This window comes from Streptomyces sp. AP-93, assembly GCF_022808175.1.
Lineage (GTDB): Bacteria > Actinomycetota > Actinomycetes > Streptomycetales > Streptomycetaceae > Streptomyces.
The window spans coordinates 1-55,020 of the sequence record NZ_JALGBX010000023.1 but is presented as its reverse complement, the minus strand read 5'-3'; the positions used below and the strand labels follow the sequence as shown (position 1 = coordinate 55,020).

Annotated in this window: 56 protein-coding genes and 1 pseudogene (1 of these 57 only partly in view); 22 read left to right on the top strand and 35 right to left on the bottom strand. The window is 72.6% G+C overall.

Going from position 1 to position 55,020, the window contains the following annotated elements:
* Nucleotides 1-420, bottom strand: the 5' portion of a protein-coding gene (locus MTF69_RS31605; RefSeq protein ID WP_243339651.1) for a gamma carbonic anhydrase family protein. Its footprint begins 126 nt before the window's first position; 420 of the gene's 546 nt are visible here — the first part of the coding sequence; its start codon is at nt 418-420; the stop codon falls past the left edge of the window.
* Between the two features lie 125 nt (nt 421-545).
* On the opposite strand from MTF69_RS31605, the gene MTF69_RS31600 reads away from it, so the two are divergent.
* A complete protein-coding gene (locus MTF69_RS31600) occupies nt 546-1,304 on the top strand; it encodes a DapH/DapD/GlmU-related protein (RefSeq protein WP_374324504.1) in 759 nt (252 codons plus the stop codon).
* Between the two features lie 83 nt (nt 1,305-1,387).
* Here MTF69_RS31600 and MTF69_RS31595 read toward each other — a convergent pair whose 3' ends face one another.
* On the bottom strand, nt 1,388-1,849 hold the full coding sequence (locus MTF69_RS31595; RefSeq protein ID WP_243339650.1) for a hypothetical protein: 462 nt from the start codon (nt 1,847-1,849) through the stop codon (nt 1,388-1,390).
* Between the two features lie 175 nt (nt 1,850-2,024).
* Nucleotides 2,025-2,894: a DMT family transporter gene (locus MTF69_RS31590; protein WP_243339649.1), complete on the bottom strand. Its 870-nt coding sequence runs from the start codon at nt 2,892-2,894 to the stop codon at nt 2,025-2,027.
* A 115-nt stretch (nt 2,895-3,009) separates the two neighbouring features.
* On the opposite strand from MTF69_RS31590, the gene MTF69_RS31585 reads away from it, so the two are divergent.
* Nucleotides 3,010-3,591 carry a helix-turn-helix domain-containing protein gene (locus MTF69_RS31585; protein WP_243339648.1) on the top strand — a complete coding sequence of 194 codons (582 nt, stop codon included), beginning with the start codon at nt 3,010-3,012 and terminating at the stop codon, nt 3,589-3,591.
* 43 nt (nt 3,592-3,634) lie between these two features.
* Here the strand turns inward: MTF69_RS31585 and MTF69_RS31580 are convergent, their stop codons facing one another.
* Both MTF69_RS31580 and MTF69_RS31575 read right to left on the bottom strand, forming a co-directional pair.
* Entirely contained in the window at nt 3,635-4,471 is an 837-nt protein-coding gene (locus tag MTF69_RS31580; RefSeq protein WP_243339647.1) for an HAD family phosphatase, read from the bottom strand.
* 144 nt (nt 4,472-4,615) lie between these two features.
* The gene (locus tag MTF69_RS31575; RefSeq protein WP_243339646.1) at nt 4,616-5,020 is read right to left on the bottom strand and encodes a CoA-binding protein; all 405 of its coding nucleotides are present in this window, start codon (nt 5,018-5,020) and stop codon (nt 4,616-4,618) included.
* Nucleotides 5,021-5,132: 112 nt separating this feature from the next.
* On the opposite strand from MTF69_RS31575, the gene MTF69_RS31570 reads away from it, so the two are divergent.
* Nucleotides 5,133-5,759 (top strand): YigZ family protein, encoded by a 627-nt coding sequence (locus tag MTF69_RS31570; protein WP_243339645.1) that lies wholly within the window; start codon nt 5,133-5,135, stop codon nt 5,757-5,759.
* 27 nt (nt 5,760-5,786) lie between these two features.
* On the opposite strand, the gene MTF69_RS31565 is transcribed toward MTF69_RS31570, so the two are convergent.
* Together MTF69_RS31565 and MTF69_RS31560 are read right to left on the bottom strand one after the other, a co-directional pair.
* Complete coding sequence (locus MTF69_RS31565) at nt 5,787-6,344, bottom strand: NAD(P)/FAD-dependent oxidoreductase (protein ID WP_243339644.1); 558 nt, start codon at nt 6,342-6,344, stop codon at nt 5,787-5,789.
* Nucleotides 6,341-6,715: an NAD(P)/FAD-dependent oxidoreductase gene (locus MTF69_RS31560; RefSeq protein WP_243339643.1), complete on the bottom strand. Its 375-nt coding sequence runs from the start codon at nt 6,713-6,715 to the stop codon at nt 6,341-6,343. Before MTF69_RS31560 ends, MTF69_RS31565 begins: the two co-directional genes overlap by 4 nt.
* A gap of 205 nt (nt 6,716-6,920) precedes the next feature.
* Between MTF69_RS31560 and MTF69_RS31555 the strand changes: the two genes are divergently transcribed.
* Genes MTF69_RS31555 through MTF69_RS31545 form a run of 3 tightly spaced genes read left to right on the top strand, consistent with a single transcriptional unit; the run spans nt 6,921 to nt 11,540 of the window.
* Entirely contained in the window at nt 6,921-8,093 is a 1,173-nt protein-coding gene (locus MTF69_RS31555) for an exonuclease SbcCD subunit D (RefSeq protein ID WP_243339642.1), read from the top strand.
* Nucleotides 8,090-11,101, top strand: coding sequence for an AAA family ATPase (locus MTF69_RS31550; protein WP_243339641.1), 3,012 nt, complete (start codon nt 8,090-8,092; stop codon nt 11,099-11,101). The genes MTF69_RS31555 and MTF69_RS31550 overlap by 4 nt, the downstream gene beginning before the upstream one ends.
* Nucleotides 11,088-11,540: a rhodanese-like domain-containing protein gene (locus MTF69_RS31545; protein ID WP_243339640.1), complete on the top strand. Its 453-nt coding sequence runs from the start codon at nt 11,088-11,090 to the stop codon at nt 11,538-11,540. The genes MTF69_RS31550 and MTF69_RS31545 overlap by 14 nt, the downstream gene beginning before the upstream one ends.
* A 155-nt stretch (nt 11,541-11,695) precedes the next feature.
* On the opposite strand, the gene MTF69_RS31540 is transcribed toward MTF69_RS31545, so the two are convergent.
* The 5 genes and pseudogenes from MTF69_RS31540 to MTF69_RS31520 form a co-directional block, all read right to left on the bottom strand.
* Nucleotides 11,696-13,438: a DUF885 domain-containing protein gene (locus MTF69_RS31540; RefSeq protein WP_243339639.1), complete on the bottom strand. Its 1,743-nt coding sequence runs from the start codon at nt 13,436-13,438 to the stop codon at nt 11,696-11,698.
* A 48-nt stretch (nt 13,439-13,486) separates the two neighbouring features.
* Nucleotides 13,487-13,606, bottom strand: a pseudogene (locus MTF69_RS31535) (Lrp/AsnC family transcriptional regulator); the annotation flags it as partial.
* Nucleotides 13,607-13,654: 48 nt separating this feature from the next.
* A complete protein-coding gene (locus tag MTF69_RS31530) occupies nt 13,655-15,124 on the bottom strand; it encodes a GNAT family N-acetyltransferase (RefSeq protein WP_243339638.1) in 1,470 nt (489 codons plus the stop codon).
* 144 nt (nt 15,125-15,268) lie between these two features.
* Nucleotides 15,269-16,870 (bottom strand): alkaline phosphatase, encoded by a 1,602-nt coding sequence (locus MTF69_RS31525; protein ID WP_243339637.1) that lies wholly within the window; start codon nt 16,868-16,870, stop codon nt 15,269-15,271.
* Between the two features lie 140 nt (nt 16,871-17,010).
* Nucleotides 17,011-17,847, bottom strand: a complete 837-nt coding sequence (locus MTF69_RS31520) for an alpha/beta fold hydrolase (RefSeq protein WP_243339636.1) — start codon at nt 17,845-17,847, stop codon at nt 17,011-17,013.
* Nucleotides 17,848-18,237: 390 nt separating this feature from the next.
* Between MTF69_RS31520 and MTF69_RS31515 the strand changes: the two genes are divergently transcribed.
* Nucleotides 18,238-19,002 (top strand): GntR family transcriptional regulator, encoded by a 765-nt coding sequence (locus MTF69_RS31515; protein ID WP_243339635.1) that lies wholly within the window; start codon nt 18,238-18,240, stop codon nt 19,000-19,002.
* A gap of 401 nt (nt 19,003-19,403) precedes the next feature.
* Here the strand turns inward: MTF69_RS31515 and MTF69_RS31510 are convergent, their stop codons facing one another.
* The 3 genes from MTF69_RS31510 to MTF69_RS31500 form a co-directional block, all read right to left on the bottom strand.
* On the bottom strand, nt 19,404-20,561 hold the full coding sequence (locus MTF69_RS31510; RefSeq protein WP_243339634.1) for an ROK family transcriptional regulator: 1,158 nt from the start codon (nt 20,559-20,561) through the stop codon (nt 19,404-19,406).
* Nucleotides 20,562-20,673: 112 nt separating this feature from the next.
* Nucleotides 20,674-21,324, bottom strand: a complete 651-nt coding sequence (locus MTF69_RS31505) for a response regulator transcription factor (RefSeq protein WP_243339633.1) — start codon at nt 21,322-21,324, stop codon at nt 20,674-20,676.
* A gap of 4 nt (nt 21,325-21,328) precedes the next feature.
* Entirely contained in the window at nt 21,329-22,522 is a 1,194-nt protein-coding gene (locus MTF69_RS31500) for a sensor histidine kinase (protein ID WP_243339632.1), read from the bottom strand.
* A 108-nt stretch (nt 22,523-22,630) separates the two neighbouring features.
* Here MTF69_RS31500 and MTF69_RS31495 point away from each other — a divergent pair, with 108 nt between their 5' ends.
* Both MTF69_RS31495 and MTF69_RS31490 read left to right on the top strand, forming a co-directional pair.
* Nucleotides 22,631-23,542 (top strand): ABC transporter ATP-binding protein, encoded by a 912-nt coding sequence (locus tag MTF69_RS31495; RefSeq protein WP_243339631.1) that lies wholly within the window; start codon nt 22,631-22,633, stop codon nt 23,540-23,542.
* 26 nt (nt 23,543-23,568) lie between these two features.
* On the top strand, nt 23,569-24,318 hold the full coding sequence (locus tag MTF69_RS31490) for an ABC transporter permease (protein ID WP_243339630.1): 750 nt from the start codon (nt 23,569-23,571) through the stop codon (nt 24,316-24,318).
* Nucleotides 24,319-24,460: 142 nt separating this feature from the next.
* Here the strand turns inward: MTF69_RS31490 and MTF69_RS31485 are convergent, their stop codons facing one another.
* The 6 genes from MTF69_RS31485 to MTF69_RS31460 all read right to left on the bottom strand — a co-directional run bounded on the left by MTF69_RS31485 (nt 24,461) and on the right by MTF69_RS31460 (nt 30,531).
* Nucleotides 24,461-25,111 carry an HAD family phosphatase gene (locus tag MTF69_RS31485; protein ID WP_243339739.1) on the bottom strand — a complete coding sequence of 217 codons (651 nt, stop codon included), beginning with the start codon at nt 25,109-25,111 and terminating at the stop codon, nt 24,461-24,463.
* A 46-nt stretch (nt 25,112-25,157) separates the two neighbouring features.
* Nucleotides 25,158-25,718, bottom strand: coding sequence for a G/U mismatch-specific DNA glycosylase (gene mug, locus MTF69_RS31480; RefSeq protein WP_243339738.1), 561 nt, complete (start codon nt 25,716-25,718; stop codon nt 25,158-25,160).
* Nucleotides 25,715-27,148 carry an adenylosuccinate lyase gene (gene purB / locus MTF69_RS31475; RefSeq protein ID WP_243339629.1) on the bottom strand — a complete coding sequence of 478 codons (1,434 nt, stop codon included), beginning with the start codon at nt 27,146-27,148 and terminating at the stop codon, nt 25,715-25,717. Before purB ends, mug begins: the two co-directional genes overlap by 4 nt.
* A gap of 131 nt (nt 27,149-27,279) precedes the next feature.
* Nucleotides 27,280-28,071 carry an SGNH/GDSL hydrolase family protein gene (locus MTF69_RS31470; protein ID WP_243339628.1) on the bottom strand — a complete coding sequence of 264 codons (792 nt, stop codon included), beginning with the start codon at nt 28,069-28,071 and terminating at the stop codon, nt 27,280-27,282.
* Nucleotides 28,072-28,174: 103 nt separating this feature from the next.
* A complete protein-coding gene (locus tag MTF69_RS31465) occupies nt 28,175-29,194 on the bottom strand; it encodes a hemolysin family protein (RefSeq protein WP_243339627.1) in 1,020 nt (339 codons plus the stop codon).
* The gene (locus MTF69_RS31460; protein ID WP_243339626.1) at nt 29,191-30,531 is read right to left on the bottom strand and encodes a hemolysin family protein; all 1,341 of its coding nucleotides are present in this window, start codon (nt 30,529-30,531) and stop codon (nt 29,191-29,193) included. Before MTF69_RS31460 ends, MTF69_RS31465 begins: the two co-directional genes overlap by 4 nt.
* Before the next feature lie 367 nt (nt 30,532-30,898).
* Here MTF69_RS31460 and MTF69_RS31455 point away from each other — a divergent pair, with 367 nt between their 5' ends.
* Together MTF69_RS31455 and MTF69_RS31450 are read left to right on the top strand one after the other, a co-directional pair.
* Nucleotides 30,899-31,330, top strand: coding sequence for a GNAT family N-acetyltransferase (locus MTF69_RS31455; protein ID WP_243339625.1), 432 nt, complete (start codon nt 30,899-30,901; stop codon nt 31,328-31,330).
* Complete coding sequence (locus MTF69_RS31450; protein ID WP_243339624.1) at nt 31,327-32,007, top strand: hypothetical protein; 681 nt, start codon at nt 31,327-31,329, stop codon at nt 32,005-32,007. Before MTF69_RS31455 ends, MTF69_RS31450 begins: the two co-directional genes overlap by 4 nt.
* Before the next feature lie 33 nt (nt 32,008-32,040).
* On the opposite strand, the gene MTF69_RS31445 is transcribed toward MTF69_RS31450, so the two are convergent.
* From MTF69_RS31445 to bioB, 4 genes are all read right to left on the bottom strand, one after another.
* Nucleotides 32,041-32,907: a DMT family transporter gene (locus tag MTF69_RS31445; protein WP_243339623.1), complete on the bottom strand. Its 867-nt coding sequence runs from the start codon at nt 32,905-32,907 to the stop codon at nt 32,041-32,043.
* Nucleotides 32,908-33,061: 154 nt separating this feature from the next.
* Nucleotides 33,062-33,751, bottom strand: a complete 690-nt coding sequence (gene bioD / locus MTF69_RS31440) for a dethiobiotin synthase (RefSeq protein ID WP_279346517.1) — start codon at nt 33,749-33,751, stop codon at nt 33,062-33,064.
* Between the two features lie 13 nt (nt 33,752-33,764).
* Nucleotides 33,765-35,087 carry an adenosylmethionine--8-amino-7-oxononanoate transaminase gene (locus tag MTF69_RS31435; protein ID WP_243339621.1) on the bottom strand — a complete coding sequence of 441 codons (1,323 nt, stop codon included), beginning with the start codon at nt 35,085-35,087 and terminating at the stop codon, nt 33,765-33,767.
* Nucleotides 35,080-36,318 carry a biotin synthase BioB gene (gene bioB / locus MTF69_RS31430; RefSeq protein WP_243339620.1) on the bottom strand — a complete coding sequence of 413 codons (1,239 nt, stop codon included), beginning with the start codon at nt 36,316-36,318 and terminating at the stop codon, nt 35,080-35,082. The genes MTF69_RS31435 and bioB overlap by 8 nt, the downstream gene beginning before the upstream one ends.
* A 157-nt stretch (nt 36,319-36,475) precedes the next feature.
* On the opposite strand from bioB, the gene MTF69_RS31425 reads away from it, so the two are divergent.
* Nucleotides 36,476-37,651: an 8-amino-7-oxononanoate synthase gene (locus MTF69_RS31425; RefSeq protein ID WP_243339619.1), complete on the top strand. Its 1,176-nt coding sequence runs from the start codon at nt 36,476-36,478 to the stop codon at nt 37,649-37,651.
* Between the two features lie 87 nt (nt 37,652-37,738).
* On the opposite strand, the gene MTF69_RS31420 is transcribed toward MTF69_RS31425, so the two are convergent.
* Nucleotides 37,739-37,960 carry a DUF397 domain-containing protein gene (locus MTF69_RS31420; protein ID WP_243339618.1) on the bottom strand — a complete coding sequence of 74 codons (222 nt, stop codon included), beginning with the start codon at nt 37,958-37,960 and terminating at the stop codon, nt 37,739-37,741.
* Nucleotides 37,961-37,972: 12 nt separating this feature from the next.
* Complete coding sequence (locus tag MTF69_RS31415) at nt 37,973-38,860, bottom strand: helix-turn-helix transcriptional regulator (RefSeq protein ID WP_243339617.1); 888 nt, start codon at nt 38,858-38,860, stop codon at nt 37,973-37,975.
* Between the two features lie 197 nt (nt 38,861-39,057).
* Between MTF69_RS31415 and MTF69_RS31410 the strand changes: the two genes are divergently transcribed.
* Complete coding sequence (locus MTF69_RS31410; RefSeq protein ID WP_243339616.1) at nt 39,058-39,510, top strand: ATP-binding protein; 453 nt, start codon at nt 39,058-39,060, stop codon at nt 39,508-39,510.
* Between the two features lie 6 nt (nt 39,511-39,516).
* Here the strand turns inward: MTF69_RS31410 and MTF69_RS31405 are convergent, their stop codons facing one another.
* Complete coding sequence (locus MTF69_RS31405) at nt 39,517-39,906, bottom strand: VOC family protein (RefSeq protein WP_243339615.1); 390 nt, start codon at nt 39,904-39,906, stop codon at nt 39,517-39,519.
* A 304-nt stretch (nt 39,907-40,210) separates the two neighbouring features.
* Here MTF69_RS31405 and MTF69_RS31400 point away from each other — a divergent pair, with 304 nt between their 5' ends.
* The 7 genes from MTF69_RS31400 (at nt 40,211) to MTF69_RS31370 (ending at nt 46,755) form a co-directional block, all read left to right on the top strand.
* Nucleotides 40,211-40,519, top strand: a complete 309-nt coding sequence (locus MTF69_RS31400) for an urease subunit gamma (protein ID WP_243339614.1) — start codon at nt 40,211-40,213, stop codon at nt 40,517-40,519.
* Nucleotides 40,520-40,527: 8 nt separating this feature from the next.
* Nucleotides 40,528-40,839, top strand: a complete 312-nt coding sequence (locus MTF69_RS31395; RefSeq protein ID WP_243339737.1) for an urease subunit beta — start codon at nt 40,528-40,530, stop codon at nt 40,837-40,839.
* Nucleotides 40,832-42,553: an urease subunit alpha gene (locus MTF69_RS31390; RefSeq protein WP_243339613.1), complete on the top strand. Its 1,722-nt coding sequence runs from the start codon at nt 40,832-40,834 to the stop codon at nt 42,551-42,553. The genes MTF69_RS31395 and MTF69_RS31390 overlap by 8 nt, the downstream gene beginning before the upstream one ends.
* 18 nt (nt 42,554-42,571) lie before the next feature.
* Nucleotides 42,572-43,246 carry an urease accessory protein UreF gene (locus MTF69_RS31385; protein ID WP_243339612.1) on the top strand — a complete coding sequence of 225 codons (675 nt, stop codon included), beginning with the start codon at nt 42,572-42,574 and terminating at the stop codon, nt 43,244-43,246.
* Nucleotides 43,247-43,303: 57 nt separating this feature from the next.
* A complete protein-coding gene (gene ureG, locus MTF69_RS31380) occupies nt 43,304-44,008 on the top strand; it encodes an urease accessory protein UreG (RefSeq protein WP_243339611.1) in 705 nt (234 codons plus the stop codon).
* Nucleotides 44,009-44,040: 32 nt separating this feature from the next.
* Nucleotides 44,041-44,835 carry an urease accessory protein UreD gene (locus tag MTF69_RS31375; RefSeq protein ID WP_243339736.1) on the top strand — a complete coding sequence of 265 codons (795 nt, stop codon included), beginning with the start codon at nt 44,041-44,043 and terminating at the stop codon, nt 44,833-44,835.
* Nucleotides 44,836-45,057: 222 nt separating this feature from the next.
* Nucleotides 45,058-46,755, top strand: coding sequence for an alpha/beta hydrolase (locus tag MTF69_RS31370; RefSeq protein ID WP_243339610.1), 1,698 nt, complete (start codon nt 45,058-45,060; stop codon nt 46,753-46,755).
* A gap of 90 nt (nt 46,756-46,845) precedes the next feature.
* Here the strand turns inward: MTF69_RS31370 and MTF69_RS31365 are convergent, their stop codons facing one another.
* The 6 genes from MTF69_RS31365 to MTF69_RS31340 all read right to left on the bottom strand — a co-directional run bounded on the left by MTF69_RS31365 (nt 46,846) and on the right by MTF69_RS31340 (nt 52,111).
* Entirely contained in the window at nt 46,846-47,556 is a 711-nt protein-coding gene (locus MTF69_RS31365; protein ID WP_243339609.1) for a 1-acyl-sn-glycerol-3-phosphate acyltransferase, read from the bottom strand.
* Nucleotides 47,557-47,632: 76 nt separating this feature from the next.
* The gene (locus MTF69_RS31360) at nt 47,633-47,791 is read right to left on the bottom strand and encodes a hypothetical protein (RefSeq protein ID WP_243339608.1); all 159 of its coding nucleotides are present in this window, start codon (nt 47,789-47,791) and stop codon (nt 47,633-47,635) included.
* Between the two features lie 32 nt (nt 47,792-47,823).
* A complete protein-coding gene (locus MTF69_RS31355) occupies nt 47,824-48,762 on the bottom strand; it encodes a cytochrome c oxidase assembly protein (RefSeq protein ID WP_243339735.1) in 939 nt (312 codons plus the stop codon).
* A 133-nt stretch (nt 48,763-48,895) separates the two neighbouring features.
* Nucleotides 48,896-49,924 carry a 6-phosphofructokinase gene (locus MTF69_RS31350; protein WP_243339607.1) on the bottom strand — a complete coding sequence of 343 codons (1,029 nt, stop codon included), beginning with the start codon at nt 49,922-49,924 and terminating at the stop codon, nt 48,896-48,898.
* Nucleotides 49,925-50,124: 200 nt separating this feature from the next.
* Nucleotides 50,125-50,853, bottom strand: a complete 729-nt coding sequence (locus MTF69_RS31345) for a type 1 glutamine amidotransferase (protein ID WP_243339606.1) — start codon at nt 50,851-50,853, stop codon at nt 50,125-50,127.
* 19 nt (nt 50,854-50,872) lie between these two features.
* On the bottom strand, nt 50,873-52,111 hold the full coding sequence (locus MTF69_RS31340) for a MurT ligase domain-containing protein (protein WP_243339605.1): 1,239 nt from the start codon (nt 52,109-52,111) through the stop codon (nt 50,873-50,875).
* A 123-nt stretch (nt 52,112-52,234) separates the two neighbouring features.
* On the opposite strand from MTF69_RS31340, the gene def reads away from it, so the two are divergent.
* The gene (gene def / locus MTF69_RS31335; RefSeq protein ID WP_243339604.1) at nt 52,235-52,789 is read left to right on the top strand and encodes a peptide deformylase; all 555 of its coding nucleotides are present in this window, start codon (nt 52,235-52,237) and stop codon (nt 52,787-52,789) included.
* Nucleotides 52,790-52,869: 80 nt separating this feature from the next.
* Here the strand turns inward: def and MTF69_RS31330 are convergent, their stop codons facing one another.
* Nucleotides 52,870-53,514, bottom strand: coding sequence for a TetR family transcriptional regulator (locus tag MTF69_RS31330; RefSeq protein WP_243339603.1), 645 nt, complete (start codon nt 53,512-53,514; stop codon nt 52,870-52,872).
* Nucleotides 53,515-53,717: 203 nt separating this feature from the next.
* Between MTF69_RS31330 and MTF69_RS31325 the strand changes: the two genes are divergently transcribed.
* Nucleotides 53,718-54,947, top strand: coding sequence for an acyl-CoA dehydrogenase family protein (locus MTF69_RS31325; RefSeq protein ID WP_243339602.1), 1,230 nt, complete (start codon nt 53,718-53,720; stop codon nt 54,945-54,947).
* Nucleotides 54,948-55,020: the final 73 nt, after the last annotated feature.

The following is a 55,020-nucleotide window of genomic DNA, read 5'->3' as shown; positions in this document are numbered from 1 at the left end:
GACCAGCGAACCGGGCGGGACGACCATGCCCTGCGGGACCAGCGCCTGGGCGGCCACCAGCGAGCCGGCGCCGATCACCGCGCCGTTGAGGATCGTCGCGCCCATCCCGATCAGGCAGTCGTCCTCGACCGTGCAGCCGTGCACGACGGCGTTGTGGCCGATGGACACCCGCTCGCCGATGGAGACCGGGAATCCGGGGTCCACGTGCACGGTGCAGTTGTCCTGCACGTTGCTGTCGGCACCGAGCGTGATCGGACCGCAGTCCGCGCGGAGCACCGCCGAGTACCAGATGCTCGACCCCGCGCCGAGGGTGACGTCCCCGACCACGACGGAGGTGGGAGCGGTGAACGCCGTCGGATCGATCACGGGGTTCTTCCCGCCGACACCCGCCACGAGTGCCTGGGCCGCCTGCTGCGTCATGTGTTCTCTTCCTCTTCCAGTACGTCGTGTCGCGCTACCGGAACCGTAGGCCACGCCGTCCGCGCCCCCGGGGATGGGGTGAAGATCACGGCGCGGCCCGGGCCCCCGCGCGCTACGGTGACCCGGTGGCGAAGAACCAGAACACGTTCTCTTCTCTGACGGCGCTCTCCTCCCTGACGGCGCTGCGCCGCCGGCTCGCCGGGCGCGCGGTCCACGCGGGCTGGCGCTGGATGCAGCGGGCCGGCGCGGTCACCGCCCAGACCCCCGGAGGGCTGCGCTTCGGCGCGATCGGGCACGGCACCCGGCTCGCCTTCCCGCAGGGCACGGTCTTCGGCGCGCCCTGGATCCGGCTCGGAGACCACTGCATCATCGGGGAACAGGTCACGCTCACCGCCGGGATGATGCCCGACCTCGACCTCGGCGCCGAACCGGTCCTGGTCCTCGGCAACGGCGTGGTCATCGGCCGGGACAGCCACGTCATCGCCGACACCCGGATCACCATCGGCAACGACACCTTCTGCGGTCCCGGCGTGTACATCACCTCCACCAACCACAGCTACGACGACCCGCACGAGCCCATCGGCAAGCAGTGGCCGCGCAGCGCCCCGGTGGAGATCGGGCCGGGCTGCTGGCTGGGGACCGGCGCGGTGATCCTGCCCGGGGCGCGACTGGGCCGCAACGTCGTGGTGGCGGCGGGGGCCGTCGTACGGGGTGATGTGCCGGACCACGCCGTGGTGGCGGGGGCGCCCGCGCGGATCGTCCGCCGCTGGGACCCCGAGACGGGCTGGCAGCCGCCGCTGCGCACCCCGGCGCCGGTCCCGATACCCGACGGGGTGACCCCGGAGCAGTTGCGCGCACTGGCGGACGTGACCGAGCCGGAGTGAAGGCGGGGCCTGCTGGGCCTGCCGGGCCTGCGGCGACTCCCGCGGCCTGCCGCCCGGTCGCCGGGCAGCAGGGGGGGGGTGGGTCAGGGGCAGGTTTCTTCGAGTTTGACCGTGTTGAACACGATCTTTGTACCGATGGCGGTCTGCGTGCCGGCGGCGGGTGCCTGCGAGCAGACCTTCCAGTTCCGGTCGAGGACCTGCATGCGGCTCTGGCCGAGCGCGTCGGTGGAGCCGAGGAGGAAGAACCCCGCGGCCTGCGCGTTGTCCTGGGCCGTCTGCAGGACCTGACCGACGCCGTTGGGGACGGCGGCCCGGGCGGGCGCCGGCGCGGGGGCTGCCGGTGGCGTGGCAGCCGGCGCGGCGGGCTTGCTGCTCGCGGGAGCGGAAGTGGGGGCCGGGGCGGCGGCGGTGGGTGCGGTGGATGCTGCAACGGACGGCGGAGAGACCGGCTTGGCGTCGGGCTCGGGCTCGCTGGTGCAGCCGGTGAGGGTGAGAAGGCCGAGGCCCGCGGCGGCGAGTGCGATGGCGGTCTGGTGAGTGCGCATCGCGCCACTCTGTCCGGGTCACGGGGGCTGTGTGGTCCCTGTGACCGGTCTGTGACGCGCGGCCGCCCCGCGCCGGACACGGCTCGGGTTCCCACGGTGGTTCGACGACAGGCCCAAGGGCCTGTCGTCAAACTCCCGTCTGCCTCGGGCGACGACGGGAGTTTGACGGCAGGCCCTAGCCCGCCGCGAGGAGGACCGTGCCCGCCAGGGCCAGGCCCGCGCCCGCCGCCTGGACGGTGCGCAGGCGCTCCTTGAGCACGGCGAAGGCGGCCAGGGCGGTGATCACCGGGTAGAGGGAGGAGAGCACGGCGGCGGTGGTGACCGGGCCGTGCTGGGCGGCGATGGAGTACGTGCCGTTCGCCGCGACGTCGGCGAGGCCGACGAAGGCGAGCGCCGGCAGCAGCCCCCACAGGATCCGCAGGCCGCCCGTACCCGCCGGGAGGGCCGGGGCGCCGCGCCGGGTCCGCACCCACAGGGCCGTGCCGCCGACGGCGACGTTGGTGACGCGCTGGACGAACAGCGCGAGGAACAGGCCCGGCACGGTGGAGGAGGCGGGGGCGATCAGGGCCATCACCGCGCCGAAGCCGAAGGCCGCGACGAGGGTGAGGACGACGGCCTGCCGCTGTACGGGAGCGCCGCGCAGCTCGGGTCCGCCCGCGAGGACGATGCCCACGACGGCCACCGCGATCCCCGCGAGCTGGGCGGCGCCGGGCCGCTCGCCCAGGAGCAGCCCCGCGGCCATCGGCACCACCACGCCGAGGGAGCCGAGCGGGGAGACCACGCCCATCGGGCCGAGCGCGAGCGCCTTGTAGAAGCTGAGCATCGCGACCGGCCCCACCAGCCCCGCCCCCACCGCGAACCAGAGCTGCGGTCCCGCCTCCCGCCAGGCGCCGGTCCCCAGGACCACCGCGCCCAGCACGAGGACGGCGAGGATCTGGGAGGCCACGACCACCGTGAGCGCGGGTATGCGGCGGGTCAGCAGCCCGCCGCCGAAGTCGGCGAGGCCCCACAGGACGGTGGTGGCCAGGGCGAACAGGGCGGTCATGGCAAGCCTCGCAGTACAGTGCGTTGAACGGTGGAGTACACGGTGAAGTACAGCGCACGATAGTTCAGTGCAGTGAACCCTGTCATTCAATATCTTGTACGGAGTGGACGGAACGGTGTCTGATCTCGAACAGCTCACCCAGGCCCTCGGCCGCAACCTCAAGCGCTGGCGCGGGGAGCGCGGGTTCACGCTGGAGGCCCTCTCTGCCCGTGCGGGGGTGAGTCGCGGCATGATCATCCAGATCGAGCAGGCCCGTACGAACCCCAGTGTCGGCACGACGGTCAAACTGGCCGACGCGCTCGGCGTCAGCATCACCACCCTGCTCGACCACGACCGCGGGCCGCGGGTGCAGGTGGTACTGCCGGGGCAGGGGGTGCGGATGTGGTCCACCGAGGGCGGCAGCGGCGCGAGCATGCTGCTCGGCGACGACCGGCGAGGGCCGGTGGAGATGTGGACCTACCGGCTGGAGCCCGGCGAGGGGACCGCCTCGGACCCGCATCCGCCCGGCACCTTCGAGATGCTGCACGTCACGGTCGGGGAGCTGACGCTGGTCGTCGCCGACGAGACGTACGCCGTACCGGCCGGCGGGGCCGTCTCCTTCGAGGCGGACGCCCCGCACGCCTACCGCAACGAGGGGCCCGGTCCGATGGAGATGACGATGGCGGTCTCCATCCCGCCGGTGACCGCCCGGGCGTGACCGTGACCGGGGCGGAGGCCTGGTGCGGGGCCCCGCTGCGTGGTCAGCGCCGGCTCGCGACCCCCGGGCCGCTGTCGCGGCTCGTGTCGCGGCTCGTCTTCCCGGTCGTCTCCGGCGTCGCGCCCAGCACCGGGTGCGTCGCGATGAGGTCCTGGCAGACGGCCAGTACGTTGCGCCGGTCGGCCGTGATCCAGTCCCGGTCCATCGCCCAGCCCCGCAGCACCGGGTCCGGTTCGAAGGCGACGGCCAGCCCGACCTGCTCGAACACCTCGGCGTCGGAGGGGGAGTTCCCGATGGCGAAGGAGTTCCGGCGGTCCACGGGGCTGCCCTTGGTCGCGGTGCGCAGCGCCGCGCGCTTGCCGCCGGGCAGGGCCGGCGTGGTGGTGAGGGCTCCGGTGCAGCGGCCCCGCCGGAACTCGGCCCGCATGCCGTGGGCCTCGCCGATGCCCAGCTCCGCCGCCGCACGCCGGACGATCTCGTACGGGCTCCCCGAGATCAGTACCGTCCGCAGTCCGGCCGCGTGCAGGAGCCGTACGAGCTCGTCGGCGAAGGGGAGGATCTTCTTCCGGGCGGCCGGCCAGGCGGCTTCGGCGGCCCGCTCCACGTCGGTCCGGTCCGCGCCTTCGAGGGCCCGCGCGAAGTGGGCGTAGAAGGCGGCGGCGGTCGGGGCGTGGGCGGCCGCGTCCCCCGGACCGGCGTCCTCGGCGTCCCCGTCGTGGTAGCCCGCTATCGCGGCGAGCGCCGCCCGTCCGGCCGCCGGTTCGCAGACCCCGCCGGCGATGAGGGAGTCCACGAAGGGAGTCGCCAGCGAGCCTTCGGCCAGGGTCCCGTCGAGGTCGAGCACGGCGATGCGGGCGTGGCTGTGGGCATGACTGATCACGGTGGGGCTCCCTGGTCGGGGTCGGTCCGAGGTGCGCGGCAGACCCCGACGGGGAGGCGCGGTCTCAAGTATTCGTACCGTTTGGGCGGTTTGGATACTTGAGCCGCGTTGAAAGGGTTGAAGGCCCGGGAGACCCCGGCGGCCTCAGAGGGCGGGGATCTCGATCGCCGGGCAGCGGTCCATGATCATGTCCAGTCCGGCCGCGCGGGTGCGGTCGAAGGCGTCCTCGTCGACCACGTTCAGCTGGAACCAGACGGCCTCCGCCCCCTTCGCGACGGCCTCGTCGGCGACCGTGCCCGCCAGCGTGCTGTTCACGAAGACGTCCACCACGTCCACCTTGAAGGGGATCGCCTCCAGCGAGGGGTAGCCCTGCTCGCCGTGGACCGCCTCGGCCTTGGGGTGCACGGGGATCACGCGCTTTCCGTACCGCTGAAGGACCTCTGCCACGCGGTACGCGGCCCGGTCCCGGTTGCTGGACAGGCCCACCACGGCCCAGGTGTCGCCGAGCTCGGTGAGGATCTTGCGGATGGTTGCCGGATCGCCGTACACGTGTGCCGCCTCCTGCTGCTGGGTCCTGCTGCTCCTGCTGCGTCTGACCGCTGATTGCCGTCAGCCCGATCAACAGAAAGGACGCATGTCGGATTCCCCGTAGGGTGGACGGGTGAAGGCAGACCAGTACGTGACGGTGGCCCGTGAGGGTGTGCACGAGTCCGAGATCAACCGCTCGCGGTTCCTGTGCGCGCTCGCGCCCGCGGCGACCGAGCGGGAGGCTCAGGAGTTCGTCGCCCGGATCCGCAAGGAGCACCCCACCGCCTCGCACAACTGCTTCGCCTACGTCATCGGCGCCGACGCCTCCGTGCAGAAGGCCAGCGACGACGGTGAGCCCGGTGGCACCGCCGGGGTGCCGATGCTGCAGATGCTCACGCGCCGGGACATCCGGTACGCGGTGGCCGTCGTCACCCGCTACTACGGCGGCGTGAAGCTCGGCGCCGGCGGGCTCATCCGGGCCTACGGTGGGGTCGTCGGGGAGGCGCTCGACGTGCTCGGCACCGTCACCCGCCACCGCTACCGGCTGGTCACCGTCGCCGTCGACCACCAGCGGGCCGGCAAGACCGAGAACGACCTGCGCTCCACCGGCAGGACCGTGATCGACGTGCGCTACGGGGCCGCCGTGGAGATCGAGGTCGCCCTGCCCGAGGCGGACCTGCCCGCCTTCGCGGCCTGGCTCGCCGACAGCACCGCCGGGAGCGCCACCCTCACACCGGGCGGGGAGACGTACGCACCCTGAGTATGGGTGGGGGACAGGTCAGGGGGTTCAGCTCACCGGCTGGGCCGCCTCCATGAGCCGCGGGTCGGAGAAGAACGCGCCGGGCTTGGTGACGCCCGCGTTCACCCGGACGAAGCCGTCCATGGTGTCCTGGCTCTCGGCGACCTTGCCCAGGACCCGCTGCATCTCGGGCGGCGGAGGCTCGAGGGCCGCGAAGTCGGCGGTGAACTCGTGCATCTGCATGACCCGTTCGTCCCTCGCCTGCTGGTAGCCGCGCATGGCGTCGTCGAACGCCCTGCGGCCCGCGAAGGCGTCGTCCAGGGCCCGCGCGCACAACTCGGCGTCCTGGAAGGCGTCCTGGATTCCCTGGGCCGTGATGAAGTCCTTCAGGTATCCGGCGTCGCCGACCAGTGCCCACCCCGGTCCGTAGGGGACCCGGAAATGGTTCTCGACGGCGGTGCCGACCAGCCGTCCGGTGCTGGTGGCGGCGGCGATCCGGTCGGCGAAGGCCGGCGCCCGGTTCAGGGCCTCGTGGTAGCCGCCCTCGATGTCGGCGCGGTTCGCCTCGAAGTCCCGCATCGGCAGTCCGCAGATCACCAGGGTCACGTCGTCGGCCAGGCCGCGAAGGCGCGATCCCCGCGCATGTACGCCTCGAAGCCGCCGTGCATCGGCAGGTTCGCCCAGTAGGTGTAGTAGCTGACCTGGAGCTTCGGCTTCTCCGCGTAGCGGGGGGCGTCCACGGCGCGGGCGACCATCGAGTGGGCGCCGTCGGCGCCGATGACCCGGTCGAGCAGGCCCCAGCGCCGCAGGGCGGCGAGCCCGGGCGGGTGGATGAGGTGGGTGGAGAGCGTGTCGCTGGGGAAGGCCGCCCGGTCCACCACCAGCACCCGGTAGCCCTGGCGGGCCAGCAGCATCGCCGTGCTCGCGCCCGCGCAGCGGGCTCCCACGATCACGGCGTCGTAGCTCTTCGCGGTCATGCCGATCGCCTCCCCGAAGGGGCGGGGCTCCTTGTGTTCCACGGTAGGCGGCGGCGCTGGTCACCGCCCGCCACCGATACCGAGGTGAGTGGTGGATCGGAGCGCGGCATGCGTTAGCGTGGCAGGGGTCGACTGCGAGCCCTGTGCTGGTTCGTGCTGGTTTCAGAGGGGTAGTAGGGGTAAACGTGCAGGTCGGGGCGATTCTGTGAAGTTCCTGCACACCTCCGACTGGCACCTGGGGCGGAGCTTTCACCGGGTGAACCTGCTCGGTGCCCAGGCCGCCTTCATCGACCACCTCGTCGAGACCGTCCGCGAGCACGAGGTCGACGCCGTTCTCGTCGCCGGTGACGTGTACGACCGTGCCGTGCCCCCGCTGCCCGCGGTCGAGCTGTACGACCGGGTCCTGCACCGGCTCGCCGACCTCGGCGTGCCCACCGTGATGATCTCCGGGAACCACGACTCAGCCCGCCGCCTCGGTGTCGGGGCGGGGCTGATCGGGCGGGCCGGGATCCACCTCAGGACCGACCCCGCCGGGTGCGCCGACCCCGTGGTGCTGGCCGACGTACACGGTGACGTGGCGCTGTACGGGCTGCCGTACCTGGAGCCCGCACTCGTCAAGGACGAGTTCGGCGCCGGGAAGGTGAGTCACGAGGCCGTTCTGGGCGCGGCCATGGACCGGATCCGGGCGGACCTCGCCGGCCGGGCGCCCGGGACCCGCTCCATCGTCCTCGCCCACGCCTTCGTGACCGGCGGGCAGGCCAGCGACAGCGAGCGCGACATCACCGTCGGCGGGGTCGAGGCCGTGCCGGCCTCCGTCTTCGACGGGGTCGACTACGCCGCCCTCGGCCACCTCCACGGCTGTCAGAAGATCAACGAACGGGTCCGCTACTCCGGTTCCCCGCTGGCCTACTCCTTCTCCGAAGCCGATCACCGCAAGAGCATGTGGCTCGTGGACCTGGGTGGGGACGGGGAGATCGTGAGCGCCGAGCGCGTCGACACCCCCGTGCCGCGCGGACTCGCCCGGATCCGGGGACCGCTGGAGGAGCTGCTGTCCGAGGGCGCGTACGCCCGGTACGAGGACTCCTGGCTCGAGGCCACCCTCACCGACCCCGTCCGGCCCGAGGACCCCATGGCCCGGCTCGTCGCCCGCTTCCCGCACACCCTCAGCCTGGCCTTCGACCCCGAGGGCCGGAGCGAGGACGCCGGAGGGTCTTATGCCCAGCGGCTGAGGGGGCGTAGCGACCGGGAGATCGCCGAGGACTTCGTCGCCCACGTGCGCGGGGGCGGCGGTTTCTCCGACGAGGCCGAACGGGACGTCCTCCAGGGCGCCTTCGACGAGGTACGGGCCGAGGACAGCCGGCAGGAGACCCACCGATGAGGCTGCACCGGCTGCGCATCACCGCCTTCGGGCCCTTCGCCGAACCCCAGGAGATCGATTTCGACGCCCTCTCCGGCGCCGGGATCTTCCTGCTGCACGGTCCCACCGGCGCGGGCAAGACCTCCGTCCTGGACGCCGTCTGCTACGCCCTCTACGGGTCCGTCCCCGGCTCCCGCCAGGCCCCCGGCACCAGCCTGCGCAGCGACCACGCGGCCTCGGACACCCCGACCGAGATCACCCTCGAACTCACCGCGGGCGGGCGGCGCCTGGAGATCACCCGGCGCCCCGAGCAGGACCGGCCCAAGAAGCGCGGCACCGGGACGACGAAGGACAAGGCGCAGAGTTGGCTGCGTGAGTACGACGGGGAGAAGTGGGGCGCGTTGAGCCGGTCCCATCAGGAGATCGGTGAGGAGATCGAGCAGCTGCTCGGCATGAGCCGCGAGCAGTTCTGCCAGGTCGTGCTGTTGCCGCAGGGGGAGTTCGCGCGCTTCCTGCGGGCCGACGAGGTGGCGCGCGGCCGGCTGCTGGGCCGGCTCTTCGACACCCGCCGGTTCGCCGCCGTGGAAACCCTGCTCGGCGAGCGCCGCCGCGCCGCCGAGGCCAAGGTCCGCGCCGGTGACGAGCAGGTGCTGCACACCGCCCAGCGGCTCGCCCAGGCCGCCGGGGACGCCGCCGATCTGCGCGCCTGGCCGCTGCCCCGGCACCAGCCGGGCGACCCCGGGCTGGCCGGGGCGATCCGCGCCTGGGCCGCCGTCGCGCGCTGCTCCGCCCGGGAGCGGCTCACCGTCGCCGAGTACGCCCTCGCCGCCGTCGAGGGGCGCCACGCCGCCGCCCGGCGGGCCGCCGAGGAGGCGCGGGAGCTCGACCGGCTGCAACGCCGGCACGCGGAGACCACCCGCCGGGCGGCCCTGCTCGCCGAGGCCGGTCCGGAGCGGGAGCGGGTGCGCGCCCTGCTCGACCGGGCCCGGCGCGGAGCCCTGGTCGCCCCCGCCCTGGAGCTGCGCGGAGCCGCCGCCGGGGCCCACATGGCCGCCGCGCACGCGGAGTCGGTGGCCCGGGCGGAGCTGCCGCCGCAGCTCGCCGAGGCGGGGACCGAGCAGCTGGCCGCGGTCGAGCAGCGGCTGCGGGGCGATCTGGGAGCCCTCGGAGCCGCCCGCCGCGCCGAGCAGCGCAGCGCCGAGATCGGCCGCGAACGGGCCGACCTGGAACGGGAGTCCCGGGCAGCCGAGGAGCAGCAGCAGGAGACCGCCGAGTGGCTGGGCCGCTGGGAGGCCACCCGGACCGAGCTGGCCGGGCGCGCGGACGCCGCCCAGCAGGCCGCGACCCTGGCCGAGCAGCTCGCCGGCAAGCTGGAGCCCGCCAGGCTGCACCTGCACGCCGCCCGGCGGCGCGACGCCCTCGACGCCGACGCGGAGCAGGCCTCGGGCGAACTGCTCACCGCACGCGAGGAGTCGGCCGCCGCCCGGGAACGCTGGCTCGAGCTCAAGGAGACCCGGCTGCGCGGGATCGCCGCCGAACTCGCCGCCGCCCTGGTGGCGGGAGAGCCCTGCACCGTGTGCGGGGCAGCGGAGCACCCCGCTCCGGCCCGGCCCGCCCCCGGTCACGTCGACCGGGCCGCGGAGGAGGCGGCGCACGCCCGCTTCGAGGGGGCCGAGGAGCGCAGGGCCGGCGTCGAGCGCAGGCTCGCCGCCGTCCGGGAGGCCCGCGCCGAGGCCGCGGCCGCCGCGGGTGACGCCACCACCGCCGAGCTCCTGGAACTCACCTCCGGGCTGAGTTCCCGTCACGCCGAGGCGCACGCCGCGGCCGCCGGACTGCACACCGCCCGCGAGCGGCTGGCCCGCGCCGAGCGGGAGCACGCCGTGCGCAGCACCGAGCGGAGCGAAGCCGAGGCCCGGGCGGCGGCGCGGGCTTCGCGCCGCGAGGCCCTCGACCGGGAACAGGCCTCGCTGGAAGCGGAGCTGGCCCTCGTACGGGACGGCGCGCCCAGTGTCGCGGCCCGCGCCGGAGTCCTGGAGGACAGGGTCCGCATGGTCACGGCGGCGGCCGTCTCGCTGCGCCGGGCCGAAACGACCGCCGCCCGGCTGAAGGAGGCCGACGACCAGCTCGCCGACGCCGCCTTCAAGGCCGGCTTCGACACCACCGACGAGGCGGCCGACGCCGTGCTCCCCGAGTACGAACGCAGCGCGCTCCAACGCCGCACGGACGCCTGGCAGGCGGAGGAGGCCATGCTGGCCGACCGCCTCGGCGAGGCCGACACCGCCGCGGCGGCGGCCCTGCCCCCGGCCGCGCCGGAGGAGGCCGAGGCGCGTGCGGACCGGGCCGGGGCGAAGCTTCGTACGGCCGGGTCGGCCGTGGACGCGGCCCGGGTCCGGTGCAAGGACCTCGACGGGCTCTCCCTCCAGGCGGAGCGGGAGCTGCGCTCCCTGGGACCGCTGCGCGAGGCCTACGAACGGGTGGCCCGGCTCGCCGGACTCACCGCGGGCACCTCCGCGGACAACGAGCGCAAGATGCGGCTCGAGGCCTACGTGCTCGCGGCCCGGCTGGAGCAGGTCGCCGCCGCGGCCACGGTACGGCTGCTGCGCATGTCGGGCGGCCGCTACACCCTGCTGCACTCCGACGCCAGGGCGAGCGGGCGCGGGCGTTCCGGGCTCGGGCTGCACGTGGTCGACGCGTGGACCGGCAGCGAGCGGGACACCGCCACGCTGTCAGGCGGCGAGACCTTCTTCGCCTCGCTCGCGCTCGCGCTGGGCCTCGCCGACGTGGTCACCGACGAGGCGGGCGGCATGCGCCTCGACACCCTCTTCATCGACGAGGGCTTCGGCAGCCTGGACGACCAGGCGCTGGACGAGGTGCTCGACGTACTGGACTCGCTGCGCGAACGCGACCGCAGCGTCGGCATCGTGAGCCACGTCGCCGACCTGCGGACCCGGGTGCAGGCCCAGCTGGAGATCGTCAAGCAGCGCGGAGGCTCGGTGGTGCGGCACCGCACGGCGGGTGGAACAGGCTAAAACTCCTGGTCAACGGGGTGAAACCGTTCGGGTCCCCCCGGCCGCACCGGCCGCGGCCGCCGCCTACTTCGCGGCGAGCCTGGCCTTCCACACCGACGTCTCGGACGTCGCCGCCGCCTTCAAGGCCCACCGGGAGGAGGGCGCCGAGCTCGGCTTCCAGCTGGTCGACTCCCGCTCCACCCCGTCCTGGGACCAGGCCCACGTGCCCGGGGCCGAGAGCGTCCCCGTGGTCACCTACTGCTGGGGCCCCGCCTGCAACGGCGGCACCCGCTCGGCGCTCGCCCTGGCCCAGCTCGGCTTCCAGGTCAAGGAGATGCTCGGCGGCATCGAGTACTGGATCCGCGAGGGCTTCGAGGTCGAGACCTGGCAGGGCCGCGAGCAGCGCCCCGAGGCCGACCCGCTGACCGCCCCCACGGACTCCGACGACTGCGGCTGCTGACGGCGGCCGGTCCCGTGCACGGACGGACGGACGGAACGGGCGGACGGGCGGACGAGACAGACGGACGGGACAGACGGACGGGCCGGCTCCGCGAGGGGGGAGCCGGCCCGTCCGTCCGTCCGTCCGGCCGTCCGGACGTGGTGCGCGTCAGGTGATCAGAGCTTCGACAGCTCGTCCACCAGGTCGTCCAGGCCCAGCGAACCCTGGGACAGCGCCGCCATGTGCCAGGCCTTCAGGTCGAAGGAGTCGCCGTGCGCGGCACGCGCGTTGTCACGGCCCAGCAGCCAGGCACGCTCGCCCAGCTTGTAGCCGATCGCCTGGCCCGGCATCGACAGGTAGCGGGTCAGCTCGCTCTCGACGAAGTCGCCCGGCCGGCCGCTGTGCAGGCCGAAGAACTCCTGCGCCAGGTCCACCGTCCAGCGCTCGCCCGGGTGGAACGGCGAGTCCGCGGGGATCTCCAGACCCAAGTGCATGCCGATGTCCACGATGACCCGCGCGGCGCGCATCATCTGGCAGTCCAGGTATCCGAGCCGCTGCTCGGCGTCCTTGAGGTAGCCCAGCTCGTCCATGAGCCGCTCCGCGTACAGCGCCCAGCCCTCGGCGTTGGCGCTGACGAGACCGACACTGGCCTGGTAGCGGGAGAGCTGGTCCGCGACGTGCGTCCACTGCGCAAGCTGGAGGTGGTGGCCCGGAACGCCCTCGTGGTACCAGGTGGAGACCAGGTCGTAGACGGGGAACCGGGTCTGGCCCATCGTGGGCAGCCAGGTGCGCCCCGGACGGGAGAAGTCCTCCGAGGGGTTCGTGTAGTACGGGGCCGCGGCGCCGCCCGGAGGGGCGATGCGCGACTCCACGCGCTTGACCCGCTCGGCGAGTTCGAAGTGGGTGCCGTCGAGGTTCTCGATGGCCTCGTCCATCAGGCCCTGGAGCCAGGCCTGGACCTCGTCCACGCCCTCGATGTGGGTGCCGTGCTCGTCCAGGTGCTTCAGCACCTCCCAGGGACCGGCGTCCGGCAGGATCTTGGCGGCTTCGGTCTTCATCTCCGCCAGCAGCCGGTGGTACTCCGACCAGCCGTAGGCGTACGCCTCGTCCAGGTCCAGGTCGGTGCCGTTGAAGTAGCGCGACCAGCGGGCGTAGCGCTCGCGGCCCACCGGGTCGGGCTTGCCCTCGACCGCGGGGGCGTACACGTTCCGCATCCAGTCGCGCAGTTCCACGACGGCGGCGGTCGCGCCCGCGGCAGCCGCGTCGAGCTCGGTGCGCAGCGCCTGGGGGCCGGCGGCGGCGAACTCCGCGAAGTAGCCGTCCTTGCCCTCGCTCTCGGCGCCCTCGGCTTCGCCCTCGCCCTCGCCGTCGCCCTCGCCGGCCCAGGCGGTGAGCTGCTCGATGAAGGTGGCGGTGGGGCGCGGGCTCCCGAACAGGCCGCGCTCCAGGCCGAGCGCGAGGCACTCGCGGTAGCCCGCGTAGGCGGCGGGCACGGCGCGCAGCCGCTCGGCGATCGCGGCCCAGTCCTCGTCGGTTTCGGCCGGGGTCAGGGAGAAGATCTCGCGGACCGAGTGCGCGGGGGAGTGGATGTTGCTGACCGCGCGCAGGTCCTCGTCGGCCTCGTGGACGGCGAGTTCGGCGGTGAGCCGCTCGCGCAGCAGCCGGGCGCAGCGGCGCTCGACATCGCTGTCGGCGCCCGGCTGCCGCTCGGCGGCGTCGAGGCGCGCGAGGGTGGTGCGGATGAGTTCGGCGGCCGCCGCGCGGCCCGCGGGGGAGAGGTCCGGGAGCTTGCCGGAGCTCGCGGCGACACCGAGATAGGTGCCCGTGATCGGGTCGATGGCGATGAGGTCGTCGACGTAGGCATCGGCGACCTGGCGGGGCAGCCGTGCTGAGCTGTCACTGGTGATGATGTCTGACATGCGGCCATCTTCGTATGCGGGACGGGTCCGCGTCATCACCAAAGCTCCTCAGCCTGCTGACGTAGGGGCCGGCAGCGGCCCGCAATCCCAATCTTGGAAGATCAGCATGGTCTCCACCCGGGCGACTTCCCGGCGCGAGGTGAACTCGTCGAGGACTCGGGCTCGGAGTCGGGGCTGGGGCTGGGGCTGGGGCTGGCGTCGGAATCGGGGGCCGGCTCACGGCTGGCTGCGGGGCACGCCGCGGGGTTCGCCCGGGAGCTCGTACGGCAGCCGGGAGCTGACCGGGGTCGCGTCCAGCCGGGCCGTGATCACCAGGGTGCCTTCCTCGATCTGGTAGTCGAGGGGGAGGCCGAGACCGCGCATGGCGGCGACCATGCCGGTGTTCGAGGCCTGGGTGACGGCGTAGACGCTGTCGCATCCGGCCTCGACGGCCATCCCGATCAGGCGGCCCAGCAGTTCGGAGCCGATGCCGCGGCGCTGCCAGTCGTCCTCGATGAGCAGCGCCACCTCGGTCTCGTCGCCGTCCCAGAGCAGGTGGCCGAGGGCGACGAGCTTGCCGGAGGCGGTGGTCGCGGCGAGGGTGCGGCCGAAGCGCGGGCTCAGCAGGTGCCCGAGGTAGCGGTCGGCGTCGGCGACGGGGCCGTGGTAGCGCAGGCCGAGGGTGCGTTCCGAGCAGCGGTCGTGCATGGCACGGGCCGCGGGCAGGTCGGAGCCGTCGGCGCGGCGGACGGTGATCTCGTTGCCTTCGGGCAGGGTCAGTACGTCCCGGCTGCGGGGGACCCGCGGTCCGAGCCGGGCGTCCAGCTCGACGAGCGCGCGGGCGCGGGCGAACTCGGTCGGGGTGAAGGGCAGGTAGGGCCGCTCGATGGTGATCGCACCGCCGGACGGGTCGCGCAGCCGCATGACCGTGGCCTCCAGGACGCCTTCGACGGGCGCGTCGGCGCCGGCGTTGGGGCGCCCGGAGAGGGTGGTCGCCGGGATCGAGTGGATGGTGCACCGGCCGAGCAGCTGGCGCAGGGCGAGCGGCAGCTCGGCGGCGTCCAGCGCGGTGCGGGTGGCCAGCCCCAGGACGCGGGTCGGGGTGTCGACCAGGTCGTGCGCGTCGGCGCGCTCGATCCACGTGCTGTGGCCGCCGGCGCCGGCGATGGCCCGGGTGAGGTCGGCGGAGGGCAGCTGCTGCGGGGCGCGCAGCAGGAACTCGTCCACCGTGCCGCCCTCGGGGAGCGGGTGCGTCTGCAGGGTCAGGATGTCGACCCCGCTCCGGGCGAGTGCGATGCAGAGCGCGGCGAGGCTGCCGGGCTCGTCGCGCACGGTCGTCCGCATCCGCCACAGGGCGGAAGTCAGCGCGGTGTCCGAACCGGCCCCGGCCGTATCGGCCGTACCGGCCGTTCCGTCCGCGTTGGCGTCCGTCGCCGTGGCAGGTTCCGTGGGCGCGGTGTCCGTGGGCGGCGGCGCATGGCTGTGGCGGCGTGCCCACCAGGTGTGGAACGCCGCCGTGATCAGGAGTGCGACGGCCGAGGCCACGAGCAGGACCGGGCCCCGGGGACCGTGCACCACCAGGTTGGCGATGGCGTCGGCGACCGCGACGGCGCAGAAGAGAGCGGCGAGCTCGACGACGTCGCGGCGCCAGTGGTGGCGGTGGGGACGGTGGGGACGCTGGGCAGAGGCAGGAATACGCTCAGTCATGCAGACCACTGTGACGCAGGGGTGTTGCGTGATCACGAACGATCTGTGACCGACTGGTTAAGGATCCATCTGGCCGATTTCGCCCTGTTTTCCGGCCGATTTCAGATCCCGGCGTGTCGACGGGCCGCCCGCCGTGGCTTCCGCCTACTGCCCCACCCGTCCGGGCTGCAGGGTCCGGGTGAAGAGTACGCCGCCTCCCTGGCGCCGCAGTCGGACGGTGAGCTCGCCGCAGTCCCCGTCGATCTCGACCTCTCCGTAGTACGGGGGGTTCTCGGACGGGGACATGTTGGCGAAGGGCGCGGACTGGACGTACGCCATCTCCGGGCCGAAGGTGGCGTCCAGCCGGCCCGAGGGGAAACCGCCCGCGCCGATGGGGCCGGAGACGAACTCCCAGAAAGGTGCGAAGTCGGTGAAGGCTGCCCGTTCGGGCGCGTAGTGGTTCGCGGCCGTGTAGTGCACGTCGGCGGTGAGCCAGAGGGTGCCGGTGATGCGCTGGTGCTTGATGTGGCGCAGCAGCTCCGCGATCTGCAGTTCGCGTCCGAGCGGCGCGCCCGGGTCGCCCTGGGCGACGGCCTCGAAGTTCGCGGCCCCGTCGGCCACCACGATGCCCAGCGGCATGTCGGCGGCGATGACCTTCCAGGTGGCGCGGGAGCGCGACAGCTCGCGCTTGATCCAGGCCAGTTGCTCGGGGCCGAGGATGCCGATGGGGTCGTCGGTCTGGCGGCCGGGGGAGTTCGCGTCGCGGTAGGTGCGCATGTCGAGGACGAACACGTCGAGCAGCGGGCCGTAGCGCATGACCCGGTACATCCGGCCCTCGTCGCGGCCGCCGCGCAGGTCGGTGACCGGGAAGTACTCCCCGAAGGCCCGGCGGGCCCGGCCGGCGAGGGTGTCCACGTCCTTCACGGTGTAGCGGGGGTCGTCGAGGATCTGGCCGGGGTACCAGTTGTTGCGCACCTCGTGGTCGTCCCACTGGGCGAGGACCGGTACCTGGGCGTTGAAATCACGGAGGTTGCCGTCGAGCAGGTTGTAGCGGAAGTTGCCCCGGAACTCGGCGAGGGTCTCGGCGACCTTCGCCTTCTCCTCGGTGGTCACGTTGTGCCACAGGGTTCCGTCGCGCAGCGGTACGGAGGCCTGGATCGGCCCGTCGGCGTAGATGGTGTCCCCGCTGAAGAGGAAGAAGTCGGGGTTCCGCAGCCGCATTTCGTCGAAGACGCGGTAGCCGCCGAGCTCCGGGTTGATGCCCCAGCCCTGACCGGCGAGGTCCCCGGACCACAGGAAGCGCACGTCGCGGCGGCGGGAGGCGGGGGTGGTCCGGAAGGTGCCGTGGACCGGCTCGCCGGTGCGACGCGGATCGTCGGGGTCGGCGAGGAGCACCCGGTAGTGGATCTGCTGTCCGGGCGGGAGTTCGCGCAGGGTGGTGGTGCCCGTGAAGTCGGTGTCCGGGCCGAGCAGCGGGCCGCGGTGGTGGCGGACGGCGTAGCGGAACGACTCGCTCGGGGAGGTCTCGACGTACATCCACGCGGGGCGGTCGGACCGCGTCCAGACGGTGGCCGAGTGGGCGGTGATCTCGCCGGACTGGACACCCCAGAAGGCGTTCGGGCGGCCCGATCGGGCGAAGGCGGGCGCCGCCGCGTGGGCGGGAGTAGTCAGGGCGGCGCCCGTCAGGGCGCTGGACAGGGCGAGGCCCACGGGAACGGCGAGGGAACCGCCGAGAAGGGAGCGTCGGGTGTGCGGCAGAGGTGCCATCGGTGCGTCTCCAGAGGCCGGCGGGGACGGGCCGGACCAGTGTGCCGCCGTACACCGGCCGCACACCGGACCGCCCGCGTCGCGCACGCGAACCATGCGTGAACACTGATGCGGATGGCAGACGGCCCGTCAACGCCCCATCAGGCGAGCTTGGTTGTGTCCAGGATGACCCGGGCGACGAGGGCCGGGTCGTCGTTCATGGGGACGTGGCCGCAGCCGGGGAGCCGTACGAGGCGTGCGCCGGGGATGGTGTGCTTCGCGCGGACGCCCTGGCGGCGCAGGAGCAGCCGGTCGCGACTGCCCCAGGCGATGGTGACGGGCAGGCCCGGCAGATCCGCGGTGAACCGTACGGAGCCGCCCGCGGCGAGGGTCTGCTCGAAGCCTGAGGCCTCGCGCAGGGCGAGGGTCTCGGCGACCACGGATCCGGGCGAACGCCGGCCCGGGCGCGCGTAGATGCTGCCGGTGAGCGCGGCGCGTCCGGCGGCGCTGCGGGCGAGCCGTTCCACGGCGGAGCGGGGCAGCGCCCCGGCGCCGGCGCGCATCGCGCGCAGTGCGGTGAAGGCGTAGCGGCGTTCCCCCTCCGACCAGAACCCGGCGGGGGAGAGGGCGGTGACCGAGCGCGCCAGGCCGACGCGCCCCATCTCCAGGGCGAGCAGCCCGCCGAGGGAGTTGCCCGCGACGTGCGGCCGCTCAATGCCGAGCGCCGCGCAGAGCGCGCTCAGCGCCGAGGCCACGGTGCCCAGATCGTACGGAACCCCGTGCGGCAGCGGCTCCGAGACGCCGAAGCCGGGCAGGTCGACGGCGATCACGTCGTACTCGGCGGCCAGGACGTCGGTCACCGGGTGCCAGGCCTGGAGGTGGTGGCCGATGCCGTGGAGCAGCAGGAGCGGCTCGCCCGCGCCCTTGCGCTCGTAGGCGGCGGTGGTGGTGCGGGGGCCCAGGGGCGAATCGATCGTGAAGGAGACCGTGGCGGTCATGCTGCTCCTCGTCGGGGGTCGGGGTCGGGCGTCGGCGTCGGCGTCCGGAGTCGGGCGTCGGGTGGCTTCGGCGCTCGTGTGAGACGGCTTGTCAGTAGTGTCTCCCGGTTGGTTACCGCCTGGTAGCCCCTGGGGGCGAACTTTGGCCTTCGGGGTGCTTTCGGGGTGACTTCCGTGACGTCTTCCGCGTGCCTTCCGCGGTGCTCGCGAACATCCCGTGAACAGCTTGACGCATATGCCCGATCTGCCCGGCAAAGGGATGAGCATTGGTCTTGACCAAGGGGATGCGCCGTCCTATCGTCGCAGGCATAGTGCAGGAACCTTTAATAAACAAAGGCGCGGAACTCCCGCTGGAACACGGCGAGTGCGGCGATAGCAGGAGGAGTCAGGGTGGGGACCACGCAGCTCGAATCGGTGCCTGAGCCGAAGTACTTGCACCTCAAGACCGTCCTCAGTGAGGCGCTCGACCAGGACTTCGCCGTGGGCGAGATCCTGCCGAACGAGCGCGAGCTCGCCGCCCGCTTCGGCGTCGCCCGGGCGACCCTGCGCCAGGCCCTGGAGCAGCTCGAGCTCGAAGGCCGCCTCCAGCGCCGCCGCGGCGTCGGCACCACCGTCGCCCCGCCGCGCGTGGGCGTCGACGTCGGCAGTGCGTCGCAGCACAGCTGGCCCGGCGAGAGCATCGACGGGTGGGAGCCCGTGGACGCGGCGGAGGAGGCCGTGCTGACCCCCGCTCTCCTGAAGCTCCTCGGGAGCGCCCCCGGCGAGATGGTGCTCGCGGTGCGCCGGAGCCGCGTCGAGCAGGGCCAGGTCCTCGCCGCCGAGCTGCTGTACGTGCCGGCCTCCTCGGTGCCGGGCCTCTCCGCGATCGACGCCCCGGCCGGTCCGGCGCGCGCCCGCGCCGTCATGCGCGAACTGCAGAAGCTGGTCCTCGACGGCCAGGACCGCTCGGTGGAGCTCGGATCCGCCCGCGCCGAGGACGCGAAGGAACTGGACCGCTTGCCCGGCGCCCCGGTCCTGCTGGTCACCACCCGCTACTTCACGGTGGCGGGCACGGCGGCCGTCTCGGTGGCCACCTACCGGGCGGACACGTGCCGGCTGACCTTCGGCGACTCGGGCGACGTGCAGATCACGCACGACGCGCGGGTCGCGTCCTGACCACTTGCTGACCGGGGCCTGACCGGGGCCGCCTCGAAGTGGTGGCCCCACGGGCCGGCCGTTCACGCCTCGATGCGGCGCCCCCTGGGGCAGGCCCCAGGGGCAGGCCCCGGGGGTAGGCCCGGACCACCCTCAGCCCGTCCGGCGTTTGAGGACCGGGTCCGGGCAGAGCCCGGGGAACGGGCGAAGGGCGGGCAGGGGACCTCGCATCGCAACGCCGCACCTCGCCCGGACCGACGTCCGGGGCGGCGGGTGGACCGGCCAGCACCGCCCGGTCAGGATCCCTGACCGGGACCGGGACCGGGACCAGGATGGCGGCGGGCGCGCCGAGCTCTGAGCGGCGGCGTGTACGCCCATCCACAACCCCCGGCGGGGCAGGCATCCGTACCGCCCCGGAAGGATCAGCGGCGGCGGGCGGTGACCGTCTTCTCCACCGCGAACAGCTCTTCCTCCACGTGGTCCAGCGCCAGCCGCAGCGCTCCCGTGGCCACCGCCGCCTCGCCCAGCAGGGACAGCGCCACGCGCGGCGGGCGCAGGCAGTACCGCTCCAGTTCCCGGCGCAGGGGATCCAGCACCCCGTCGAGCCCGGCCGCCCAGCCGCCGACCACGACCAGCTCCGGATCCATCGCCAGGACCAGCGCGGCCACGTCGTGGACCAGCCGCTGGATGAACCGCTCCACCGCTGCCACCGACCCCACGTCCCCGCGCTTGGCCATCGCGAAGACCTCCGCCACCGCCCGCTCGTCCAGCGGGTGCAGCGGTTCGCCGGTGGTCGAAAGCAGCTTCTCGGGTGTGACCTCGCGCCCCAGCAGGTGCAGTGCGCCGATCTCCCCGGCCGCCCCGCCGAACCCGCGGTGCAGCCGGCCTCCGATCAGGGAGCCCGCTCCGGGGCTGAGCCCGGCCATCACGAAGACCATGTCGTCGGTGTCGGTCGCGGCGCCCTTCCAGTGCTCGGCGACCGCCGCCGCGTTGGCGTCGTTCTCCACCTGTACCGGGCAGCGGAACGAGCGCCGGAGCCGTTCCCCGAGCGGCAGGCCGGTCCAGCCGGGCAGGGCCGTGCCGAGGCGGACGGTGCCGTCGGCTTCCACGATCCCGGGGCTGCCCACGCCGACCGCCCGCAGGGAGTCCCGCGGTACCCCGGCACGGCGCAGCAGGTCGGCCACCGCACCGCGGACCCGCTCGAGCCGTTCGTCGGCGGAGGCCGTCTCGGCGACCTCCTTGGTGCCGGCGCCGATCACCCGGCCGTCCAGCCCGGACAGCAGCACCGCGATCCGGTGCGCGCCGATCTCCACGCCGAGCAGGTGCCCCGCCTCCGCGCGGAAGCGGAACCGTCTGGCCGGGCGCCCCTGGCGCCGCGCACCCTCCTCGGCGCCCGCCTCGACGACCAGACCCGTCCCGATGAGCCCTTCGACGACTCCCTCTACGGTGGGCCGCGAGAGTCCGGTGACCCGGGTGAGGTCAGTGAGCGTCGGCGCTTCGGCCGCGCGCAGGGCCCGCAGCACCACGGCGGAGTTGATCCGCCGCAGCAGAGAGGGGTCCCCGCCGGTCAGCTGCCCCAACGTGTGTCCTCCCAGCTAGCGAGCTTGTCAGCCGGATCGTACTGCGCACCGGGCGCGGCGGCGAGAAGCAGCCCCCCATCGGCCGGAATCCGATGTTCCCCTCGTGGGCCGGTCACGCGGGAGCGACGAACCCGGACTCGTACGCGGTGATCACGGCCTGGGTCCGGTCCCGCGCCCCCAGCTTCGCCAGAATCGCGCTGACGTGGGACTTCACCGTCTCCGTGCCGACGATCAGCTCGCGGGCGATCTCGATGTTGGTCAGCCCCTTCGCCATCAGGCGGAGGACGGCCTCCTCGCGCTCGGTCAGAGCCGCCCGCTCCAGTACCGTCCGCGCAGAGCGGTTCCCGTACTCGGCGGCCAGTGAGCGGACCGCCGCGGGGAAGAGCAGCGTCTCGCCCTCCGCCACCAGGCGGACCGCGTGCACGATCTCCGACGGGCGGGCCCGCTTCAGCAGGAACCCGTCGGCGCCGGCCCGCAGCGCCTGGTAGACGTACTCGTCGTTCTCGAAGGTGGTGACCACGAGGATCTTCGGCGGCGAGTCCACGCTCCGCAGGACCGCCCGGGTCGCCTCGATCCCGTCGAGCAGCGGCATCCGCACGTCCATCGCCACCACATCGGGGCGCAGTTGCCGCACCAGCGGAACCACCGCGGCGCCGTCGGCGGCCTCGCCGATCACCTCGATGTCGGGCTGGGCGTCCAGGACGGCGCGCAGACCCGCGCGCACCAGGGGTTCGTCGTCGACGAGCAGTACGGTAACCGGCATCCGGTCAGCGTATGCGCTCCAGCGGCAGCCGCGTACGCACCCTCCAACCCCCCTTGTGCAGCCCGGTCTCGGTCTCCCCGCCGAGCAGCGCGGCCCGCTCCCGCATCCCGCGCAGTCCGGTGCCGCCGCCGGTCATGACGGAGGGCCGGTCCGGCAGCGGATTGGTCACCTCCAGGTCCAGCCGGTCCGCGACCATGCCGATCCGCACCCGTACCGGTACGGGACCGCAGTGCCGCAGCACATTGGTGAGCGCCTCCTGCAGGATCCGGTACCCCTCCTGGCTCACCGCGTCGGGCAACTGGTCGAGCGGTCCGATCAGTTGCGCGTCGACGGTGGCTCCGGAGGCGCGCGCCGACTCGAGCAGCCGGTCGGCCTCCGCCAGGGTCGGCCGGGGGGAGGGCCGCTGACCCGACTCCCGCAGGACGCGCAGCACCCGGTCCAGGTCCTCCAGCGCGGCCCGGCCCGTTTCCTCGATCGCGCTCAGCGCGCGGTCCGTGAACTCCGGGTCGCCCGCCGCCCGGGCGGCCCCCGCCTGGACGACGGCCACGGTCAGCGCATGCCCGATGGAGTCGTGCAGCTCCCGCGCGATGCGGGTGCGCTCCAACAGCTGCTCGGTCCGCACCTCCAGCGCGGTGAGCCGTTCCGCGGCCGAAGGCCCCAGCAGCCGGCGGGCGATGGCCGTGATCACGTCGCCCAGCAGGACCACGACGATGATCAGGAGGACCGGTGGCAGCGGAGCCAGCAGCCACGCCGCCCAGACGGGGAAGCCGGCGGGTATCACATTCTCGGAGGTGGCCCGGCTGCCGAGTCCGGCCGTGACCAGTTGGACCGTCAGCATCGGCAGCCACACCGTGGCCAGCATCGCGGCCAAGGAGAAGACGAGCCGTATCTCCAGCCACAGCAAGGTACGCCAGCGGTCGCTCCACGTCTGGGAGCCGACGGTGCTGAAGCTGTTCTCCTCGGACTCCCGCGTGCCCCGGGCATTGCGCTCGGAGGGAGTGAGGAGGAACTGAGCCTGGAGTCCTTCGGCCACCCGCATCCAGGGCAGCAGTCCCAGCGGTATCACGAGGACGAGCGGCACCCACGGAGCCTCGGGCCCTATGAACATCCAGACGGCCAACATCAGGACGGGCACGCACAGATGCACCCAGCGCGAGTAGGTCACTGGGCGCAGCGCGGCGCGGAACAGTCGGTGCATCCCCTCATCGTCGCAGTTCGGGGCGGTGCGGCTCCTCCCCCACGTGGGGGAGGAGGAACCCTCGCATGGGGGAGGAAGAGCGGTGGGGCCGGCGGCGAACCTTGAGACATGAACAGCATCGAGATCCGAGAACTGACCAAGGAATTCGGCCGGACCCGGGCCGTGGACCACCTCACCTTCGATGTCATGCCCGGCCGCGTCACCGGATTCCTCGGACCCAACGGGGCCGGGAAGTCGACCACGATGAGGCTGCTGCTGGGCCTGGACCGGATCACCTCCGGTACGGCCACCATCGGCGGCCGGCGGTTCACCGAATTGCCCGATCCCCTCCACCGGGTGGGGGCCCTGCTGGACGCCCAGTCGGCGCACGGCGGCCGCACGGCCCGGGACCACCTGCGCTTCCTCGCCGCCGCCAACCGCATCCCGATGAGCCGGGTGGAGGCGGTCCTGGAGCAGTCCGGGATAGCCTCGGCCGCCAAGCGGCGGATCAAGACCTTCTCCCTGGGCATGCGCCAGCGCCTGGGCATAGCGGCCGCACTGCTCGGCGACCCCGAAGTGCTGCTCCTGGACGAGCCCACCAACGGCCTCGACCCCGAGGGCATCATCTGGATCCGCGAGCTCATGCGCGGCCTGGCAGCCGAGGGGCGCACGGTCCTCGTCTCCAGCCACCTGATGACCGAGACCGCCGCCCTCGCCGACCACCTGATCGTGCTCGGGCAGGGCAGGCTGCTGGCCGACACCTGCATAGAGGAGTTCATCGACGCCCGCAGCACCCCGAGGGTGCGGCTGCGCACCACGGACCCCATGCGGCTCCGGGCCACGCTGGCCCGGGACGACTTCGAACTGGTCAGCGCCGAGGGCGGGCGGTGGACCGTGGACGGCATGCAGGCCGAGCAGCTCGGCGTCATCGCCGCTCGAGAAGGCATCCCGATGCTGGAACTGATCGACGAGCGGGCCTCCCTGGAGCAGGCCTACCTCGATCTCACGGCGGACAGCGCCCAGTTCGCCGCCACCCTCTGACCCGTCCCTTCCAAGGAGGCCTCCCCATGAGCACCGCTCTGCCCACCGTCCCCGTCCTGCACTCGGAATGGATCAAGATACGGTCCCTGCGCGGCACCTTCGGGGCGCTGATAGCCGTCTTCGCCGCCACGGTGGGCATCCAGGTACTGACGGCCTCCCTGATCGGCACGGCAGAGGAGGGCAGCATGGGAGAGGACCCTCTCCTCGCAGCCTTCTACGGCCTCAACTTCGGCCAGATCGCCGCCTTCGCCTTCGGTGCGACCGCGCTTTCCTCGGAGTTCCACAACGGCGCCTTGCGGACGTCGCTGACCGCGGTGCCGAACCGTACGCGGCTCTACCTGTCGAAGATGGCCATGGTGGGAGGGCTGGCCTTCCTGGTCGGGCAGCTCACCGCAGTGGCCACGTTCGTCGGCGGGCAGGCGTTCATGGGCCCGTACACCCTGGAACTGGGCAGCCCGGGTACCTACCGTGCGATCTTCGGCTGCGGTGTGTACCTCGCCCTGATGGCCCTGTTGTCGGCCGGACTGACGGCGGTACTGCGCAGTGCCTCGGCCGTCCTGAGCCTGCTCATACCCTTCGTGCTGATCCTGTCGTTCGTTCTCGGCCAGGCGTCCGACGGCGTCGCCGGGTACCTGCCGGACCGTGCCGGCCAGATGATGATGCGGCTGGACACCTCGGTGGGCCTCGCCCCCTGGGCCGGTCTCGGGGTGCTTGCCCTGTGGACGCTCGTCGCGGTGACCGGCGGATGGCTGTCGGTGCGGCGGCGGGACGCCTGACTCCGGACCGGCTGCCCGGCCTCCGGGAAGCGGGTGGTCCGGGCAGCGCGGACCGACTCGACCGACCGGCTCCCGGGCGGATGGGCTCCCCGCCGAGCCGGTCCGTTCGGGCGGCCACGGAGCACCCGGCCGCTCGGCGGGGTCAGTGGCCGGCGAGGAGGCCGGGCAGTTGGCGCATGTCGTCGAAGACGACGGTGCCGGGGCCTTCGAGCTGCTCGGCGGGGGTCAGCCCGCCGGCGTAGCCGAAGGCCCGCATCCCGGCGGCGCGGGCCGCCTGGACGCCGGGCCGGCTGTCCTCGACGACCGCGCAAGCGGCGGGATCGACGCCCATCCGCCGGGCGGCGTACAGGAACAGGTCCGGGGCCGGCTTGCCACGGGAGACCTCGGTGGCGCTGTGGATGCGCCCCGCGAACCGCTCGTAGAGGCCGGTGCGGCCGAGGGTGTGCCGCATCTTCTCGTGCGAGCCGCTGGAAGCGACACACGTCGGCAGGGCGATCGCGTCGAGCGCCTCCGGCAGCCCCTCGACGGGGGACAGGCCGCGGTCCACCGCCTCCCGGTGACGTTCCTCGAACAGGTCCCACCAGAGGGCGGCCGTCCGCGGACCGAGCCGTTCGGCGATCTGTTCGCGGATGGAGACGGAGGAGCGCCCGATGAACCGCTCGACGACCTCGGCCTCGGTGAGGAGCCAGCCGAGCTCCGCTCCCAGGGCCACCTGTACGCGGGCGGCTATCCGCTCGCTGTCGACGAGAACCCCGTCGCAGTCGAATATCACGAGCTCTACCGGCTTGATGATCATCCCCGGAGAGTAGACGTCCCACCGGACCCGGGGCGAGGGTGTTCTACGGTCCGGCGTCGGCCGGCCCCGGGCCCTCGGCGGCCGCGCGCAGGCGGGCGTACTCCTGGGCCATGGACCCGGCGGTCCAGCGGGCGTTGAGTCCGCTGGGGTTGGGGAGGGCCCAGATGCGGGTGGCACCGATGGTGCGCTCCTGGGGGCCGATCAGGGCCTTTCGCTCGCCGAAGGCGGTGCGGTAGGCGGTGACTCCGACCACGGCCAGCCACTGGGGGCGCAGGAGTTCGACCTTGGCCGTCAGGATGCGACCGCCCTCGCGGAACTCCTCGGCGCTCAGCTCGTCGGCGCGGGCCGTGGCGCGGGCCACGACGTTCGTGATGCCGAGGCGGTAGGTCGGCAACTCGTCCTGCTCGTCGGGGGACAGGAGCCGTGGGGTGAAGCCCGACAGGTGGAGGACCGGCCAGAAGCGGTTGCCGGGGCGGGCGAAGTGGTGGCCCGTCGCGGCGGAGAGGAGGCCCGGGTTGATGCCGCAGAAGAGGACACGAAGACCGCCCGCGACCACGTCCGGGAGGACGCGGTCGCGGGCGGCGTTCAGCTCTTCGGGGGTCAGAGGATCGACCCGGGGGTGTAGCCCGCGGCCTCGGGGTGCTCCTTGGTGATCTCCTCGATGCGCGAGACCACCACGGCGACCTGGTCGCCCGCAGCGCCGGTGAAGGACAGCTTGTCGGCCATCAGGGCGTCCAGCTGGGCCCGGTCCAGCGGCATGCGGTCGTCGGCGGCCAGCTTGTCCAGCAGCTCGTTGCGCTCGGCACCCTGCTCGCGCATGGCGAGGGCGGAGGCCACCGCGTGCTCCTTGATGACCTCGTGGGCGGACTCGCGGCCCACTCCGGCCCGCACGGCGCCCATCAGGACCTTGGTGGTGGCGAGGAAGGGGAGGTAGCGGTCCAGCTCGCGGGCCACCACGGCGGGGAAGGCGCCGAACTCGTCGAGGACCGTCAGGAAGGTCTCCATCAGGCCGTCGAGGGCGAAGAACGCGTCGGGCAGCGCGACCCGGCGGACCACGGAGCAGGAGACGTCGCCCTCGTTCCACTGGTCGCCGGCCAGCTCGCCGGTCATCGACGCGTAACCGCGCAGGATGACCATCAGGCCGTTCACGCGCTCGCAGGAGCGGGTGTTCATCTTGTGCGGCATCGCGGAGGAGCCGACCTGGCCGGGCTTGAAGCCCTCGGTCACCAGCTCGTGGCCGGCCATCAGGCGGATCGTCTTGGCGATGGAGGAGGGTGCCGCGGCCAGCTGGACCAGGGCCGTGACCACGTCGTAGTCGAGCGAGCGCGGGTAGACCTGGCCGACCGAGGTGAAGGCCTGGCCGAAGCCGAGGTGGGCCGCGATCCGCTGCTCCAGGTCGGCCAGCTTCGCGGCGTCGCCGCCCAGCAGGTCGAGCATGTCCTGCGAAGTGCCGACGGGACCCTTGATGCCGCGCAGCGGGTAGCGGGTCAGCAGGTCGTCCAGGCGGCCGTACGCGACCAGCAGCTCGTCGGCGGCGGTGGCGAAGCGCTTGCCCAGGGTGGTCGCCTGAGCGGCGACGTTGTGGGAGCGGCCGGCCATGACCAGCTCGGCGTGCTCGCCGGCCAGCTTGCCGAGGCGGGCGAGGACGGCGACCGTGCGGTCCCGGGCCAGTTCCAGCGAGAGCCGGATCTGGAGCTGCTCGACGTTCTCGGTGAGGTCGCGGGAGGTCATGCCCTTGTGGACGTGCTCGTGGCCGGCGAGGGCGTTGAACTCCTCGATGCGGGCCTTCACGTCGTGCCGGGTGATCTTCTCGCGCTCGGCGATGGAGGCGAGGTCGACGGTCTCCAGGACGCGCTCGTAGTCGGCGAGGGCCTCGTCGGGGACCTCGATGCCGAGATCCTTCTGGGCGCGGAGCACGGCGAGCCACAGCCGCCGCTCCAGCGTCACCTTGTACTCGGGGGACCACAGGACGGCGAGCTCCGCGGAGGCGTAGCGGCCGGCCAGGACATTGGGGATGCGGGGCTTGGCAGTCACGTGGATGGATTCTACTTGGGCCTCGGCTGTGCGTTTACGCAGGTAGGGGACCCGGCCGGGATTGTGCCTTGCTACGAGAGCGGGAGAGGGCGGACGAGGGGAGGGCGCGGGGAGGGCGCGGGCCCCGCGGGCTACACGAGCCGGTCGACCGGCGGAGCCTCGTACGGCAGCAGTTCCGGGCGCTTTGCGGGCCGGCCGTCGCCGCTGGAGCGGCCCGTCAGACGGCGGCCGACCCAGGGGAGCAGGTGCTGCCGGGCGAAGCTGAGGTCCTGCGAGCGGCGCGGGGCCCAGCCCGGAGGCGCGGTGGGCGGCAGTTCAGCGCTCCAGTCCGCCTCGGGCGGCAGGCCCAGGGTCTGCCAGACCGCCTCCGCGACCCTGCGGTGGCCTTCGGCCGTCAGGTGCAGCCGGTCCACGTCCCACATCCGCGGATCGCCGAGCGCGCAGGACCCGTACAGGTCGACCACGAGGGCGCCGTGCCGTGCGGCGAGCTCCTCGATGATGACGAAGAGCTCCTCCATGCGCGGACGGAAACGCTCCATCACGGGGCCGTTGCGGCCCGGCGAGCGCATCAGGACCAGCGTCCCGCAGGAGGGCGCCAGCAAGCCGACGGCCTCCTCCAGGTGCCCGCGCACCCGGCCCATGTCCACCTTGGGGCGCAGGGCGTCGTTCAGCCCGCCGACCAGGGTCACCACATCGGCGCCCATCGCGGCCGCCGCCGGCGCCTGCTCCCCGGCGATCTGCCCGATCAGCTTGCCGCGGACCGCGAGGTTCGCGTAGCGGAAGCCCGGCTCGCGGGCGGCGAGGCGCTCGGCGAGCAGGTCGGCCCAGCCCCGGTAGGAGCCGTCGGGGAGCAGGTCCGACATGCCCTCGGTGAAGGAGTCGCCGACCGCGACGAAACTGGTGTAACGCGCATTCATCTCCATGGCGGGAGCGATGCTACCGCGCGGTACGCCTGCCCCGCAGGCAGGGCCCGGGCCGGGGCCCGGGCCGGGGCCGGGGCCGGCGTACCGCGCGCAACGCGCCGCGCTACGCCGAAGCGGGCCGGCCGAACAGCTCGCGCAGCACGTCCTCCATCGTGACCAGCCCCGTCATGACCCCGTCCGGCGCGAGCACCGCCGCGAGGTGCGTACGGCTGCGCCGCATCGCGGTCAGCACGTCGTCCAGCGGGGTCTCCGCCCGGACCTGCGCGATCGGCCGCAGTGCGGTGACCGGGAAGGGCTCGTCCCGCTCCGCCGCGTCCAGCGCGTCCTTGACGTGCAGGTACCCCATGATCCGGCCCTGCGCGTCGATCATCGGGAACCGGGAGTACCCCGACTCGGCCGACAACCGCTCCAGTCCGGCCGGCGTGATGCCCTCGCGTGCCGGAACCACCCGGTCCGCCGACAGCACCACATCGGTCACCGGCCGCCGCCCCAGCTCCAGGGCGTCGTGCAGCCGCTCGCTCGCGCGGTCGTCGATGAGTCCCGCGTCGCTGGAGTCCTTGACGATCCGGGCCAGCTCGTCGTCCGAGAAGGTGGCCCCGACCTCGCCCTTGACCTCCACGCGCAACAGGCGCAGCAGGGTGTTGGCGAAGGCGTTGATCGCGAAGATCACCGGCTTCAGCCCCCGCGTCAGGGCCACCAGCGGCGGACCCAGCAGCAGGGCGGTCCGCACCGGCTCGGCCAGCGCCACGTTCTTCGGCAGCATCTCGCCGAAGAGCATGTGCAGGTACGTGGCCAGGGCCAGCGCGACCACGAAGGAGATCGCGTGGCTCAGCCCGGACGGCACCCCGAAGAAGTCGAACGCCGGGGTCAGCAGGTGGGCGATGGCCGGCTCGGCCACCACGCCCAGCACCAGGGTGCACAGCGTGATGCCCAGCTGGGCCGCCGCCATGAGCGCCGACACGTGCTCCAGGCCCCACAGCACGGCGCGCGCCCTGCGGTCGCCCTGCTCGGCGTACGGCTCGATCTGGCTGCGCCGCACGGAGATCATGGCGAATTCCGCGCCGACGAAGAAGGCGTTGACGACCAGGGTCGCCAGGCCGATCAGCAACTGGACGGCGGTCATCGGGTCTCCTCCACACCATTACCGGGGGTCGGTTCGGCCGGCACGTGCAGCAGCACCCGCGCGGCCCGCCGCCCACTCGCGTCCACCACGTCCAGCCGCCAGCCGTCGAGCTCCAGGCTGTCGCCGACCAGCGGGATCCGCCCCAGCTCGGTCGCTATCAGACCGGCCAGCGTCTCGTACGGGCCGTCCGGCACGCGCAGCCCGATCCGCTCGAGCTGGTCGGTGCGCGCGGAGCCGTCCGCGGAGAACAGGGCGCGCCCGGAGGCGTCCTCCCCGGCCGGGGCCAGGTCGGGGGTCTCGTGCGGGTCGTGCTCGTCGCGGACCTCGCCGACGACCTCCTCGACGATGTCCTCCAGCGTGGCCACACCGGCCGTGCCGCCGTACTCGTCGATGACCACGGCCATCGTCTGCTTCCCGGACAGCCGGTCCAGCAGCCGGTCCACGGTCAGGGACTCCGGTACGAGGAGGGGTTCGCGCAGCAGCGAGGACACGGGGTGGTGGTGGCGCTCCTCGGCGGGCAGGGCCAGTACGTCCTTGATGTGGACGGTGCCGACGACGCTGTCGAGGTTGCCCCGGTAGACGGGGAAGCGCGACAGTCCGGTGGCCAGCGTCGCGTTCGCCACGTCCTCGGCGGTGGTCTGTAGCTCCAGGGCGGTGACCTGGACCCGCGGGGTCATGACGTTCTCCGCGGTCAGGTCGGCGAGGTTCAAGGTCCGCATGAACAGCTCGGCGGTGTCCTTCTCCAGGGCGCCCGCCTTCGCGGAGTGCCGGGCCAGGGCCGCCAGCTCCTGCGGCGTGCGCGCCGAGGCGAGCTCCTCGGCGGGCTCCATGCCGAACCGGCGGACCATGTGGTTCGCCGTGGTGTTCAGATGACTGATGAGGGGCCTGAAGGCGCGGCTGAAGACCCGCTGCGCGGTGGCGACCCGCTTGGCGACGGCCAGCGGAGAGGAGATCGCCCAGTTCTTGGGGACGAGCTCGCCCACGACCATCAGGACCACGGTCGACAGCACCGTGCCGAGGACCAGGGCGGTGGAGGACGCCGCTCCGGCGGACAGGCCCATGGCCTCGAAGGGGCCCTTGAGGAGGGCGGCGATCGAGGGCTTGGAGATCATGCCGATGACCAGGCCGGTCACCGTGATGCCGAGCTGGGCGCCGGAGAGCTGGAACGTCAGGCTGCGGACCGCGGTCAGGGCGCTGTCGGCGCCGCGCTCGCCGCGCTTGACGGCCCGTTCCAGTTCGCTGCGCTCGATGGTGGTCAGCGAGAACTCGGCCGCGACGAAGACTCCGCAGGCAAGGCAGAGCAGCAGCGCCACGACGAGCAGGAGCACTTCGGTCATCGGTCCTTCACCTCCGTCCCATGATCAGCCAGGAGGAGGGGTGTCGCGCGCTGTCGCGGACGGGAGGGGAGGGGACTGGGAGGCTCGCCCATGGACGGACGCTCACACCTTTCGATCGAGGGGAGGAGGGGAACAGCTGACTACATGGTAAAGGAAAGGCAAAGTGGCCGTGATGCCGATGCCGTCGTGCCGATGGCGCCGTGTCGATGCCGGGCTGCCGGGACGCCGTGCTGGGCCCGTATGTGAACGATCTTCGCATCGATCCCGCCTCGGCGTCCGGGAGATGGGCGCGGGTGCGCACACCGGTACGTCTCGCTGGGCGGAAGTCGGTGGCGGGCCACCGGCCGGTCGTGCTTGGCTCCCGGCCATGACCGATCTGCACATACGGGCCGCCGTGCCGGCCGATGCCGAGACCGTGCTCGCCTTCTGGAAGGAAGCGGCGGAGGGCACGTCGATCACGGACGACGCGGACGGAGTGACCCGGCTCGTCACCCGTGATCCCGAGGCGCTGATCCTCGCGGAATGCGACGGGGTCCTGGTCGGATCCGTGATCGCCGGCTGGGACGGCTGGCGGGCGTCCCTGTACCGGCTCGCCGTACTGCCGTCCCGTCGTCGCCAGGGGATCGCCACGGCGCTCCTGGATGCGGCCGAACGGCGTTTCGTCGCCGTCGGGGGCCGCCGCGGTGACGCGATGGTCCTCGAATCGAACGAGCGCGCGCAGCGGGCGTGGGCCGCCGCCGGCTACCACCGCGAGGATCGCTGGCGGCGCTGGGTCAAGCCGCTGGTGGAGACGGCGTGACGACGCCCCGCACCGGCCCCCGCCCCCGCGTAGGTGTCCTCCCCCTGCCCCTGCTCCTCGCCGCCGGAGCGATCGCGCTGACCGGCTGCGGTACGAGGACCGCGGGCGCCGGGGGTGCGCAGGAGCCCCCGGCGCCGTCCGCGGCCCCCTCCGTGGACCATGCGGCGCAGGCGGCCGCCGCGGTCGCGCGCCACGACAAGCTGTTCCCCGCGATCGCGGCGCGGTGCGCGGACGTGGGGACGGGCGGTGCGAGCCCCGGGGCCACTGCACGAGAGCCGTCGACGGATCCCGCGGCCACGGCGCGAGAGCTGCCGACGGCTCCCGAGGCACGCAAGTACGCGGAGAACCACGCCTACAAGCAGCAGGCGCAGCTCACCCCCGGGGCCCGGTGCCGGGGTGACGCGCACGCCGCACGGATCAAGGCGGCGGTGATGAACGGCGCCGGCGGGAAGGGCGCGCCGCACACGGCCGAGGAGCTCCGTGCGGTCCTGACCGGGCTGGGGTACGGGTTCGACGGCGGGGGCGTCTACGGATCCGGGGCGGTGAACGTCTCGTTCGTCCTGTCGGTTCCCGAGAGCGGCCCGTGCGTGACGGGGCGGCTGGGCCCGCCGGTGGCCGTCCTGGCCCACGGGATGTACGTCGAGGGCGGCTGCCTGGAGCCCCGCGGAGGCCACTGACGACAGGCGGCCCCAGGGGCCGGAGCCGGCGGCTCACGTCGTGTCGGCATCGGTCCCCGCGCTGTGCCGGGCCAGGGCGAGGACTCCGGCGCAGATCAGGGAGAGGCCCAGCAGCTGCGGCAGCAACCACCAGTGGGTCCGCAGGTGTTCCTCGTACAGCAGCACCCCCAGCGCGACGCTCACGCCCGCGTCGCCGAGCGTCAGCGCGGGCTGCGAGGCGACCAGCGGGCCGCCCTGCATGGCGTGTTCGAGGAGCAGCAGGGCGCAGATGCCGGTCGCGGCGAAGGCGTAGGTCTCCCAGGTGCGCAGGAAGGCGCCGAGGCCGCCCTCGTCGAGCACGTGCATGGCCGACTTCATCAGCGCGGCGGTCAGCGCGTAGCAGACGGCGGTGGCCGCGCCGAGGCAGCCGGCCCGCATCCGGCCGGGCCGCTGTCGCAGGGCAACCACGGCGAACACCGCCACCGCCACGGCGCACGCGGCCAGGGCCATGACCCACCGGTCGACCGGCACATCCGTACGGTTCCCCGTCGGTGAGGCGGCCACCAGCACGATCCCGAGCCCGGCCACCACTCCTCCCACGGCGAGCCACAACGGCCCCGGCATCCGGGTCCGCGTCACCAGAGAGGCGATCAGGAGGGCGAGCGGCAGTTCCAGGACGAACAGGGGCTGTACGAGGGCCAGCGCGCCCGTGGCCAGTGCCACGGCCTGCCCTGCACCGGCCGCGATCACGGCCAGGATCCCGCCGATCCAGAGCGGCTGGCGCAGCAGGTCGAGCACCAGCCCGAAGCGGAATCCGTCGCTCTGCGGCACGGTGAGCGCCGCCCGCCGCTGGAGGACGGTCGCGAGCGCGTTGCTGAGCGCCGCGAACAGCGCGAAGAGGACCGGCACGAGGAAGCCCACCCCCCGATCCTCATCCGCCCCGCCGTGACTGCCCATCACGACACTGCCGGGTGACCGCGCGGCACCGCCCGTTCCCCCGTCCGGCCTCACGGACCGGCGGGGGCGAGGCGCTCTACGGAGCCTCGCCCCCGCCGGTCCGCCGTCGGAGGCGGGGTCAGCCCGCGGGCGCCTGCCAGGTGCCGTGCAGCGAGGCGGCGAGCCAGGCGGGCGCCGAGCTGCGGAACGCGGCCGGGGGGAGGGTGCCGGCCCCGGCCGGGACCGCGCCCAGGAGGGGGAGCGCGGAGACCGAGGGCAGGTCGGCGAGGTTGCAGCGGGACGCCAGGTCCGGTTCGGCCGGCCAGCTGCCGATGACCACGCCCGGGGAGGTCAGGCCCCGGGCCCGGAGGGCTTCGGCCGTCAGGGCGGTGGAGTTGAGCGTGCCGAGGCCCGCCGGAGCCACGATCAGCACCGGAGCGCCGAGCAGGCGGGCCGCGTCCGCCAGGGTGTGGCCGGCCTCGTCGAAGCGGACCAGGAGGCCGCCCGCGCCCTCGACCAGGACCAGGTCGTGGGAGAGGGCGAGCTCGCGGGCCGCCTCCGCGATCCGCTCCGGGGACACCGTGGGGAGACCCGCGCGCCGGGCCGCCGTGTCCGGGGCCAACGGCTCCGGGTAGCGGGCCAGCTCCACCGCGGTGACGGCGGGGCCGGCCAGCCGGCCGACCTCCGCCGCGTCTCCGGGCTCGTCGGGGCCGACGCCGGTCTGGGCCGGCTTCAGTACGGCCACCGAGAGACCCGCGGCGAGCGCGGCCGCCGCGACGGCCGAGGTGACGACCGTCTTGCCGATCTCGGTCCCCGTCCCCGAGACCATCAGCACCGCCACGTCAGGCCTCCTTCGCGGCCGAGACCACGGCCCGGCAGATGCGGGCCACGTCGGCGTCGCTCGTCACGTACGGCGGCATCGTGTAGATCAGGTCCCGGAACGGGCGCAGCCAGACGCCCTCCCGGACCGCCGCCGCCGTCGTGCGGGCCATGTCGACCGGGTGGTCCAGCTGGATGACGCCGATCGCGCCCAGGACCCGTACCTCCCGGACGCCCGGCAGACCGGCGGCCGGGGCCAGGCCCTCCAGCAGGGCCGCCTCGATGCGCTTGACCTCGCCCTGCCAGTCCTGGCCGAGCAGCAGGTCGATGGAGGCCAGGGCCACCGCGGTGGCCAGCGGGTTGCCCATGAAGGTCGGTCCGTGGGCCAGGACCGGGACCTCGCCGCGCGAGATGCCGTCCGCGACCCGCTCCGTGCAGAGCGTCGCGGACAGGGTGAGGTAACCGCCGGTCAGCGCCTTGCCCAGGCACATCACGTCCGGGGTGATCCCGGCGTGGTCCGCCGCGAACAGTGCGCCCGTGCGGCCGAAGCCCGTGGCGATCTCGTCCAGGATCAGCAGCACGTCGAACTCGTCGCACAGCTCCCGCAGCACCCGGAGGTAGCCCGGGTTGTGGAAGCGCATGCCGCCCGCGCCCTGGACCACCGGTTCCACGATCACGGCCGCCAGTTCGTCCCGGTGCGCGGCGAACAGGGAGCGCAGGTGGGCGACGTAGGACTCGTCCAGGGGAGCGGAGAAGCCGCTCGGCGGGGCGTCCGCGAAGAGCTGGCGCGGGAGGATGCCCGACCACAGCTCGTGCATGCCGCCCTCGGGGTCGCAGACGGCCATCGGCTGCCAGGTGTCCCCGTGGTAGCCGCCGCGCCAGGTGAGCAGGCGGCTCTTCTCGGGGCGTCCCACCGAACGCCAGTACTGGAGGCACATCTTCACCGCGACCTCGACCGAGACCGAGCCCGAGTCGGCGAGGAAGACGTGCTCCAGACCGGCCGGGGTGAGCTCGACGAGCCTGGCGGCCAGCCGGACGGCGGGCTCGTGGGTGAGCCCGCCGAACATCACGTGTGACATCCGGCCGAGCTGGCCCGTGACGGCCTCGTTCAGCGCCGGGTGGTTGTACCCGTGGATCGCCGACCACCAGGAGGACATGCCGTCGACCAGATCGTCCTGCCCCTGCGACGGCTCGGCCAGCCGGAGGCGGACCCCCGAGGCGGAGGCGATGACGAGCGGCTCCTGCCGTCCGGGCATGGGGCCGTACGGGTGCCAGACGTGCTGCCGGTCCAGCGCGAGCAGTTCGCGGGCCGGCAGCGCGTCGGGCGCGTGGCGCTGATCAGGCATTGGGCGCGAGATCCGTTCCCGCACCGCGGCGGCGTACCGCCACCAGACCCGACCGGACCTCGCCCGCCTCCGCCTGGGCGGGTACGGGGGCCTCGTGCCCGGCGTGCCCCGAGCAGCCGCCGCACGCCGAACCGCAGCCGGCCTCGTCCGCCGTGGCGGAGGAGCCGCAGAGCGAGGCGCCGGAGCCCTTCGAACCACAGCCGCCGGTGGCCGCCGCCGCGACGTCGGAGCGGTGCGCGGGAAGGGTCGTCGTACCGGCGCCCTCGACCTCGAAACCGGCGTCCGCGATCATGTCGAGGTCGGACTGTCCGGCCTGGCCCTCACTGGTCAGGTAGTCGCCCAGGAAGATTGAGTTCGCCACGTGCAGCGCCAGCGGCTGGAGGGTGCGCAGGTGCACCTCTCGGCCGCCCGCGATGCGGACCTCGACGTCGGGGCAGACGAAGCGGACCATCGCCAGGATCCGCAGGGCGCGCTGCGGGGTGAGGTTCCACTCCTTGGCGAGCGGGGTGCCCTCGAAGGGGATCAGGAAGTTGACGGGGACCGAGTCGCTGTCGAGCTCGCGCAGCGCGTAGACGACGTCGACGAGGTCCTCGTCGCTCTCGCCCATGCCCGCGATCAGGCCCGAGCAGGCCGACAGGCCGGCGGCGTGCGCCTTCTGCACCGTGTCGACCCGGTCCGCGTAGGTGTGGGTCTTGGTGATCGTGCCGTACGTGGCCTCGGACGTGTTGAGGTTGTGGTTGTAGGCATCGGCGCCCGCATCCTTCAGGCGCTCGGCCTGGCCGTCCGACAGCAGGCCGAGGCAGGCGCACACCTCGACGCCCTCGTTCTGCTCCTTGATGGCCTCGATCGTCTTGCCCACGCGGTCCACGTCGCGGTCCGTCGGACCGCGCCCGCTCGCCACCAGGCACACCCGCTTCGCCCCGCCGGCGACGCCCGCGGCCGCTGCCTGGGAGGCCTCCTCGGGCTTCAGCCACGTGTACTTGAGGATCTCGGCCTTCGATCCCAGCCGCTGGGAACAGTACGAGCAGTCTTCGGGGCAGAGCCCCGACTTCAGGTTGACCAGGTAGTTCAGCTTGACCCGGCGGCCGAACCACTGGCGGCGCACCTTGCCGGCCGCGGCCACCACGTCGAGCAGTTCGTCGTCAGAGGTCGCCAGCACGGCGAGTGCCTCTTCGCGGGTCGGCAGCTCACGCCGCAGCCCCTTGTCCACGAGGGTGTTCAGCAGGTCCATGACGTCGATCCTGTCCCACCCGGGCACTCCCGGCCAAGGAGAGACCGAACAACATGGCCGGAACTGAGTGTGTGTATCGCCACACCTGACGCACGGGTCACGGGCGGTTAGGGTCGGGCAGGTCTGTGGACTGCCGACAAAAACTCGAGGACCGTCGATGCCGCACCAGCACACCCCCGCCCCCGTGGACGTCTTCTCCTGGATCGACGAGGCGGAGCGGGCCAGGGAGGACGCCGGACTCGTCCGGACGCTGCGTCCGCGTCCGGCGTCCTCCCCGCTCCTCGATCTCGCGAGCAACGACTACCTCGGGCTGTCCCGGCACCCCGAAACGGTGCGGGGCGCGCGCGAGGCGGCCGAGCGCTGGGGGGCCGGAGCCACTGGATCACGTCTCGTCACGGGCACGACCGAACTTCATGCGGAGCTCGAGCGGGAGCTGGCCGCCTTCTGCGGCTTCGAGGCGGCGCTGGTGCTCTCCTCGGGATACGCGGCCAATCTGGCCGCCGTCACCGCGCTCAGCGACCGGGGCACCCTGGTGGTCTCCGACGCGGGCAACCACGCCTCGATCGTGGACGGCTGCCGGCTGTCGCGCGCCGAGACCGCCGTCGTCCCGCACTCCGACCCGGACACCGCCCGCAAGACCCTCGCCGCCCACCGGGGGCGGGCGCTGCTGGTCACCGACTCGGTGTTCTCGGTCGACGGGGACGCCGCCCCGCTCGCGGCGCACGCCGAGGCCTGCCGGGCCGAGGGTGCGGCCCTGCTCGTGGACGACGCGCACGGCCTCGGGGTCCTGGGCGAGGGCGGCCGCGGGGCGCTGCACGCCGCCGGGCTCGCGGGGGCTCCCGGAGTGGTCGCGACGCTGACCCTCTCGAAGTCCCTGGGCAGTCAGGGCGGGGCGGTGCTCGGCCCGGCCAAGGTGATCCGGCACCTGGTCAACACGGCGCGGACCTTCATCTTCGACACCGGGCTGGCCCCGGCCGCGACGGGCGCCGCACTGGCCGCCCTGCGCCTGCTGGAGCGGGAGCCGGAGCGCGCGGACCGCGCCCGCGCGGTGGCCGCCGAGCTGTACGGGCGGCTCACCGCGTCCGGCCTGACCGCGGCCCGGCCGGACGCGGCCGTGGTGTCGGTACGGGCCCCGTCGGCCGCGGCGGCACTGCGCTGGGCCGCCGACTGCCGCGAGGCAGGTCTGTCCGTGGGGTGCTTCCGGCCGCCGTCGGTACCGGACGGCATCTCCCGGCTGCGACTGACCGCGCGGGCGGATCTCACGGGGGTGGAGATCAGCCGTGCGGTGGAGACGATCCTGGGGACCGCTCCGGCCGGAGCCACGGACCGCTGAACGGAGCCGTTACGGGCGCTCCTGCGTTCTGCGTCCTACGTCTCCTGCGTCTCCTACGTCCCTCCTACGTCCCTCCTGCGTCCCGCCCTACGTCTCGAGATCCGCACGGACGGAGACGAGGAAGCCGTCCCAGGCCGGCCCGGTGAAGAGCACGGCCGGGCCGTCCGTCCGCTTGGAGTCGCGGACGGCGAGCAGACCGCCGCCGAGGACGGCCGTTTCCACACAGTTGTTCATTCCGGTGCTGCGGCTGCTTCGCCGCCACCGCGCGCTGTTCAGAAGTCCGCCTGTGGATAAGGGGGTTGCGGACACGGGGGTGCCTCCTTACGCGTCGTCAGCGAGGGCGCTGATGAGATCCGACGAATCGCGGGGCGGGAGGGCGTGCGCCTGGATGGTGCGGAACGCGGCGCTGTACGCCTCAAGGTCTTCCTTCCGCTCCAGATAGAGGCTACTCGTCAAATGGTCGAGTACCACCACATCCAGATCGGCGATGTTCGGAAATGAGAAGATGACGAACGGACCGGTGAGGCCGAGATGTCCCCCCACGCTGAACGGCAGTACCTGAAGCCGCACTTGGGGCAAACGCGCCACCTCCACCAGGTGCCTCAACTGTTCCTCCATCACCCCCGCCCCGCCGATCGTGCGCCGCAGCACCGCCTCGTCCAGCACGGCGCTCAGCTCCAGCGGCGGATCGGCCCGCAGTACGGACTGACGCGCCAGCCGTACGTCGACCAGCGCGTCCACCTTCGGCTCCGGCAGCCCGCCCAGCGCGGCCCGGGTCACGGCGCGCGCGTACTCCGGCGTCTGGAGCAGTCCGGGCACCACGGACAGCTCGACGGTGCGGGCCGAACGGGCGCCCGCCTCCAGGCTGATGAAGTCCCGGTACTCCTGCGGCAGCAGCCCCCGGTAGTCGTGCCACCACTGGCGGCCGCGTCCCGTGTCGGCGTCCGGTGCGGGGCCCGCCGCCGAGGCCGAGAGGGCCTCCAGCAGGGCGCGCTGCTGCGCGCTCACGACGTCGTCCCCGTAGACGTCGAGCAGCAGCCGGATGTCCTCCACCTTGACGCCGCTGCGCCCCGTCTCGATACGGCTGATCTTCGACTGGTGCCAACCCGCCAGCCGGGCCGCCTCACCACTGGTGAGTCCGGTCCGGTCGCGCAGGGCACGCAGTTCCTCGCCGAGCTTGCGTCGGCGCACCGCGGGACCATGCTGCACACCCGCCTCCTTCCACCGGCACAGCTCGCACCAGTCTGCCGTCCAAATACGCTCTTCCGTAGCAGAGTTCACCGCATTGAGCGACAGATATATGCATATCTTGAGGGATCGGCGGAAACGGCGGGACGATGGGTGGCACTCTGGCGTCCAGCACAGATCCGGGGCGGCTTCGCCCCGGTGGGAAAGGGACCGTCGCCATGGCAGATCATCAGGAAGCATCCGTCACTCTGCCGAGCGATCCCGCCTCGGTCGCGGCCGCCCGCCGCTACGTCGCGGAGGTGCTGGGCGAGTGGGGACTGTCCGAGGGGACCGAGGCCGCCGACAGCATCCGGCTCATCGTCTCGGAACTGGCCACCAACTCCGTGCAGCACACCTTCGGGCAGTCGCCGACCTTCACCGTGGACATCCGCCTGGAGCGCGAGGAGTGGCTCCGCATCGGGGTCACCGACAGCCACCCGCGCTGGCCCAAGCGGCTCCCGGCCGCCGTCCAGCAGGACAACGGCCGGGGGATGGTCATCATCCGCTGGCTCGCCGCGGAGGCGGGCGGCCGGCTCTCGGTCAGCCCGACCGAGGACGGCGGCAAAACCGTGTGGATCGCCCTGCCCTGGGTGGTCGCCGGCGCTCCCGCGAGGACGCGTACCGGCTGTTGAGGCCGGTCAGGACCCGGCGCGCTCCGAGACGCTGCGCTCGATGCACAGTTCGTTGCCCTCGGGGTCGGTCAGCGTGACCCAGCCCATGCCGCCCTCCCGGCGGTGGTCGGCCTGCAGCTTCGCGCCGAGCGCGATGAGCCGCTCGACGTTCTCGTCTCGGGTCCCGGTCACGGGCTGGATGTCCAAGTGGACCCGGTTCTTCGCGGACTTGCCCTCGGGCACCCGGACGAAGAGCACCCCCGGCACGCCCGGCTGACCCGCGTCCAGCAGGATCTCGTCGTCCTCCGGCTGATCGTCCGGGTGGATGGGGAAGCCGGTGACGGCGGACCAGAACTGCGCCAGCGCGTACGGCTCCTGTGCGTCGAAGGTGATGTGGCGGACGGGGTTGACGAACATGCTGCTCCTCGTGGGCGGTTCCGTATACGGAACCGGGCTGTGCGATGCCCGGAGTTGAACCGGGTACCTGCTCGAAACGTGGGTTAACTCAGCGGAAAAGCGCGGCCCCTAGCGTGACGGCCACGTTCCTTCCGCCCATGGTCACCCATGCGCGGGCAAAGCGCCGGTGGGCGGGACGGAAAGCCTTTCCCTGTGTTGGGCAAGACACGCTTGGCTCGGATATGCGCAGGTCAACAAAGTGTTGGCGGCCCATAGGGTCGGCCCGGCGCGATGTTGATCATGTCCCGGAAGCTTGGTGATTGCTGTGCAGCTGACCCCCCACGAGCAGGAGAGACTGCTCATCCACGTGGCCGCCGACGTGGCCGAGAGACGCAAGGCGCGGGGCGTGCTCCTCAACCATCCCGAGGCGATGGCCCTGATCACCGCACACATCCTCGAAGGAGCCCGCGACGGCCGGACGGTGGCCGAGCTGATGGCCTCCGGTCGGACCGTGCTCTCCCGCGAGGAGGTCATGGAGGGGATACCCGAGATGATCCACGACGTCCAGGTCGAGGCGACCTTCCCGGACGGCACCAAGCTCGTCACCGTCCACGACCCCATCGTCGATAAGTGAGTGCCCGCATGATCCCCGGCGAAATCGCCTACGGGGACGGCCTGGTGCGCCTCAACGAAGGCCGGCCCGTCACCCGACTCACCGTGCTCAACGCCGCCGACCGGCCCGTCCAGGTCGGCTCGCACTACCACTTCGCCGAGGCCAACCCCGGCCTCGACTTCGACCGCCGCGCCGCCCACGGACTGCGCCTCGACATCGCCGCCGGCACCGCGGTCCGCTTCGAGCCGGGCATCCCGGTCGCCGTGACCCTCGTGCCGCTGGCCGGGCTGCGCACCGTGCCGGGACTGCGCGGGGAGACCGGAGGGCCGCTCGATGGCTGAGATGTCGCGCCAGGTCTACGCCGACCTCTTCGGGCCCACCACGGGCGACCGCATCCGCCTCGCCGACACCGACCTCTTCGTCGAGATCGAGCAGGACCTCGGCGGCGGCCCCGGCCGGGCCGGCGACGAGGCGGTCTTCGGCGGCGGCAAGGTCATCCGCGAATCCATGGGCCAGGCCCGCACCACCCGGGCCGAGGGAGCCGCCGACACCGTCATCACCGGGGTGGTGATCCTCGACCACTGGGGCATCGTCAAGGCCGACGTCGGCATCCGCGACGGCCGGATCTGCGGGATCGGCAAGGCGGGCAACCCCGACACCATGGACGGCGTCGACCGCGCGCTGGTGATCGGCCCCGAGACCGAGATCATCGCGGGCAACGGGAAGATCCTCACCGCGGGCGCCGTCGACGCCCACGTCCACTTCATCTCCCCGACCGTGATCGAGGAGGCCCTCGCCTCCGGCATCACCACCCTCGTCGGCGGTGGCACCGGCCCCGCGGAGGGCACCAAGGCCACCACCGTCACCCCCGGACCCTGGCACCTGGCCCGGATGTTCGCCGCGCTGGAGGCCCACCCCGTCAACATCGGCCTGCTCGGCAAGGGCAACACCATGTCCCGCGAGGGCATGTACTCCCAACTGCGCGGCGGAGCACTCGGCTTCAAGCTCCACGAGGACTGGGGATCCACCCCGGCCGTCATCGACGCCTGCCTCACCGTCTGCGAGGAGACCGGCGCCCAGGCCGCCATCCACACCGACACCCTCAACGAAGCCGGTTTCGTCGCCGACACCCTCGCCGCCATCGGCGGACGGACCATCCACTCGTACCACACCGAGGGCGCGGGCGGCGGGCACGCCCCCGACATCATCACCGTGGTCTCCGAGCCGAACATCCTGCCCAGCTCCACCAACCCGACCCGGCCGCACACCGTCAACACCGTTGAGGAACACCTCGACATGCTGATGGTCTGCCACCACCTCAATCCCGCCGTCCCCGAGGACCTGGCCTTCGCCGAGTCCCGGATCCGGCCCTCCACCATCGCCGCCGAGGACGTCCTGCACGACCTCGGAGCCATCTCGATCATCTCCTCCGACGCCCAGGCCATGGGCCGCGTTGGCGAGGTGATCCTGCGCACCTGGCAGACCGCCCACGTGATGAAGAAGCGCCGAGGCTCCCTGCCCGGCGACGGACCCGCCGACAACCACCGGGCCCGGCGCTACGTCGCCAAGTACACGATCAACCCCGCCGTCGCCCAGGGCCTGGCCCGCGAGATCGGCTCCGTCGAGACCGGCAAGCTCGCCGACCTGGTGCTGTGGAAGCCCGCCTTCTTCGGAGTCAAACCCGAACTGGTCATCAAGGGAGGCCAGATCGCCTATGCGCAGATGGGCGACGCCAACGCCTCCATCCCCACCCCGCAGCCGGTCCTGCCGCGCCCGATGTTCGGGGCGTACGGGCGGGCCCCCGGCCTCAACTCGGTCAACTTCACGTCCCAGGCGGCCCTCGACGACGGCCTGCCCGAACGGCTCGGACTCGGCAAGGAGTTCGTCGCCATCGAGAGCACCCGCAAGGTGACCAAGGCGGACATGCGCAACAACGACGCCATGCCGAGGGTGGAAGTCGACGCCGACACCTTCACCGTCACCATCGACGGCGAGGTGGTGGAACCGGCCCCGGCAGCGGAACTCCCCATGGCCCAGCGCTATTTCCTCTTCTGACGGGAGGACTCTGTTCCGATGAGCCTCGCCACCCTCCTCGTCCTCGCCGACGGCCGTTTCCCCGCCGGAGGGCACGCCCACTCCGGCGGGGCCGAGGCCGCCTGCAAGGCGGGCCGGATCCATGACGCCGCGACCCTGGCGGAGTTCTGCCGGGGCCGGCTGCACACCGCCGGGCTCGTCGCGGCCGGCCTCGCCGCGGCGGCCGCCCTCGGGATCGACCCGGCGGCCCTCGACGAAGCCGCCGACGCCCGGACCCCGTCGCCCGCGCTGCGCGCCGCCGGGCGGCGGCTCGGGCGCCAGCTGATGCGGGCCGCCCGCGCCACCTGGCCCGGCGCGGAACTGGACGCGCTGGCCGCCGCGTTCCCGCGCGGGGCGCACCAGCCCGTGGTGCTCGGCGTCACGGCCCGGTCGGCGGGGCTCGGGCCGCTGGACGCCGCGCACATGGCGGCGTACGAGAGCGTGAGCGGGCCCGCCACCGCCACGGTACGGCTGCTCGGCCTGGACCCCTTCGAGGCGAGCCGGGTCCTGGCCGTGCTCGCCCCCGAGCTGGACTCCGTGTCCCGTCGCGCGGAGCAGGCCGCGCGACGGGCCCGCACCGACGGTACGCACACCCTGCCCGCGGCCTCCTCGCCACTGCTGGACATCGCGGCGCAGGCCCATGCCGACTGGCCGGTCCGCCTGTTCGCCTCCTGATCCATGCCGTGCCGTACCCCACCCCGGATGCCCCCCCTTCAGCTCAAGGAGACCCCCATGCACCTCGACCCCTCCCTCGGCGGTGGGACCTTCCCGCACCGCCACACCCACAGCGCCGAGCCGCTGCGGGCGGACGGGACCCGCCGGGCCCTGCGCATCGGCCTCGGCGGGCCCGTCGGCTCCGGCAAGACCGCCACCGTCGCCGCGCTCTGCCGGGCCCTGCGCGCGGAGCTGTCCATGGCCGTGGTCACCAACGACATCTACACCCGCGAGGACGCCGAGTTCCTGCTCCGCGAAGCCGTCCTGCCGCCCGAGCGGATCAGCGCCGTGGAGACCGGCGCCTGCCCCCACACCGCCATCCGCGACGACATCTCCGCCAACCTGGAGGCCGTCGAGGAACTGGAGGAGGCCTTCCACGGGAACGGACGGCTCGACCTGATCCTCGTGGAGTCCGGCGGCGACAACCTCACCGCCACCTTCTCCCGGGGCCTCGTCGACGCCCAGATCTTCGTCATCGACGTGGCCGGCGGCGACGACATCCCGCGCAAGGGCGGCCCCGGCGTCACCACCGCCGACCTGCTCGTCGTCAACAAGACCGACCTCGCCCCCCACGTCGGCTCGGACCTGGGCCGGATGGCCCGCGACGCCGCCGAACAGCGCGGCGAACTGCCCGTCGCCTTCCAGTCCCTGCGCGGCGAGGAGGGCGTGGCCCCGGTGGCCGCCTGGGTGCGCGAGCGGATCGCCGCCTGGACCGCCCGGTGAGCCCTACGGCGATCCCCGCGGCCATCCCCACGGTGACGGGCGCGCCCCCCGCCCGCCCCCCGGCCCCCGCTCCGGCCGGCCTGCGCGCCACCGCCCGGATCGGCGCCGCCGCCGACGGGCGGGGCTCCACCGCCCTGCCGCTGCTGGCCGGGGAGGGGCCGCTCGCCCTGCGCCGCACCCGGGGCGGGCCCGGCGAAGCGGGCGTCATGCTGGTCGGCGCCATGAGCGCCCCGCTGGGCGGTGACCACCTCACGGTCGAGGCCACGGCCGGACCGGGCGCCCGGCTGGTGCTCCGCTCGGCGGCGGCCACCCTGGCGCTGCCCGGCCGGCACGGGGAACCCGCGCGGTACGACGTACGGCTCCGGCTCGGGGACGGAGCGGCGGTGCGCTGGCTTCCGGAGCCCCTGGTCTCGGTGCGCGGCAGCGACCTGCGGGTCCACACCTCGGCCGAACTCGCCCCCACCGCCCGGCTCCTGCTGCGCGAAGAGCAGGTGCTCGGCCGCACCGGGGAGGTTCCGGGCCTGCTGCGTGCCCGGCTGACCGTGACCCTGGACGGCCGCCCGCTGCTGGACCAGGAGGTGGCCTGCGGACCCGGCGCACCGGGCGGCTGGGACGGTCCGGCGGGACTCGCGGGCCACCGGGCACTGGGCCAACTGCTGGTGGTGGACCCGGAGTTCGCGAAGGCCCCGCCGCAGGCCGGGATGCTGGGGGAGTTCGCGGCGCTCTCCCCGCTGGCGGGTCCGGCCGTCCTGGTCACGGCCCTGGCCCCGGACGCGTTGCGGCTCCGCGAACTGCTCGACTCCGCCTGCGCCGCCTACGGTTGGTGAACCCGGGCGGGCCGCCACGGCCGACGACCGCCGAACCCGGGACGAACCCGACACCGCTCAGCGGTACACCCATGTCCGGATATCGGGTTGGCAAAGAACGGCCCCGTGCTCTGTCGCCCGCTCCCGGTCAGGCGGAAGTATCCCCTGCACGTGCCGACGCACATCCACGCCGGCACGAACCACGCCGCCCACGGCGGCAGATGACGCAGGGGGAACAACCACGTGATACGCAACGCGGTGCTGGGGAGCGCCGCCACTCTGGTCACCGGCACGCTGGCGGCGAGCCTGCTGCTCGCCCCGTCGGCGTCGGCCTCCTCGACGTTCTCGTCGGGCTCCCCCGGCCCCTCCGGCCGCGACAACCCGATCGCCGAGGCGTTCGGCACCCAGATCGCCGCCGCCCGCGCGGCGCGCGCCGGGATCGACTGGAAAGACTGCCCGCCCGACTGGGGCTTCGCGGCGCCCATCCAGTGCGGCTTCGTGAAGGTCCCGCTCGACTACAGCAAGCCCTTCGGCAAGACGATCGACCTCGCGGTCGACCGCGCCGTCAGCACCGGCACCAAGGAGGAGCGCCAGGGCGCGCTCGTCTACAACCCGGGCGGGCCCGGCGGCTCCGGCATGCGCTTCCCGCGCCGCATCACCACCAAGAGCCCGCTGTGGGTCAACACCGCCAAGGCGTACGACTTTGTGGGCTTCGACCCGCGCGGCGTCGGCCACTCCGCGCCGATCTCCTGCATCGACCCGCAGGAGTTCGTCAAGGCACCCAAGGCCGACCCGGTGCCGGACACCAAGGCCGACAAGGACGCCCAGCGCAAGCTCGCCGCGGAGTACGCGGACGGCTGCAAGGAGCGCAGCGGCGAGATGCTGCCGTTCATGACCACGCCGAACGTCGCGCGTGACCTGGACGTCATCCGTGCCGCCCTCGGCGAGAAGAAGCTGAACTTCCTCGGCGTCTCCTACGGCACCTACATCGGCGGGGTCTACGCGACCCTGTTCCCGACGCACGTGCGCCGCATGATCGTCGACAGCGTGGTGGACCCGTCCCGCGACAACATCTGGTACGAGGCCAACCTCGGCCAGGACGTCGCCTTCCAGATGCGCTGGAACGACTGGGAGGACTGGGTCGCCAAGAACGACGCCTCCTTCCACCTGGGCAAGACCCGCGCAGAGGTCGAGGCCAAGTGGCTGGAGCTGCGCGCCAAGGCCAAGGCCGACCCGCTCGGCGGGGTCGTCGGCCCGGCCGAGCTCATCGGCTTCTTCCAGAGCGCCCCGTACTACGACTCCTCCTGGGTGCCCGTCGCCCAGACCTGGGCCGCGTACGCCGCCGGTGACGAGCAGGCGCTGATCGACGCCATCGCCCCCGACATGAGCGACATCCAGGGCAACGCCGCGGCGGAGAACGGCAACGCGGTCTACACCGCCGTCGAGTGCGCCGACGCCAAGTGGCCCACCAGCTGGTCCAAGTGGGACCGGGACAACACCAAGCTGCACGCCCAGTACCCCTTCATGACCTGGGCCAACGCGTGGATGAACCTGCCCTGCGCCACCTGGAAGTCCAAGCAGCACAACGCCATCGAGGTCGGCGTCGGCGCTCACCGCGGCCTGCCGCCGGTGCTGATCGTCCAGGCGGAGCGGGACGCGGCCACGCCGTACAAGGGCGGGGTCTCGCTGAACAAGCGGCTCGCCGGCTCGGTTCTGATCACCGAGCAGGGCGCCGGCTCGCACGGTGTCACCAACCTGCTGAACCCCTGCATCAACACCCGGGTCGACACCTACCTGCTCACCGGCAAGGTCGACGCCCAGAACGTGACGTGCGGCCCGCACGCCACCCCGGTGGCCCCGGCCCCCGTCGCCGCCAAGCTGCTCGCCCCGGCCCCGGCCGCGGACCAGCAGGCGATCGACGAGCTCCCGGCCATCCGCTAACCGGACCGGGAGGCAACGGCTCCGACCCGCACGGGAAGGGCCCGGCACGGGAAGGGCCCGGCACGGGAAGGGCCCGGCACGGGAGAAGGCTCAGCGCGTCCTGCGCCGGGCCTTCTTCCGCGCTTCCTCTTCCTCGGCCTTGACCTCGGCGGCGTACCGGTCCACGTACTCCTGGCCGGACAGGGCGAGGACCTCGTACATGATCTCGTCGGTGATGGCCCGCAGGGCGGCCCGCTCGCCCTCCATCCCCGCGTACCGGGAGAAGTCCAGCGGCCGGCCGAAGCGGATCGTGACCCGGCGGATCTTGGGGATCTTCTGTCCGGGCGGCTGGATCTCGAAGGTCCCGACCATCGCGCACGGGACGACGGGCACCGCGGCGCCCAGCGCCATCGCCGCCACTCCGACCTTGCCCTTGTACAGCCGCCCGTCGTGCGAGCGGGTGCCCTCCGGATAGATGCCGAGCAGCTCGCCCTTGGACAGCACCCCGAGCCCCTCGCGGAGCGCGGCCTGCCCGGCGTCCTTGCCGGAGCGGTCGACCGGGATCTGGCCGGCGCTGCGGAAGAAGGCGGCGGTCAGCCGTCCCTTCACACCCGGTCCGGTGAAGTACTCGGCCTTCGCGAGGAAGGTGATGCGCCGCTTGAGGATCGCGGGCATCAGGAAGTGATCGGAGAAGGACAGGTGGTTGCCCGCGATGATCGCGGCCCCGTCCTGCGGGATGTTCTCCAGTCCTTCGATGCGGGGACGGAACAGGAGCCGCAGCAGCGGCCCCAGGATCACGTGCTTGAGCAAGTGGTAGAACACCAGGCGGCTCCCGTCGACGTCCCGCGGTCACGGACATCCTACGGACGGCTCACCAGGAGTCGGAGGGAGCGGCGGCTCAGGCACCGTCCGAAGCAGCCATTCCCGCGGTGAGCAGCCCCAGCACCACCCAGCCGAACCACAGCCAGCCGTTGCTTCCGAGGGCCACGGAATACGTGGCGATCGCCACCAGAGAGGCGAAGGTCATCACTGCCATCGCCTTCACGGATCCGGTCATGCCCCATGGTGGCGCCTGAAGGTGGTCCCGCGCTACTGGCCACGCGCTTGGAGCGAGGCGAGATACGAGTTGTAGGCCGCCAGCTCCTGGTCCCCGTTGCGGTCCTCGGAGCGGTCGGAGCGCTTCGCGGCCCGCTGTTCCGAGTGGTACCACTGGTAGACCAGCGCGATCAGCACCAGGACCGAGGGGATTTCGCTGAAGGCCCAGGCGATGCCGCCGCCCCACTGCTGGTCGAGCAGCGGGTCGATGCCGAGGGAGGCGGGCGGGTTCGCGTACGTCTTGATCATCGGCTCGCTGCCCATCATCAGCGCGATGCCGAAGAAGGCGTGGAAGGGCATTCCGGCGAACAGCTCCAGCATCCGCATCACGTAGCCGGGGCGGTGCGGGCCCGGGTCCACGCCCATGATCGGCCAGAAGAAGATGAGGCCGACGGCGAGGAAGTGCACCATCATCGCGATGTGGCCCGGCTTCGACCCCATCAGGAAGTCGAAGAGCGGGGTGAAGTACAGGCCGTAGAGGCTGGCGATGAACATCGGGATGGTGAACACCGGATGGGTGATCACCTTCATGTACCGGCTGTGCAGGAGCATCAGCAGCAGCTCGCGCGGCCCCTTGTGGCCGCGGGCCGCCGGCGGCAGCGCGCGCAGCGCCAGCGTCACGGGTGCGCCCAGCAGCAGCAGGATCGGGCTGAGCATGCTGATCACCATGTGCTGGACCATGTGCACGCTGAACATGACCATGCCGTAGTCGTTCAGCTTGGTGCACATCACCAGGGCCACGCTCAGCACGCCGATGGTGAAGGCGACCGTCCGCCCGACCGGCCAGGAGTCCCCGCGCCGGCGCAGCCGCACCACGCCCCACCCGTACAGCGCGAGGCCGAGGAGCGAGCCGATCAGGAAGAAGGCGTCGAAGGAGAACTCCAGCCCGCGCCCGAGGGTGAAGGGCGGCAGGTCCATGTCGTGCATGTCCATGCCGTCGTGCGCGAGGTAACTCAATCTCTTCACTCCCTTGACCCGTGGTGCCCCACCACAGTAATGCCGCCCCCGGACGGGAAATCGTCCGGGGGCGGCCATTACAGGAAAGACACGCAGGAGAGGGAAAAGATCACAAAACGTTCTGCGCCTCGGCGTAGCGCTCGGACGGGACCGTCTTCAGGGTCTGGACCGCCTCGTCGAGCGGGACCATGACGATGTCCGTGCCGCGCAGCGCCGTGAGCATCCCGAACTCGCCCCGGTGGGCCGCCTCCACCGCGTGCCAGCCGAAGCGGGTCGCGAGGACGCGGTCGTACGCGGTGGGCGTGCCGCCGCGCTGGACGTGGCCCAGGATGACCGGGCGGGCCTCCTTGCCGAGCCGGTCCTCCAGCTCGACGGCGAGGCGGTTGCCGATGCCGGCGAACCGCTCGTGGCCGTACATGTCGGTGCCGCCCTCCTCCAGGGCCATCGAGCTGCCCTCGGCGGGCTTGGCGCCCTCGGCGACCACGACGATCGCGAAGCGCTTGCCCTGCTCGAAGCGTTCGCCGACGATCGCCGTCAGCTCCTCGATGTCGAAGGGGCGCTCCGGTACGACGATCGCGTGCGCGCCGGCCGCCATGCCCGAGTGCAGGGCGATCCAGCCGGTGTGGCGGCCCATGACCTCCACGACCATCACGCGCTGGTGGGACTCGGCGGTGGTCTTCAGCCGGTCCAGTGCCTCGGTGGCGACCCCGACGGCGGTGTCGAAGCCGAAGGTCACGTCGGTCGAGGCGATGTCGTTGTCGATCGTCTTGGGGACGCCGACGATCGGCAGACCGCCCTGCGAGAGCAGGTTCGCGGCCTTCAGGGTGCCTTCGCCGCCGATCGGGATGATGGCGTCCAGGCCGAGATCGGCGACGTGGCCGCGGGCCCGCTCCACACCGTCGCGCAGATGGGCGGGCTGGACCCGGGAGGAGCCCAGAATCGTTCCGCCACGGGCCAGGATGCCGCTCACGGCATCCAGGTCGAGCTTGCGGTAGTCGCACTCCAGCAGGCCGCGCCAGCCGTCGTGGAAACCGATGACCTCGTCCCCGTGGTCGACGACGGCGCGGTGCACGACGGAGCGGATGACGGCATTGAGGCCGGGGCAGTCGCCTCCGGAAGTGAGCACACCTATGCGCATGGCAGGAAGGACCTTTGCAACGTGGGCCGACGACCGGACCACGTCGTCCGGTTGGAACTACCCAGCACCCTACAAGCGGATCGAGGGTGGACTGAACCATCCTCCACATGCTGGTCAGATCAGTCGTACGAAAACACGTCGGCCCGGACACCCCGAGGGGAATCCGGGCCGAACGCCGGGTATCGGCGGTGCCGGTGCGGCTACGCGGGCTGCGCGGCCGCAGCGATCCGCTCGGCGCGCAGCGCGTCGTACCAGCGGTCGTCGATGGGCGGCAGCGCGTTCACGTCGAGGGCCAGCTTCAGCAGCAGGTCCGCGATCTGCGGGTTGCGCGCCATCACGGGACCGTGCATGTACGTGCCGAACACCGTGTCGTTGTACGCACCTTCGGTGCCGTCACCGGTGCCGTTGCCCCGGCCGAACCGGGTGTGGGCGAACGGCCTGGCCGTCGGGCCGAGGTGCGTGACGCCCTGGTGGTTCTCGAAGCCGGTCAGCTGCGGCAGCCCGAGCCGCGGGTCGATGTCCGCCAGCACGTCGCCGACGCACCGCTCGCCCTCGCCGCGCACGGTCACCACGTCCAGCAGGCCGAGGCCCTGCTGACGCTCGCCGACGTCGTTGACGAACTCCTGGCCCAGGATCTGGTACCCGGCGCAGACGGAGAAGACGATCGCCCCGTTCGAGACGGCGCGCTCCAGACCGCCGTCGCGCACCAGCCGCTCCGCGGCCAGCCGCTGCGGCCGGTCCTCGCCGCCGCCGATCAGGTAGATGTCGCCCGAGGTCGGGATCGGCTGGTCGCTGCGCACGTCCACGCGCTGTACGTCCAGGCCGCGCCGGCGGGCCCGGCGCTCGACGACCAGGGCGTTGCCCTGGTCTCCGTACGTGCTGAGCAGGTCGGGGTAGACCCACACCAGACGCAGGCTGTTGTCGCTCATGCTCTTGTCCTTATGGGTACTAGTTGCCGACGCGGCGGCGCACGTCCTGGAAAGCGGTGTAGTTGGCGATCAGCTCGATCTGCCCGGGCGGCGCCAGCTGCACGGCCTCGTCGAGGGTCTCGCACACCCGGAAGTCCAGGCCCGCGACTTCCAGACGGACCGCGAGGTCGAGCTTGCGGTCGCCGATCACGAAGATCGGGTGGCCGGCCAGGCGCGGGTAGTCCACGTCCCACAGCCAGGAGGTGTCGGTGCCGTCCGCGCCGCGTGCGTTCACCGACAGGATCACCGGGGTCGGCGGCGGGTCGATCAGGGAGAAGGTCTCCAGCCAGCCGGCCGGGTTCTTCGCGAGCAGCAGGCGCAGTTCGCGGCCCTGGAAGCTCACCACGTCGTAGCGTCCGGCGACGGCCTGCACCTGGTACATCCGCTCCAGCGCCACCTGCGGCGGGACGCCGAAGACGGCTGCCACCGCGGCCGAGGTGGCGGCGTTCGCCTTGTTGGCGCGGCCCGGGAGCTGGAGGCTGATCGGCCAGGCGCTGCCGTGCGGGTCGAGCACGTGGTCACCGGAGAGCACCCAGCTCGGGGTGGGACGCCGGAAACCGCACTCGCCGCAGAACCAGTCGTCGCCCGGACGCTGCATGACGCCACCGCAGGAGGGGCACGACCAGGCGTCGTCCTTCCACTCCTGGCCGGCCGCGACCCACACCACGTTCTGCGAGGAGGAGGCGGCCCACACGATCAGCGGGTCGTCGCAGTTCGCGACGACGACCGCCTTGGAACCCGAGAGGCCCTCGCGCCACTTCTCCGCGAGCATGCGGGTCTCGGCGGCGCGGTCCAGCTGGTCGCGGGAGAGGTTCAGCAGGGCGATCACCTTGGGGGTGACGTCCCGGGCCACTCCGGCCAGGTACTTCTCGTCCACCTCGATGACGCCGTACTTGGCGTCCGAGCCGCCCGCCAGGGCGGAGGTGATGCCCGCGGGCATGTTCGCGCCCAGCGCGTTCGAGACGACCGGGCCGCTGGCCCGCAGGGCCTCCGCGATGAGCCGGGTCGTCGTGGTCTTGCCGTTCGTCGCCGAGACGAGGACGACGTCGAGATGCTGCGCCAGCGCGCCGAGGAGATCGGGGTCGAGCTTGAGCGCGACCTTGCCTCCGATCACCGATCCGCTTCCGCGTCCCGCGGCCCGCGACACCGCCGCCGCGGCCTTGCCCGCCGTCACGGCCAGCTTGGCCCGCGGCGAAAGCGGCTCTGTGTTGCCTGCCATCGTCCCTTGTCCTCCTTGCGTCGGTCGCCCCCAGCCTATCCATGACCTGCCCGCGCCCGGACCGCGGCGCCCCCGGTCTGCCGAAGATCTCCTCATATAGTCGCCCGTCGTACCCTTACCGCCATGCGACAGCGCCCCCTCCCCGGTACCTCCGGCATCGTCCGCACCATGAGCCTGCTGGGCGACCCGGTGCTCCATTCCGCTTGCGCGGAAGTCACCGAGTTCGGCCCGGCCCTCGACCGGCTCATCGAGGACATGTTCGCCACGATGTACGCCGCCCAGGGCGTCGGCCTCGCCGCGAACCAGATCGGCGTCGGGCAGCGGGTGTTCGTGTACGACTGCCCCGACGACGAGGACGTCCGCCACGTCGGGCACATCGTCAATCCCCGTCTGGTGTCCGCCGACGGGGACGAGTTCGTGGGCCCCGAGGGCTGCCTGTCCCTGCCGGGGCTGGAGGCGGGGACGCTCCGCTACGACAGCGCGGTGGTGGAGGGTGTCACCTCGGACGGCGCGGCCGTACGGATCACCGGGACCGGTTTCTTCGCGCGGTGCCTTCAGCACGAGTGCGATCACCTCGCGGGGGCGGTGTACGCGGACCGTGTGACCGGGCTGCGGGCCCGGCGCCTGCGGCGGGCCATCCGCAAGACCGACTGGGGCGCGGCGGCGCTGCGCGACTAGCCTGCGGACGGCCTGCGGTATTTCAGGCTGATGTGGCCCGGCCGGATGTGCCCGGACGGGTTGCGTGGGGCGGGATTCGCTCAGAAGCCCGGGCCGTCCGCCCGGTTGCCGGCTGTGGCCAGGCGGCCCCACAGGAGGTCGGTGAGGGCGCTGACGAGGTCCGCGCGTTCGCAGGGGCGTTCGCCGAGCCACCAGTCGCCCGCCGCGTGCATCATGCCGACGATGCCGTGGCCCCAGACCCGGGCCAGGCGTTCGCCGCCGGGGCCCAGGTCCACGCGTTCGCCGATCACCTGGGCCAGTTCCTCGCCCAGGCGGCGCAGCAGCGGGGCCGAGTGCAGGCCGACGTCGAAGCCGCGCTCGGGGGCCTGGGAGTCCTCGGCCGGGTGCATGAGGAAGCGGTAGACCTGGGGCCGGGCCTCGATCGCCGCGAGATAGGTGTCGAGGGTGGCCTCCACCCGTCTGCGCCGCTCGGCGGGCGCGTCCAGCGCCGCGCGCAGCGAGTCGAGCAGGGCGTCCGTGTGCCGGACGGCCAGGGCCTGGTAGAGGCCCGCCTTGTCGCCGAAGTGGCGGTAGAGGATGGGCTTGGTGATCCCGGCCTCCGCCGCGATGGCGTTCATGGACGCCTTGGGTCCGTCCCTGAGGACGACCCGGTCGGCGGCCTCCAGCAGCTCCCGCCGCCGGCGCTCGCCCGCTCCCGGCTCGCCGGACTGCCGTGTGGTCTCCATGCCCTGTTCACTCCCCGCCCTTGCGATGTCCTGAGGCCCACGCAACGTAACACCCCGCACACCGTGGTGATCTCATCGGCGGTCCGTGATCGCTGCTGCTTGACAGTGCTTACCGGCCGGTAACAGACTGGAGTCGGAGTGAGGGTTACCGTTGGTAACTGCCGTGTGTCGGCCACTACTGTGCAGAGAAAGCTGGAGGGGACATGGCGGAGTTCACCATGGAGCTCAACGACGACCAGAAGCAGGTACGGGACTGGATCCACGGCTTCGCCGCCGACGTGATCCGCCCCGCCGCCGCGGAATGGGACGAGCGCGAAGAGACTCCGTGGCCCGTCATCCAGGAGGCCGCCAAGGTCGGCATCTACTCCCTCGACTTCTACGCCCAGCAGTTCTTCGACCCCACCGGCCTCGGCATCCCGATGGCCATGGAGGAGCTGTTCTGGGGCGACGCGGGCATCGCGCTGTCGATCGTCGGCACCGGGCTCGCCGCCATCGGCGTCGTCGCCAACGGCACCGAGGAGCAGATCGGCACCTGGATCCCCCAGATGTACGGCACCCCCGACGACGTGAAGGTCGCCGCCTTCTGCTCCTCCGAGCCCGACGCCGGCTCCGACGTCGGCGCGATGCGCACCCGCGCCGTGTACGAGCAGGCCACGGACGAATGGGTCCTCAACGGCACCAAGACCTGGGCGACCAACGGCGGCATCGCCAATGTCCACATCGTGGTGGCCGTCGTCGACCCGGAGCTCGGGACCAAGGGGCACGCCTCCTTCATCGTGCCGCCGAACACCCCGGGCCTGTCGCAGGGGCAGAAGTTCAAGAAGCACGGCATCCGCGCCTCGCACACCGCCGAAGTGGTGCTGGAGGACGTACGGATCCCCGGTTCCTGCCTGCTCGGCGGCAAGGAGAAGCTGGACGAGCGGCTCGCGCGGGCCCACGAGCGGGCCAAGGCGGGCGGTGGGGAGCGCGTGAAGAACGCGGCCATGGCCACCTTCGAGGCCTCCCGCCCAGCCGTCGGCGCGATGGCGGTCGGCACGGCGCGCGCCGCGTACGAGGTGGCGCTGGACTACGCGAAGACCCGTACGCAGTTCGGGCGGCCGATCATCGACAACCAGGGCGTCGCCTTCCAGCTCGCGGACATGCGGACCTCCATCGACGCGGCCCGGCTGCTGGTGTGGCGGGCCTCCTGGATGGCGGTCGCGGGCAAGCCCTTCACCTCGGCCGAGGGCTCGATGTCGAAGCTCTTCGCGAGCGAGACCGCGAAGAAGGTCACCGCGCAGGCGGTCCAGATCCTCGGCGGCAACGGCTTCACCCGTGAGTACCCGGTGGAGCGCATGCACCGCGACAGCGCGATCTACACCATCTTCGAGGGCACGAGCGAGATCCAGCGCCTGGTGATCGCCCGCACCCTCTCGGGCATGCCCATCCGCTAGATGAATGAGTCCAAGGGATCGCCTGCGGACATGAGACGAGGGCGTCCAACGTCGATGTGTGACGAACGACCTG

What these genes read in the sequence shown, in the direction of transcription:
- MTF69_RS31595 (WP_243339650.1), bottom strand. Translation starts at nt 1,849, where the DNA reads ATGCGCACTCACCAGACCGCCATCGCACTCGCCGCCGCGGGCCTCGGC.
- MTF69_RS31590 (WP_243339649.1), bottom strand. Translation starts at nt 2,894, where the DNA reads ATGACCGCCCTGTTCGCCCTGGCCACCACCGTCCTGTGGGGCCTCGCC.
- MTF69_RS31560 (WP_243339643.1), bottom strand. Translation starts at nt 6,715, where the DNA reads ATGACCGCGAAGAGCTACGACGCCGTGATCGTGGGAGCCCGCTGCGCG.
- MTF69_RS31550 (WP_243339641.1), top strand. Translation starts at nt 8,090, where the DNA reads ATGAGGCTGCACCGGCTGCGCATCACCGCCTTCGGGCCCTTCGCCGAA.
- MTF69_RS31540 (WP_243339639.1), bottom strand. Translation starts at nt 13,438, where the DNA reads ATGTCAGACATCATCACCAGTGACAGCTCAGCACGGCTGCCCCGCCAG.
- MTF69_RS31530 (WP_243339638.1), bottom strand. Translation starts at nt 15,124, where the DNA reads ATGACTGAGCGTATTCCTGCCTCTGCCCAGCGTCCCCACCGTCCCCAC.
- MTF69_RS31525 (WP_243339637.1), bottom strand. Translation starts at nt 16,870, where the DNA reads ATGGCACCTCTGCCGCACACCCGACGCTCCCTTCTCGGCGGTTCCCTC.
- MTF69_RS31520 (WP_243339636.1), bottom strand. Translation starts at nt 17,847, where the DNA reads ATGACCGCCACGGTCTCCTTCACGATCGATTCGCCCCTGGGCCCCCGC.
- MTF69_RS31505 (WP_243339633.1), bottom strand. Translation starts at nt 21,324, where the DNA reads ATGCCGGTTACCGTACTGCTCGTCGACGACGAACCCCTGGTGCGCGCG.
- MTF69_RS31500 (WP_243339632.1), bottom strand. Translation starts at nt 22,522, where the DNA reads ATGCACCGACTGTTCCGCGCCGCGCTGCGCCCAGTGACCTACTCGCGC.
- MTF69_RS31495 (WP_243339631.1), top strand. Translation starts at nt 22,631, where the DNA reads ATGAACAGCATCGAGATCCGAGAACTGACCAAGGAATTCGGCCGGACC.
- MTF69_RS31490 (WP_243339630.1), top strand. Translation starts at nt 23,569, where the DNA reads ATGAGCACCGCTCTGCCCACCGTCCCCGTCCTGCACTCGGAATGGATC.
- MTF69_RS31470 (WP_243339628.1), bottom strand. Translation starts at nt 28,071, where the DNA reads ATGGAGATGAATGCGCGTTACACCAGTTTCGTCGCGGTCGGCGACTCC.
- MTF69_RS31465 (WP_243339627.1), bottom strand. Translation starts at nt 29,194, where the DNA reads ATGACCGCCGTCCAGTTGCTGATCGGCCTGGCGACCCTGGTCGTCAAC.
- MTF69_RS31460 (WP_243339626.1), bottom strand. Translation starts at nt 30,531, where the DNA reads ATGACCGAAGTGCTCCTGCTCGTCGTGGCGCTGCTGCTCTGCCTTGCC.
- MTF69_RS31455 (WP_243339625.1), top strand. Translation starts at nt 30,899, where the DNA reads ATGACCGATCTGCACATACGGGCCGCCGTGCCGGCCGATGCCGAGACC.
- bioD (WP_279346517.1), bottom strand. Translation starts at nt 33,751, where the DNA reads ATGGTCTCGGGGACGGGGACCGAGATCGGCAAGACGGTCGTCACCTCG.
- MTF69_RS31435 (WP_243339621.1), bottom strand. Translation starts at nt 35,087, where the DNA reads ATGCCTGATCAGCGCCACGCGCCCGACGCGCTGCCGGCCCGCGAACTG.
- bioB (WP_243339620.1), bottom strand. Translation starts at nt 36,318, where the DNA reads ATGGACCTGCTGAACACCCTCGTGGACAAGGGGCTGCGGCGTGAGCTG.
- MTF69_RS31425 (WP_243339619.1), top strand. Translation starts at nt 36,476, where the DNA reads ATGCCGCACCAGCACACCCCCGCCCCCGTGGACGTCTTCTCCTGGATC.
- MTF69_RS31410 (WP_243339616.1), top strand. Translation starts at nt 39,058, where the DNA reads ATGGCAGATCATCAGGAAGCATCCGTCACTCTGCCGAGCGATCCCGCC.
- MTF69_RS31405 (WP_243339615.1), bottom strand. Translation starts at nt 39,906, where the DNA reads ATGTTCGTCAACCCCGTCCGCCACATCACCTTCGACGCACAGGAGCCG.
- MTF69_RS31395 (WP_243339737.1), top strand. Translation starts at nt 40,528, where the DNA reads ATGATCCCCGGCGAAATCGCCTACGGGGACGGCCTGGTGCGCCTCAAC.
- MTF69_RS31390 (WP_243339613.1), top strand. Translation starts at nt 40,832, where the DNA reads ATGGCTGAGATGTCGCGCCAGGTCTACGCCGACCTCTTCGGGCCCACC.
- MTF69_RS31385 (WP_243339612.1), top strand. Translation starts at nt 42,572, where the DNA reads ATGAGCCTCGCCACCCTCCTCGTCCTCGCCGACGGCCGTTTCCCCGCC.
- ureG (WP_243339611.1), top strand. Translation starts at nt 43,304, where the DNA reads ATGCACCTCGACCCCTCCCTCGGCGGTGGGACCTTCCCGCACCGCCAC.
- MTF69_RS31360 (WP_243339608.1), bottom strand. Translation starts at nt 47,791, where the DNA reads ATGACCGGATCCGTGAAGGCGATGGCAGTGATGACCTTCGCCTCTCTG.
- MTF69_RS31355 (WP_243339735.1), bottom strand. Translation starts at nt 48,762, where the DNA reads ATGGACATGCACGACATGGACCTGCCGCCCTTCACCCTCGGGCGCGGG.
- MTF69_RS31350 (WP_243339607.1), bottom strand. Translation starts at nt 49,924, where the DNA reads ATGCGCATAGGTGTGCTCACTTCCGGAGGCGACTGCCCCGGCCTCAAT.
- MTF69_RS31345 (WP_243339606.1), bottom strand. Translation starts at nt 50,853, where the DNA reads ATGAGCGACAACAGCCTGCGTCTGGTGTGGGTCTACCCCGACCTGCTC.
- MTF69_RS31340 (WP_243339605.1), bottom strand. Translation starts at nt 52,111, where the DNA reads ATGGCAGGCAACACAGAGCCGCTTTCGCCGCGGGCCAAGCTGGCCGTG.
- def (WP_243339604.1), top strand. Translation starts at nt 52,235, where the DNA reads ATGCGACAGCGCCCCCTCCCCGGTACCTCCGGCATCGTCCGCACCATG.
- MTF69_RS31330 (WP_243339603.1), bottom strand. Translation starts at nt 53,514, where the DNA reads ATGGAGACCACACGGCAGTCCGGCGAGCCGGGAGCGGGCGAGCGCCGG.
- MTF69_RS31325 (WP_243339602.1), top strand. Translation starts at nt 53,718, where the DNA reads ATGGCGGAGTTCACCATGGAGCTCAACGACGACCAGAAGCAGGTACGG.